The following is a 56,531-nucleotide window of genomic DNA, read 5'->3' as shown; positions in this document are numbered from 1 at the left end:
CGGAGCGCCTACGGGGAGTGAGCCATCCAAGAGCGGCCATGGCGTGAGCATAGCCAGTTTGTTCGGGGGTTCCGGAGTCGGAAGGTTGGGGGCGTGTGAACTCTCGGCAAGCATGTCGTCAAAAGATGCCGTGCGGGACGGACGCGGTCGGCGTGTCCGACGGGGCTTTCGCGAGGGTTCCGCTTGTCCGTGGGCGCGCGACAATGGCCGGCATGAGTCCCCTCTTCCGTCGCAGGCCCTCCGGTGACCGGCTCGTCACCCTGATCCGCAAGCCCGGCTGTCATCTGTGTGATGACGCACAGGTCGTTGTGGAGAAGGTGTGCGGTGATCTGGGAGTCCCCTGGGAGCAGAAGGACATCACCGAGGATCGGGAGCTGCACGACCAGTACTGGGAGCAGATCCCGGTCGTGCTGGTGGACGGCAGGCAGCACACGTTCTGGCGCGTGAACGAGGGCCGCCTGCGCAAGGCGCTGACCGACTGATCCCGCCCGGTGAGCGACTGACCGATCAGTCCAAAGGGGCCGCCAGGTCGCTTAGGATCGATGGCGGCTAGGTCTCGGGGGCGGGATTGACTGAGGAGAGTGTGCGGTTTTGCCCCCAGAAGACAAGGAACGGTGGCGCTCAGGCGCTGGTTCCCTGCGCGTGCGCCGGGGGCGCGTGACCCCGGTCACGTTGGCCGGGCAAATCGGACACCATCTTTGTGCACGCGTTCACAAAGACATAGCCTGCATTCGACGGGGCGGTCATGTAGGGACGTATGACCGCCTACAGCCCCGCTCTACCCGCAGGAGCACCGTGGCAACTGGCCGAACTCACCGACCGGCGACCCGCAGCCGAGGGATTCCCGAGGCCACCGTCGCCCGGCTTCCGCTGTACCTCCGCGCTCTGACCGCGCTGTCGGAGCGCTCGGTCCCCACGGTCTCCTCCGAGGAGCTCGCGGCCGCGGCGGGGGTCAACTCCGCCAAGCTGCGCAAGGACTTCTCCTACCTCGGCTCCTACGGGACCAGGGGTGTCGGCTACGACGTCGAGTATCTCGTGTACCAGATCTCCCGCGAACTGGGGCTCACCCAGGACTGGCCGGTCGTGATCGTCGGTATCGGCAACCTCGGCGCCGCCCTCGCCAACTACGGCGGTTTCGCCTCCCGCGGTTTCCGCGTCGCCGCGCTGATCGATGCCGACCCGGCCATGGCCGGCAAGCCCGTCGCCGGCATCCCGGTGCAGCACTCCGACGACCTGGAGAAGATCATCCAGGACAACGGCGTGTCGATCGGTGTCATCGCCACCCCCGCCGGTGCCGCCCAGGCGGTCTGCGACCGGCTCGTGGCCGCCGGTGTCACCTCCATCCTGAACTTCGCGCCGACCGTGCTGTCCGTCCCCGAGGGCGTCGACGTGCGCAAGGTCGACCTCTCCATCGAGCTGCAGATCCTCGCCTTCCACGAGCAGCGCAAGGCCGGGGAGGAGGCCGCCTCCTCCGACGGTGGCGTTCCCACCGCCGCCGCGCGCAGCGACTCCGCCGACCAGGGACCCGACGGGGACATGCCCGCCGTGATGCCGGCATGAGCCTCCTCGTCGTCGGACTCAGCCACCGCAGCGCCCCGGTCAGCGTGCTGGAGCGGGCCGCGCTGAACGCGGACGCGCAGGTCAAGCTGCTCCAGGACACGGTCGCCGCCGAGCCGGCCTCCGAGGCCGCGGTGCTCGCCACCTGCAACCGCATCGAGCTCTACGCCGACGTGGACAAGTTCCACGCCGGTGTCGCCGAGCTGTCCACGCTGCTCGCCCAGCACAGCGGGGTCGGCCTGGAGGAGCTCACTCCCTATCTCTACGTGCACTACGAGGACCGGGCCGTCCACCACCTGTTCTCGGTGGCCTGCGGGCTGGACTCGATGGTCGTCGGCGAGGGGCAGATCCTCGGCCAGATCAAGGACGCCCTGGCCCGGGCGCAGGACCTGCACTCCGCGGGCCGTCTGCTGAACGACCTGTTCCAGCAGGCCCTGCGGGTCGGCAAGCGCGCCCACTCCGAGACCGGCATCGACCGGGCCGGCCAGTCCCTGGTCACCTTCGGCCTGGAGCAGCTGGCCCGGGGCGGGGACGTACAGCAGTGGGCCCGGGGCAAGAGGGCCCTGGTCATCGGAGCCGGGTCGATGTCCTCCCTGGCCGCCGCCACGCTCGCCCGGGCCGGGGTCGCCGAGATCGTCGTCGCCAACCGCACCTTCGACCGCGCCGAGCGCCTCGCCGAGATCCTCATGGAGGGCGACGACACGGACGTGGCGGCCCGCGCGGTACCGATGGAGTCGGTGCCGGCCGAGCTGACACGTGCCGACGTCACCGTCTCCTGTACCGGAGCGACCGGCCTGGTGCTGACGGCCGAGTCCGTCGCCGAGGCGATCGGGGGCCGTACGCCCGCGCCGGCGGCCGCGCCCGGCGAGGACGGACCCGGGGCACCGGGCGCCCGCTCCGCAGCCGGAGCACAGCGCGAGGGCGCGTCGGCCGCCGGCAGCGAGGACGGCTGCCCGCTGGACCTCTCCGCGGTGCAGGGCACCGCCGGGTTCTCCGTGCTGGGCGAGGCCGCCGTGGCCGGGATGGCCGCCGCCGACCTCGAACAGCACGCGGCGTGGGTGGACAACGGCTCGGTGGGCGGCGACCGGCGTGCCGCGGGCGGTACGGCCCGGCCGGGGCAGACCGGCACGCTCGACCCGGCCGCGGACACCGACGCCATCGCCGCGCTCGCCGCGACCGTCGCCACGGTCGGGCGGATCCCCGAGCGGCGCCGGCCCGAGCCGGTCGAGGAGCCGCAGCGGCCCGAGCCCGTGCTCTTCCTGCTGGACCTCGCGATGCCGCGCGACATCGACGCGGCCGTGCACCGGCTGGCCGGGGTGCGGCTGGTGGACATCGAGTCGCTGGCGGAAGCTTCCGCGGGCGCTCCGATGGCTGCCGATGTGGACCAGGTCCGGCGTATCGTCTCCGACGAGGTCGCGGCCTTCGGGGCAGCACTGCGGGCCGCGCACATCACGCCGACCGTGGTCGCCCTGCGCACCATGGCCGCCGACGTCGTGGCCGGCGAGATCGCCCGGCTGGACGGGCGGCTGCCCGGACTCGACGACAAGCACCGAGCGGAGATCACCCAGACCGTGCGGCGCGTGGTCGACAAACTGCTCCACGCGCCGACCGTGCGGGTCAAGCAACTCGCGGCCGAGCCCGGCGGCGCCGGGTACGCGGACGCGCTGCGGACCCTGTTCGACCTCGACCCCGAGACGGTGGCCGCCGTCTCCCGGGCCGAGGACAGCACCACCGAGAAAGACCGAGGGCCGGCATGACTGACAAGGCGCTGAGGCTCGGCACCCGCCGCAGCAGGCTCGCCATGGCGCAGTCCGGGCAGGTGGCGGAGGCCGTGAGCCGGGTGACCGGGCGGCCCGTGGAGCTCGTCGAGATCACCACGTACGGCGATGTCTCGCGCGAGCAGCTCGCCCAGATCGGCGGCACCGGCGTGTTCGTGACCGCCCTGCGCGACGCGCTGCTCAAGGGCGAGGTCGACTTCGCGGTGCACTCGCTGAAGGACCTGCCGACCACGCAGCCCGACGAACTGGTCGTGGCCGCCGTGCCGGTGCGCGAGGATCCGCGGGACGTGATCGTCGCCCGGGACGACCTGAAGTTCACCGACCTGCCCTCCGGGGCACGCATCGGTACGGGTTCGCCCCGCCGCATGGCGCAGCTCAACGCGTACGCCCGCAGCCACGGCCTGGACATAGCGACCGTCCCGATCCGAGGCAACGTCGACACCCGCATCGGGTTCGTACGCAGCGGGGAGCTCGACGCCGTCGTGCTGGCCGCCGCCGGACTGAACCGGATCGGCCGTGGCGACGAAGCGACCGACTTCCTGTCGGTCGACACGGTTTTGCCCGCCCCCGGCCAGGGGGCCCTGGCGATCGAGTGCACCGCGGGCAACGCGGACCTCATCGCCGCGCTCGCCGAACTCGACGACCCGTTCACGCGGATCGCCGTGACGGCCGAGCGATCACTGCTCGCCGCCCTGGAGGCCGGCTGCAGCGCCCCTGTGGGCGCTTTGGCCGACCTTCTGGCCGACGGGCAGACTGTCAAGGAAATGCGCCTGCGCGCCGTCGTCGGGACCACCGACGGCACGCGCATGGTGCAGCTGTCCACCACCGGTCCCGTGCCCGAGACGCACGACGGGGCAATGGCGCTCGGTCGCGAACTCGCGGCCGAGATGCTCGCCCAGGGCGCGGCCGGTCTGATGGGGGAGCGAGCACATTGAGCCCCACCACCCTTTCCGCCGGTCCTGAACACGGGCACGTCACCTTCCTGGGTGCCGGACCCGGAGATCCGGGACTGCTTACTCTGCGCGCCGTGGAGGCGCTGGCGAGCGCTGACGTCCTCGTCGCCGAGCACGAGGTGCTCGACGTCGTACGTCAGCACGCCAGGCAGGGCGTCTCCGAGGTGCACACGGACCCGGGTCCTTCCCAGGATCCGGCTCCGGGCACAGGAGCGCCCCAGCTGACGGTAGTTGACGGCACGTCAACCACCGCCGCGGTCCCCGCGGTGCGGGATGCCGCACATCTTGTCATGGAGGCCGCGCGGGGCGGCAGGCGGGTCGTGCGTGCGGTGTCCGGGGACCCGGGCCTCGACACGTACGCCGCCGAGGAGATGCTGGCGTGCGCCGCCGCCGGGGTGCCTTTCGAGGTCGTCCCCGGTATCGCGAGCGCCGTCGGTGTGCCCGCTTACGCCGGTGTGCCGCTGCGGGACGCGCAGGGCGCGGACGTGCGGTTCGTGGACGCGCGGACGGCGTCGGACCGGTGCTGGACGGAGGTCGGGGCGTCGGACGGCACGGTCGTCGTCTCCACGACGCTGGACTCCGTCGCGGCGGCCGCCGGCGAGCTGGTCTCCGCCGGACGCAAGCCGGACACCCCGATGACGGTCACCGTCGCCGGTACGACCACCCGGCAGCGCACCTGGACCGCCACGCTCGGCACGATCGCGCAGACGCTGAAGCAGGCCAAGGTACTGCCCTCGCCCGACGGCGGCCGACCGGTGATAGCCGTGGTCGGTGAGCGTTCCGCCGCCGCCCAGCGCGACCAGCTCGCGTGGTTCGAGTCCAAGCCGCTGTTCGGCTGGAAGGTGCTCGTGCCGCGTACGAAGGAGCAGGCGGCGTCGCTCTCCGACCAGCTGCGGTCGTACGGGGCCGTGCCGCACGAGGTGCCGACGATCGCCGTCGAGCCGCCGCGCACGCCCCAGCAGATGGAGCGCGCGGTCAAGGGGCTCGTGACGGGCCGCTACGAGTGGATCGCCTTCACCTCGGTGAACGCGGTCAAGGCCGTGCGGGAGAAGTTCGAGGAGTACGGGCTCGACGCGCGTGCCTTCGCGGGCATCAAGGTCGCGGCCGTGGGCGAGCAGACGGCGAACGCGCTGATCGCGTTCGGCGTGAAGCCGGACCTGGTGCCCAGCGGCGAGCAGTCGGCCGCCGGTCTGCTGGAGGACTGGCCGCCCTACGACCCGGTCTTCGACCCGATCGACAGAGTGTTCCTGCCGCGTGCGGACATCGCCACGGAGACGCTGGTCGCCGGGCTGATCGAGCTCGGGTGGGAGGTCGACGACGTCACGGCCTACCGGACCGTGCGGGCCTCGCCGCCACCGGCCGAGACCCGCGAGGCGATCAAGGGCGGCGGTTTCGACGCCGTTCTCTTCACCTCGTCCTCCACCGTGCGGAACCTGGTCGGCATCGCCGGCAAGCCGCACAACGTCACGGTGATCGCGTGTATCGGCCCGGCCACGGCGAAGACCGCCGAGGAGCACGGGCTCCGGGTGGACGTCATGGCTCCCGAGCCGTCCGTCCACAAGCTGGCGGAAGCCCTGGCCGACTTCGGTGCGAAGCGCCGCACGGCGGCGGTGGAGGCCGGGGATCCGGTGACGCGGCCGAGCGAGCGGCGGCCGGGGGCGCGGCGGCGGCGTTCGACGACCTGAGCGATACCGGCCACTGCCACTGCCGGTGCTGCGGCTACGCGGGTGTCACCGCGTGGCCGTAGCGCAGCAGGTTGTCCGGGTCGTAGACGGCCTTGTCGTGGCGCAGGCGGGCGTAGACCTCCGGGGTCCAGGCGCGGGCGCGGTCCTGGTCGTCGCCGGGGGTGCCGTGGATGTTGACCATGGTGCGGCCCGTGCCGTACGGGGCCATGGCCGTGTAGAGGCGGCGTGTCGCCTGTTCGACGGCCTCGGCGACGGGTGGGGCGGGCATGATGCCGACCGACTCCATGAAGTAGCGGGCGTCGCGGGAGCAGACGGCGTCCTCGACGGGGGACGGGCGGGCCAGGGCGCCGCCCATGTGCCGCAGGGAGGCTACGAGGAGGGGGTGCTCGGCGCCCGCTCCGGGGCCGACCTGCTCCAGGAACGTGCCGACGGCCTCGGGGGGCAGGTCGCGCAGCAGCATGCAGCACTCGCGTGCCGGGAGCGGGTCCTGCGGTTCCATGTGGATGCGGTCCAGGTCCGCGTAGTCCATCTCCCCGACCAGGTCGACGGCCACGGGTGCGGCGTCCCGCAGGGGTGCGATCAGGGCCTCGCCCTCGGCCGGGTCGCCGGGCCAGGCGATCGCGACCCGGGCCCAGAAGCCGCCGCGCAGAGGCTCGGGGATCTGGGGGATCGGCGGCAGGCGCAGGACGGAGAACATGCTGCACATCGCGTCCGGGACGGTGAGGGTCCAGTCCTTCCAGGCGCGCAGCAGGGCCTCCGTGTGCTCGGCGTGGCAGTGCAGGCCGCCGCCGTAGAGGTGTGACAGGGGCAGCAGGTCGGTGACCAGCGAGGTGACGACGCCTACGTTGCCCTTGCCGCCGCGCAGTGCCCAGAACAGTTCCGGTTCGTGCCGGGGGTCCGCCTCGCGCAGGTGCCCGTCGGGGGTGACGACCTGGAAGGAGCGGACCAGGTCGGCGGCGTAGCCGTAGGCCCTGCCGAGGACCGGGAGGCCGCCGCCCAGGGTGTAGCCGACGACGCCCGCGTCCGTGGAGGTGCCGCACAGGCCCGCCAGGCCGTGAGGGGCGGCCGCGGCCGTGACGTGGCTCCACTTGGCGCCCGCCGCGATGGTGGCGGTGCGGGTGGTGGGATCGACGTGGACGTCCGTCATGCGGGACGTGTTGATGAGCAGGCCGTGCTCGATCGGGAAGTTGGCGCCGTGGCCGGTGGCCTGGACGGCGACGGGGGTGCGGGTGGCGTGCGCCCAGCGCATGGCCGTGACGACGTCGTCGGAGCCGGTGGCGCCTATGGCCACGTCCGGGGTGTGCAGGGAGGCCAGGTTGAAGCCGGTGACCTCGTCGGCGTAGGCGGGGTCGCCGGGGCGCAGTACCGGGCCGTTGATCTCCGAGAGGGCGAAGAGGTCGGGGGTGTGGTGGGGGGCGGTCATCGCGTCCTCCGTGGGGGCGGGTACGGAGGGACGGCGGCGGGGGTGTGGCCGGCCGTCGGGGTTCTTGTCCTGCTGTTTCAGGATGGACCGGGGGGTTCCAAGGCGCATTGCGGGGCGGTGGGCTTTCAGGTACTCGGCGTGGGGGCTGGGGGCGGGCGGGTCCGCAGCCCGGCGTGGCGGGGCGCCGCTGCGCCCACCCGTGCCGCCCCTAGCGGCACGCATGCCCGCAGCGGCGCACGCGTGCCTGCAGCGGGGGCGGCTGTGCAGGTCCGCAGCTGGGTGGGGCCGACAAGGCGTCGGCATCGGGGGTTTTCGGGCGGGCGTAGCGTAGAGGGCATGACGACGTACGGATCTTTCCCCGGTACTCGGCCGCGGCGGTTGCGGACCAACCCCGTGATGCGTCGGATGGTCGCCGAGACCCGACTGCACCCCGCCGATCTCATCCTCCCGGCCTTCGTGCGGGAGGGCGTCGACGAGCCCGTGCCGATCGCCGCCATGCCGGGGGTCGTGCAGCACACCCGGGACAGCCTGAAGAAGGCCGCCGCGGAGGCGGTCGCGGCGGGGATCTCCGGGATCATGCTGTTCGGCGTGCCGGAGGAGTCGAAGAAGGACGCGCTCGGGACGCCCGGGACCGACCCGGACGGCATCCTCCAGGTCGCCCTGCGGGACGTGCGGGCCGAGGTCGGGGACGACCTGCTCGTCATGTCCGACCTGTGCCTCGACGAAACCACCGACCACGGGCACTGCGGCGTGCTCGACGAGCAGGGGCGGGTCGACAACGACGCCACCCTGGAGCGGTACGCCGAGATGGCCCAGGTCCAGGCCGACGCCGGCGCCCATGTCGTCGGGCCCAGCGGGATGATGGACGGGCAGATCGGGGTCGTCCGCGACGCCCTCGACCAGATCGGGCGGGAGGACGTCGCGATCCTCGCCTACACCGCGAAGTACGCCTCCGCGTTCTACGGGCCCTTCCGCGAGGCCGTCGGCTCGTCGCTGCAGGGCGACCGGAAGACGTACCAGCAGGACCCCGCGAACGCGCGTGAGTCGCTGCGGGAGCTCGCCCTGGACCTGGAGGAGGGCGCCGACATGGTGATGGTCAAGCCGGCCGGGCCCTACCTCGACATCCTCGCCCGGGTCGCGGACGCCGTGGACGTGCCGGTCGCCGCCTACCAGATCTCCGGCGAGTACTCGATGATCGAGGCCGCCGCCGAGAAGGGCTGGATCGACCGGGACCGGGCCATCATGGAGTCCCTGACCGGCATCAGGCGGGCAGGTGCCCGCAACATCCTCACCTACTGGGCCACCGAAGTGGCCCAGAAGCTCAAGGAGCAGTAGTCCCGGGCGTCAGTAGGACAGCGCGTCGTCCATCTCGCGCAGCCAGTAGGTGACCGTCAGCGTGCTGTCGTAGTACACGCCCTTGGCCGGCAGGGCCGGGATCGCCGTGGGGCCGCCGTCGCTGTTCGGCGTGCGGCCCTGGAAGCCGACCGTGAGCTTGTGAGCCGTGGTGCCCCACTCGCCGCTGCCGTCGGCCGCCGACAGCGAGACGCCCGCGTAGCCCGACTCGCCGGGGGCCAGGGTCACCACCGCCTGGGGCTGGGAGTCCTCGATCGGCCGCGGCGCCCACTGCATCTCGTCGAAGCGCAGCATCGGGTAGTAGGTGAGGTCGCACGTCTTCGAGCCGGTGTTCTTCACCGTGAGCAGCATGTGGTTGACGGGACGCCGGACCGGCCGGGCGGTGACGGTGGTGTTGGAGCCGTTGCAGGAGACACGCTTCGCGGTGGAGCCCTTCGCCTTCGTCACGTCCTGCACGGCCTTCACGCTCTTCGTGGCCTGCTGGGTCGTGGCCTGCTGGGTCGTGACCGTCGCCGAGGCCGGCTCGGGGTAGGCGGCTCCCTCGTCCTTCGTGCCCGTGCCGTCCTGGCATGCCGTCAGGGCGAGGGCGGCCAGGAGGGCGACGGGCAGGGCGCGGTACTTGCGCATGCTTGCGTTTCCTTTCGGACAAAGGCGGTGGGTGAGCAGGCCCGGGTGGGTCGCGCTGCCGGTGGGCCGGGATCGGCGTGCTTGGATGACCAGAGCTTGTGCGGTGATCCGTCCCGGCCGCCAGACCAGGCGGGAGATCAGGGACGTTGGAACGCCCGCACATGATTTGACCAGGGAGAACAGTCATTCCCTGGAACGGGGGAACGGGACACGGGGCATGGAGGAGCAGTGTCGGAAGGCACGACCGCGGCGCAATTCGCCGCGCTGTTGGGGGAATTGAAGGAGCGCTCGGGGCTGAGCTACGGGGTGCTCGCCAAACGGCTCCACATGAGTACGTCGACACTGCACCGGTACTGCAACGGGGATGCCGTGCCGACCGATTACGCGCCGGTGGAGCGGCTCGCCCGGCTGTGCAGGGCGTCGCCCACGGAGCTCGTCGAGCTGCACCGGCGGTGGATCCTGGCGGACGCCGGGCGGGTGCGCAAGGGGAGCGGGGGCGCGAGGAGCGGCGCTGCGGAAGTGACCGCTGTTGTGGGGCCCGACGCCCTGGCGCCGGGCACACCCGAGTCCCCGGACGTCGGTGTACCCGCGCCGGAGGAGTCCGCGGATGCCGGCGTACCCGCGCCGGAGCAGTCCCCGGACGCCGGCGTACCCGCGCCGGAGCAGGCCGTGGGCCGGAGCCGTCGCCGGGCCGTCCTCGCCGGGGTCGCCGCTGCCGTGGTCCTCGGCGGTGTCGGACTCGCCGTGGCCGTTCCCTCGGGCCCTGCGCAAGACGAGGGGCGGCGCGGAGCGGCGGTGGCCTCCGGCGGTGCCGGCGCTCCGCAGAGGGAGGGCACGGCGGCCTCCGTGTCGCCTTCGGCCCCTTCGCCCTCCAAGGGCAGCGAGGACAAGGGCAGGGGCAAGGGCAGGGGCAAGGACAGGGAGAAGCAGGAGAAGGCGAGTGCGAGTGCCTCCGCGCCTCCCGCATCGGGCGCCGCCACCAGTGGGGCCGACCGCCCGGGCCGTGACGCCGCCCCGGCCGCCGCTCCTCTCACCGTGACCACGGAGCCGCACGCCTGGGAGAGCCCCTGCTCCCAGCGCTACCTGGTGAATCTGCCGCCGGGGAAGGTCGAGCCGCCACCGCTGGAGCAGGGCGCGCCCGGCTGGGTGGCGGCGATGGGGGCCGTGCCGTCGGGGGAGCAGTTCCTGAAGCTGACGGTGCAGGGGAAGGGCAAGGAGACCGTGGTCGTCAAGGGGCTGACGGTCCGGATGGCCGGCAAGCGTGCGCCGCTCGCGTGGAACGACTACGCCATGGCGTATCCGGGCGTCGGTTGCGGCGGCGGCGTGCCGACCAGGTTCTTCACCGTCGCCCTCGACGCCACGCGCCCCGGGGTCGTGCCGGACGCGGGGCACGCGGACTTCCCCTTCAAGGTGAGTGAGAGCGACCCCGAGATGTACTACATCCGGGCCGACGCCTCCGCGTACGACGTCAGTTGGTACCTGGAGCTGAGGTGGTCCAGCGGGGGCCGGACGGGCACGCTGACCGTGGACGACCACGGCCGGCCCTTCCGTACGAGCGGCAACAACGGCCGTCCGGCCTACGAGTTCCCGCTGGGCGGGGAGAAGTGGGTCGAGGAGGGGACCACGCAGTAGCCGCGCGGGGGCGGCTCAGTGGAACTCGTGGACCAACTCGATCTTGCCGACGATGTGGGCGTTGAACTCGTCGAGTTCCCCGGCCGGGACCCACAGCTCCAGGATGGTGCGGCCGCCGGCCTGCTGGACCGGGTAGCGGGTGAGGAACTCGGTGTCGACCTCGAACCGGGTGACGAAGCCGGCGCCGTCGTGCTTGACGTTCCAGTCGCGGGCGATCTTGATGGCGTAGTCCTCGTCGAGGACCGGGTAGAAGATCGGCTGCTCGGGGAGCCGGGGCGGCCAGGCGTGCCAGCCGAGGTTCCGGACCAGGTCCAGTTCCACGGGGCCGGTGGGGCGCCACAGGGTCGTTGTCGCCCGGCTTTCGTTACGCACGGGCACCATCAAATCAGTTGAACCGTTAGGTTGTTGACCGTCGTAGTGGTTGTTGATTGAACTACTCACTCTTCAGGGAGACGTCCATGTCCGGTGACGCCCTCAGTCAGGATCCCGCCGAGCTGCAGAGGAGGATCGACAGCAGCAAGGCGCACCCGGCCCGGGTCTACGACGTGTTCCTCGGCGGCAAGGACCACTACCCCGCCGACCGGGACGCGGCGGCCGCCGCGCTGGCCGCCAACCCGCGCGGGTACCTCGACGTCCGGCACAACCGCGACTTCCTCCGGCGCGCGGTGACCACGCTTGTGGAGCAGGACGGCATCCGGCAGTTCCTCGACATCGGGACCGGACTGCCCACCGCCGAGAACGTGCACCAGATCGCACAGCGCATCACCCCCGAGTCGCGGGTCGTGTACGTCGACAACGACCCTGTGGTGCTCGCGCACGCACGCGCCCTGCTGACCAGCGGTCCCGAGGGGCGTACGGACTACATCGACGCCGATCTGCGGGATCCGGCCCGCATCCTCGAACAGGCCGCCAAGACCCTGGACTTCGACCAGCCGGTCGCGCTCTGCCTGGTCGCGATCCTGCACTTCGTCGCCGACGAGGAGGCCTATCCGCTGGTCAGCGGGCTGCTCGACGAACTGCCCGTCGGCAGTCGGCTGGTGCTCAGCCACCTCACCGAGGACCTCAACCCCGAGAACATCCGCGCGGTCCAACGGACCTACACCGAACGCGGCTTCACCTTCGTGCTGCGCTCGCGGGCCGACGTCGAGCGGTTCTTCACCGAGAGCCGGCTGGAGATCGCCGACCCTGGCGTCGTCCCCGCGCACCGCTGGCGGCCCGACCACGCCGCCCCCGTCCCCGAGCAGCCGGAGGAGTCCTTCCTCGCCTCGCTCGAGGAGATCGAGAAGGTGCGGTACCGCGACATCAACGACGTCACGGACGCGGACATCAACGTGTACGCGGCGATCGGCGCGAAGGGGTGAACCGCAGGATCCGCAGGCCGCGCCCGTGCGTGCCCGGCGTCCGGATCCCGGAAACCTGCTTGTAGACGGCACGTACTTCCCTAGGCTGCGGGGCACCAGGCGTCACCGCAGCCGAAGGAGCCGTGTCATGACCGTCGCCGAGCCCCTGCCCACCCACTCTCCCGTGCCGCCCCTGGCCGCGCGGGCGCGGGCCGTCGGCGGCTCTCCGGTACGGGACATCCTCGCCGTCACCGCCCGCCCCGAGGTGATGAACTTCGCGGGCGGGCTCCCGGCGCCGGAACTGTTCGACGCCCGGGGCATCGCCGCCGCGTACGAGGCCGTGCTCGCCGAGGCGCCCGCACGGGCGCTGCAGTACTCAACCACCGAGGGCGAACCCGCGCTGCGGGACGCACTCGCCACCCGCACCACCGCGCGCGGCCTGCCCACCGGCCCCGCCGACCTGCTCGTCACCACCGGCTCCCAGCAGGCCCTTTCGCTCCTGGCCACCGCGCTCCTCGAACCCGGGGACACCGTCCTCGTCGAGGACCCCTGCTATCTGGCGGCGCTTCAGGCCTTCGGCTTCGCCGGGGCGCGCATCGTGGCCGTACCCGGCGACGAACACGGCGTCGACCCCGCGGCACTGGAGGAACTCGTCGTGCGGGAGCGGCCCAAGCTGCTCTACACCGTGCCCACCTTCCAGAACCCCACCGGCCGGACCATGCCCGCCGAACGCCGCGCCGCCGTGGCCGCCGTCGCCGCCCGGCGGGGCCTGTGGATCGTCGAGGACGACCCCTACGGCGAGCTGCGCTACGACGGTGAGCGCGTGCCGTGGATCGCCGCCCACCCGGGTGCCGAGGACCGGACCGTGCTGCTCGGCAGCTTCTCCAAGGTCATGGCACCCGGGCTGCGGCTGGGCTGGCTGCGGGCGCCCGGGGAGCTGAGGCGGGCCTGTGCCGTCGCCAAACAGGCCGCCGACCTGCACACCCCGACCGTCAACCAGCTCGCCGCGGCCCGCTACCTCGCCGACAACGACCTCGACGCCCATGTCGCCCGCGTCGCCGGCGTCTACCGCGAACGCCGCGACGCGATGCTCTCCGGGCTCGCCGGGGCGCTGCCCGCGGGGTCGGTCTGGGACCGGCCCGAGGGCGGCATGTTCCTCTGGGCCAGCCTGCCGGAGCCGTACGACACGACGGCCCTGCTGCCGCAGGTCGTCCGGCAGAACGTGGCCTACGTCCCCGGTGCGCCCTTCTACGCCGGCGAGCCCGACCGGACGACCCTGCGGCTGTGCTTCGTGACGCAGACACCCGAGGAGATCGCCGAGGGGCTGCGCCGGCTGGGGGCGGGACTCAGTCCCACCAGAAGTGCCACGTCCGCTGGTTGAGGACCTGGTGTTCGGCGTAGGCCCGGAGGGTGGGGTGCGTGCCCTGGTGGATGTTGCCGGGGCAGAACGCGAAATGCTCGGCGGCGACGGCCTGCGCGGCGGCCGGGGTGCTGGGCGGGCTCGCCACGGACACCAGCAGGTGATCGAAGCCGAGGGCCACGACGCGTATGCCGAAGCGGTCCTCCCAGGAGCGGAGCACCGCGCTGAGCCGGGCCGTGTCACCCTCGTGGTTCACCGGGCCCGTCCAGCCGATCGCCGTCGGGAGGTCCGCGCTGCGCCGGGCCGGGACCAGGGCGAGGCGGGGCTCCTTGAACGGGCCGCCCTCGCCGAGCAGGGTCTCCGCGACGACGGTGGCCACGTCGTCCGGGTCCCCGCCCTGGTCGGGAGAACCGGCAGGTCCGGGCCACGCCTCGCCCTGCGCGGCGTACTCCTCCCAGTACTCGGCGAGGACCTCTTCCGCGTCGTGGTCCCCCGGGTAGGACACCTCGCCGGGCATCAACTCCCAGCGGTCCGGCCCGCCGTGGCCGTCGCCCGCCTCCAGCACCAGGGGCAGCAGTCCCGCGCGGCGGGCCGGCTCCAGAGCCGCCCAGCCTCCGGGCAGGGACCGTCCGTCCGCGCACCACAGCAGCGGCTCGTGCCGGGGGTCCTCGTCGGTGGTGCCGAGGAGCGTCCCGGCGGGGAGCCGAAGGCCGAGCGAGCCGCCGCTCGGGTCTGCCGCCAGCGCCGGCAGGGGATTGGGAAGAGTCGCCATGGTGGTGACTGTAGAGCCGGCCACTGACATCCCGGCCGGCCCCGCCACCGTCACGGCGGACAGAACCCGGCCCGTCGGCCTCCTGCCGTTCGGGACGGCCCTCGCCGGTCGGCGCTCAGACGGTCCCCTCACGCCCGAGGGCGGCACTCCGCAGGGGAGTGCCGCCCTCGGGGACGCCGGCCGGAGCCCCGGCTCAGAGGCGCTCGGGTGTCCGGATGCCCAGCAGGTCCATGCCCTGGTGGAGCGTGCGGGCCGTGATGTCGCAGAGGAACAGACGGTTCTCGATCTGCTCGGGCGTCTCGGCCTTGAGGACCGGGCACTTGTCGTAGAACGTCGTGTACAGCGACGCCAGCTGGTACAGGTACGCCGCCAGCTTGTGCGGGGCGTACTCCGCGGCCGCCTCGAAGACCGTGCTGCCGAACGCGTCCAGGTGCAGGCCCAAGGCCCGCTCCGCGTCGGCCAGTTCGAGCTCCGGGTGCGCGGACGGCCGTACCGCTCCCGCCTTGCGGAGGATCGACTGGATACGGGCGTACGCGTACTGGAGGTACACCGAGGTGTCGCCGTTCAGCGAGACCATCTGGTCCAGGTCGAACTTGTAGTCCCGGTTGGGGGACGTCGACAGGTCCGCGTACTTCACCGCGCCGATGCCGACCTGCGCGGCCCGCTCCTGGATCTCGTCCTCGGTGAGGTCCTGCGCCTTTTCGCGCACGACCTCGGCGGCCCGCTGCACCGCCTCGTCCAGCAGGTCCTCCAGCTTCACCGTCTCGCCCTCACGGGTCTTGAACGGCTTGCCGTCCGCGCCCAGGACCGTGCCGTAGCCCATGTTGTGCGCGGTGACCTCGTCGGTCAGCCAGCCGGCCCGGCGGGCCGCCTCGAAGACCATCTTGAAGTGCAGGGACTGGCGGACGTCGACGACATACAGGAGCGAGGTCGCGTCCAGGTCGGCGACCCGGTTCCGGATCGCCGTCAGGTCGCTCGCCGCGTAGCCGAAGCCGCCGTCCGCCTTCTGCACGATCAGCGGGACCGGCTGGTCGTCCTTGCCGCGGATCTCGTCGAAGAACACCACGAGAGCGCCCTCGGAGCGCACCGCGACACCCATCTCCTCCAGGAGGCGGGCGGTCTCCGGCATGCCCTCGTTGTACGCCGACTCGCCGACGATCTCCTCGTCGCGGATCTCCATGTCGAGCTTCTCGAAGACGGAGTAGAAGTAGACCTTCGACTCGTCCACGAACTGCTGCCAGAGTTCGAGGGTCTCCTTGTCGCCCGACTGGAGCGCGACGACCCTCTTCCGCGCCCGCTCCTTGAACTCCTCGTCCGCGTCGAAGAGCGCACGCGACGCCTTGTACACCCGGTTCAGGTTGCTCATCGCCTGCTCGCCGTCGACGTCGGCCGCGGGGGCCAGCTCGCCGGGGTGCTCGAACAGGTACTGGATGAGCATGCCGAACTGGGTGCCCCAGTCGCCGATGTGGTGCCGGCCGATCGTCTTCTCGCCGGTGAAGTCGAGCATGCCGCGCAGCGCGTCGCCGATGACCGCCGACCGCAGGTGACCGACGTGCATCTCCTTCGCCACGTTCGGCTGGGCGTAGTCGACGACCGTGATGCCCGCGTTCTCCTTCAGCGGCACGCCGAGACGCTCACCGTCCGCGTGCCGCGCGGCGAGGTTCTCCGTGATCGCGCGGTCGGTGATCGTGATGTTCAGGAAGCCGGGGCCGGAGACCTCGACATCCTCGATCAGATCACCCGACTCGACCCGGGAGACGACCTGCGTGGCCAGCTCGCGCGGGTTGGCCTTCTCCTTCTTGGCGAGGGCCAGGATCCCGTTGGCCTGGAAGTCGGCCCGGTCGCTTCGTCGCAGCAGCGGGTCCGCGGAGCCGGCCTGCGGCAGAGCCGCCGACAGGGCCGCCGCGAGGCGCTGGTGGACGGAGTCGCTGAGGGACGTGACCGAGGCCATGGGCGAGGGTGCCGTTCTCCTAGGGGAAATCGATGGACCCGGCCAGTATCCCACGGGGGTAAAGCCGTTTTTCCGGGCGCCAGGTGGTCTGGGACAATGGTGCGGTCAGCCGTGCGACCGTACCGGCTGCCCGATGCAGAAAGAAGGACGTGCCGATCGTGGCTCAGAGCACCGAGACCACCGACTGGGTCTCCCGTTTCGCGGATGAGGTCATCGAGGAGTCGGAGCGCCGGGCCCCGGGCAAACCCGTCGTCGTCGCGTCCGGGCTCTCGCCGTCGGGCCCCATCCACCTCGGCAACCTGCGCGAGGTCATGACCCCGCACCTGGTCGCCGACGAGATCCGCCGCCGGGGTCACCAGGTGCGCCACCTGATCTCCTGGGACGACTACGACCGCTACCGCAAGGTGCCCGAGGGCATCCCCGGGGTCGACAAGAAGGAGTGGGCCGAGCACATCGGCAAGCCGCTGACCTCCGTCCCCGCGCCCAAGGGCTCCTCGCACCCGAACTGGGCCGAGCACTTCAAGGCCGCGATGATCGAGTCGCTGGCCGAGCTGGGCGTGGAGTTCGACGGCATCAGCCAGACCGAGCAGTACACCTCCGGCGTGTACCGCGAGCAGATCCTGCACGCGATCAGGCACCGGGGCGACATCGACGCGATCCTCGACCAGTACCGCACGAAGAAGGCCCCGGCCAAGAAGCAGGGGCAGAAGCCGGTCGACGAGGCCGAGCTGGAGGCCGCCGAGGGCTCCGGCGCGGCCGGTGAGGACGACGGCAGCTCCACCGCCGCCGGGTACTTCCCGTACAAGCCGTACTGCGGCAACTGCGAGAAGGACCTGACCTCCGTCACGTCCTACGACGACGACTCCACCGAGCTGACCTACGCCTGCACCGCGTGCGGCTTCTCGGAGACGGTCCGGCTGGAGGAGTTCAACCGCGGCAAGCTGGTCTGGAAGGTCGACTGGCCGATGCGCTGGGCGTACGAGGGGGTCGTGTTCGAGCCCTCCGGCGTCGACCACTCCTCCCCGGGGTCGTCGTTCCAGGTCGGCGGGCAGATCGTCGGGATCTTCGGCGGAAAGCAGCCGATCGGCCCGATGTACGCCTTCGTCGGCATCTCCGGCATGGCGAAGATGTCGTCCTCGAAGGGCGGCGTGCCCACCCCGGCCGACGCCCTGCAGATCATGGAGCCGCAGCTGCTGCGCTGGCTGTACGCGCGCCGCAGGCCCAACCAGTCCTTCAAGGTCGCCTTCGACCAGGAGATCCAGCGGCTCTACGACGAGTGGGACCGCCTGGACGCCAAGGTCGCCGACGGCAGCGCCCTGCCGGCCGACGTCGCCGCGCACTCCCGTGCGGTGCGCACGGCCGCCGGTGAGCTGCCCCGGACGCCCCGGCCGCTGCCCTACAGGACGCTGGCGTCCGTCGCGGACATCACCGCCGGGCACGAGGACCAGGCGCTGCGCATCCTCAGCGAGCTGGACCCCGAGCAGCCGCTGACCACGCTCGACGAGGCGCGCCCGCGCTACGACAAGGCCGAGGCCTGGATCAACACGCACGTCCCCGCCGACCAGCGGACGATCGTGCGGGACGAGCCGGACGCCGAGCTGCTGAAGTCGCTCGACGAGCAGGGCCGCGAGTCGCTGCGGCTGCTGCTGGACGGGCTGGCCGGCCACTGGTCCCTCGACGGGCTGACGCACCTGGTGTACGGCGTGCCGAAGGTGCAGGCCGGGTTCTCCGCCGACGCCACGCCGAAGGAGCTGCCGCCGGAGATCAAGACCGCCCAGCGGTCGTTCTTCGCGCTGCTGTACCACCTGCTGGTGGGCCGGGACACCGGGCCGCGGCTGCCCACGCTGCTGCTGGCGGTCGGGCAGGACCGGGTGCGGGCGCTGCTCGCGGTGTAGCGGAGCAGTCCTGGTGACGAAGGAAGGGGCCCTCGGTGAGGGCCCCTTTTCCGTGTGCGGGTGAGGGTCAGGCGATGTGCTCGTCCGTCAGCTCTGCGTTCAGCCGGTTGGAGAATCGGTTCACCATGCGCTTGGACTCGGCCTCCTCCAGGGTGACGCCGTACGTCGCCTCGACGTCGGCGATGAATCCGCGCGGGGTGGGCGCTCCGTTCCCGCTCTTTATCGACTCACGGAAGATCTGGTAGTACGCCTCCTCGTCCGGCTCCGCGGGAGGTGTGCCGCCGCCGTCCCCCAGTTCGCGGGTGCGGTTCGGGCCCACCGGGATCGGGAAGCTGCCGGTGTCCTCCGGAGAGAAGGCCTCCTGCGGCCGCTCGGGGTACTGCGCGGCCTGCGGGGGCTCGGCGATCCACTGGGCGTACTGGTCCGGGTCGTAGGCCGGGTCGTAGCCGCCCTGGTACTCGACATCGCGCGGGGTGTTGAACCAGGGGCTCTCGTCGGGTTCGGGTTCGCGGTCGAACGGCTGAGCGTCGGGGGTGCCGTCGAGCTCGGGGCGCCGCCCGCTGCCGGGGGCAGCCGCGCCCGCCCGCGCCGCACCGGCGGCACGACCGGCCGCAGCGAGAGCGGCGTCCGCAGCGAGCGTCTTCGGTTCCGCCGCGTCCAACGCCTGCTGCGGGGCCGGCGGTATCAACGCCGGCTCTATCCCCGCCGCCGCGAGACCGGACGGAGCCGTCTCCGCCAACGGCACCCCGTACTTCGCCAGCCGCAGCGGCATCAGCGACTCCACCGGCGCCTTCCTGCGCCACGCCCGCCCGAACCGCGACCGCAGCCGCGCCTGGTAGACCAGCCGCTCCTGCTCCAGCTTGATGACCTGCTCGTAGGAGCGGAGCTCCCAGAGCTTCATGCTTATCTCTATGCTTCCGGTGTCCTCCTTGTTCAGTATCATGTGCCGCTTCTGGTACGTGAGTTACGTCGGCACGGACGTAGAATCCCGCTGTCCGACGAGATGATTTCGGGGGAGACGCGTGACCGCAGGGATGGACGGGGGCTCTCCGCTGCCGGGGCGGATGTCGGAGGACGAGGAGCGCGATCTCCAGAGGCTGTATCGGGAGTCGACGAAGACTCACGATGAACGAGTCTCCGAGCTGAGAGCGGCGAAGACGTGGCAACGGCTTTACATTCTGGGCGAACTGGGCGCTCTAGCCCTTGCCGCGCTCTTCGGGTACACGGTGGTCGTAGGGCTGTGGCGAGATCAGCCGGTTATCACGCGATATGTCGGGCTAGTGATCTTGCTCGGCCTAGCGACTCTGATGGGCCGCTTGTGGTTGAAGACGCGACGGGAGCTCGTTGCAAAGAATGCGGCGGTTCGAGTCGCCTTGTCGGAGCGGCAGACGGCTGCCGCGAAGTTGCCTCTCGACTCTCCATCCGGGCTGAGGATCTATCGGGAGGCGTCCCTAGACCTGATTGAGCAGTACCGGCATGGTGCTTCCAGGAACCGTCGTGTGCACAACTGCTTCCAGGTCCTCATCATCACGGGGTCGATCGTGACGTCGACACTCGTGGCGATGAATCCGGGAGCCAACGAGGTTTTGGGGATAGCGACCTCGGCGTTGAGCGCGCTTGTAGGTGTGTCGGCCGGAATCACCGGCTACTTCAAGTTCCGCGAACGTGGCTACAACCTGCAGTCGACCGCCGACGACATCGAGAAGCACTACAACGCTTCGCAGTTCATGCTTGACGACTACGCGGGACCGGATGCGGCGCATCCTCTTTCCGAAGCGGAGAGGCTGAGGAAGTTCGCACGGTTCGTGGAGCGTTTGAAGGAGGAGCAGCGCAAGCGCGAGCTGCAACTTGAGCAGCAGAGTTCCGCAGGAGAAGAGCGCTCGGCCTGACGGTGGACCGTTCAGTTGCCGCCTGCTGACCTCTGGATCGACCGGATACGAGCGAGGAAGGCTGGACTGAAGAGGCTGACACGCATAGCCGTTCGTTCTGGTGAGGGCGCTTTCCAACGCCACAGCCATCGTCCGTAGACCTGGCGTAGCCTGGTGCGCTCGAGCAACCAGACTGCCTCCCACTGCAGAGCTGTCTGGTAGGTCAGGCTCGGGTTGTCCAGCGTCCACAGATACATCCGTCGGGCCATGCGTGGGGCCAGGATGAAGTGGACGAGGCGCACCGGGCTCTTCCGCGCAGCCATGCTCCGTCCCTCCTCTGGATGGGGTTGTACAGCACCGGCATCGTACGGGTTCACCGTGTCCTGCCGGTGCTGAGTGGCGTTTCCCTGAGCCGGTCCTACGTTCCGCGGATCATCTTGCGAAGGCTCTGCCGGGCCGCGGTCAGGTCGTCCTCCAGGTTCTCGATGGTGGTGCGCAACGTCCGGTTATCGGCTTGGGTTTGTTGGATCTCCTTGGTGAGCGCCAAGTTCTCGCGGCTCAACTCGTCGAGGCGCATCGTGAGTTCGCTGGCTTCGGTGTGGTTCAGCTCTGTCCCGAGCTGGAGGCGCAGCCGTTCGCGCAGCCGGTTGCGCTCCTCGCGGAGCTCCTTGACCTGCTGCTGGGCGAGGGCGAGGTCGGTCTTGAGGCTGGCGTTGCTGACGCGGCTCTGTGGCGGAACGGCATCGGCTGTCGCCTCGACGCCTAGCTCTTCCTGGCGCCGGCGGGCAGCCTCGATGGGTTCGCGCAGTCCCGGGGAATACGCGAGCCAGTTGGAGACGCCGGCTTCTTTGGCCACCCTGGCGAATGTAATCTTCGTTCCTGTGCGCTGCATGGAGTCCAGGACCTCCAGCACGCGGCGGCGCTTGTCCTGGCTGTCGCGCTCACGTGCCGCTTTCAGCGCGGCAGCGCGGGCTTCGCGGGCGGTCACTGGTCCTCCTCGCGTTGCTTGATCACCGTCAGAGGCAGCAGCTTGTGGGACGTAGTGGCACGTGCCTTTCGGAGGATCTTGCTCGCTTCCTCGATCTGCTGCCGTTCGTCGTCGGGCAGCGCGGTGAGCTGGTCGCGCATGGTGGTGGCGACTTCCTGGAAGCTGTCGATCTGGGCTTCGATGTTGGTCAGTACGAAGTCGGCAGCTCCGATGGCGTCTGCGGTCTCACGGTCAGACTTCAGGCCGCGTACATGATCCTCGATAGCGGGCAGGTAGGACGGATCGGGGCGGTAGAAAGTGCATCCAGAGCACTGGAACCGGATGGGACAGGAACCACCTCCGGCCTTGACGTTGGAGGGCTCGGTGCAGTTGCCGAACGGCACGGCGACCGAGGCGATCTCGTACTTGCTCTGGAGGAGAGGGGCCGAGCGGCCGGTGCGGTCCACGGCCAGGGGCGCCAGCGTGCGGACGGCCTCTCGCTTCCGCTTCAGCGTCACTTGGTAGTAGCCCATGGTCGTATCGACCGAGGTGTGATCCATGAGGTCGCGCAGCACGTCGACGGGGACGCCTGCGTCGGCATGCCGCTGGGCGTAGGTGTGGCGGAAGGCATGGGCAGTGATCTGGGAGCGGTCGAAGGGCAGAAGCTGCCCGTCCGGCCCGGGGACATCGCTGTCGATGCAGGGGAGCGCGTCGACCCAGGTGCGTAGTGCCGCCGAGAGGCTGTCGGCTCGGATGTGCCCGTTGCCGCGGCCGGAGCCGTGCATAGCGCTGGGGAAGAGCCACGCTCCTGCTCGTTCGGTCAGCGGGAGTTCGGCGCGGCGTTGTTCCCAGAGGGTGATCAGCTCGGCCGTGCTCTGTGGGATAGGCAGGCGGCGGCCGTTCCGTTTGGCTTTGTGGTTGTCGTAGACCAGCTGGTAGTGACCCTCTTCTTGCTCGACACAGCCGACTCTGAGGGTGGCGACCTCGCCCAGACGGCGCCCGGTGTCGCGCAGGACGGCGTAGACGGTCTGGTGGAACAGCTGCGAGAGATCTTTTGGCCAGCCCCGGTGAGTGACGTCCACGAGGCTTAGTTGGGCGTCCAGTTGGCGGATCACGGTGTCGGGCAGGGCTCGGCCCGCGTGTTCCTCATTGGTTTCGACACGAGCCACGCGGTGGTGGCGGGCTCGGCTGAAGGCGCCGGGCACATCGTCCATCAACCCGCTCGCGCGCGCGAACTCCAGTACCGCGAACCATGTTCTGACCAGCTTGTCCTGGGTGGCTGCGGCACGGGGTTTCCCGTCCTTCTTCCGGGACTTCTTGATGGCATCGACAGTCGCCGTCATGTCCGCGGCACCCAGGCGCGTGGGGGTGTCGCCGCCTCCGGCTCGCCGGGCCAGCCCGTCGGATGCGGCGGAGAACGCCAGGAGAGCGGTGCGCAGGTCCTGGATGCTCGGCCGAACAGAGCGGGCCCACTCCATGAGCAATGCGCGCAACCATGCCTGCCGGACGACGCGGAAGTCGATGTCGCCCTTCACCGCGTCATAGCGGCGATGGGTCGCAGCCCACAGCCCTACGGCCGCCGCGTCCCACACGTCGCCCGCCATCGGATCGGCGCCCTCGTGTTGCCGCCGAGCGTGCTCGATCATGCGCTGGATCTGGCCCAGCAGGGCACGCGCCGGGCTGCTGCCCTTCTCCCTGCCGAACCGCAGCGACGACAGGTCCAGGCCGCACAGGCTGTCCACGTCGGCGATGGCCGCGATGGCGAGCCGCACTGCGAGCGGACTGATGCTCAGCCCTTCTCGGTCGCGCTCCTGCAGACCGAGCAGCAGCTCACGGGCGACGACAGGGTGAAGCCCGCCGCACCAGAACTGATGGACCTGGAGGAACGGACCGGTAACGGCTGCCCACGCCAGAAGCTGGTCGGGAGTGTGGTCGCCGCGGCTCAGCTCACGGCGCCACCTTCCGTGGTGTGACGTGCACAGCCGGAACTGCTGTTGCTCACGGTTGCACCCACTCACGAGGCAGTCCCCTTGGCGGGGCAGGGGTTGAGGCCTGGCCGAGCACTGCCAGTCAGCAACGCGCAGCCCTGGAGCCCGTTTCCTGCGCTCGTTGAAGGCGGCGGCGTGGGTCGGACAGAGCCCATGACTCACCGCTTCCCGTGCGCAACGCCCCGTGTGATCAGCGACCAGGCACGCCTCGCGATCAGACGTCCCGCGTACACGTCGCTTCCGGGCCGGCTGATGGGTCGCGTCGAACTCTTCGTCCGACAGATCGCCCGCCCGCGCAGCCACACTGCAGGGCGAACACCGACCGACACGACCAGGACAAGGCGTCCGGCAGGCGACAACCTTGCAGCGCGAGGCACCGGTGGCGTCGTTGTCCAGATCACCGTCGAAGAACATCCGCTCGTGATCCCACTCACCCGGACGCCAGTCGGGCCGCACCTGCTGGCGCAGCCACGCCAACCAGCCCTCCCCAGGTGCCGCAGGTTCAGGGGGCGAGGGTAGAGCCGTAACGAGCGCCACCGGCTTCATCATGCGGTCACCTCCCGACGAGTGGCCACGCGTTCCACGGCTTCCCGCTTCTCACGCTCGTTGGCGTGCAGGTAGATCGCGGTGGATGCAGCCGACACATGCCCCATCAGCTGCTGTACGACGTCAATCGGCACTCCGGCCCTGACCCAGGAGGTCGCGGCGGTGTGCCGCAGCATGTGCGGGCGCACCACGAAGCCGCACTGCTGTGACAGCCGCTCGAACATGCCCTTCGTCGCCTGATAGGTCATCGCCTTGCCCAGGGGACGCTGGTAGAGATTGACGAAGACCAGGTCGTTCGTCTCCGCTTCGGCCACCGCATCGCGGTCGGTGCGATAGGCCACGTACTCGGCCACAGTGAGGCCATCGACCGGCACGACCCGCGGGTAACGGGACTTGGCCAGAGCCTTGTTTTCATTGTCCCGACGGTGTCGTACATGGATGTGAGCCCCGGCCACGCCGCAGCACAGAGTGCGGGAATCCGGCAGAAAGTGCATGTCCTGCCTGCGCAGCCCCAGCGCCTCCCCAATACGGATGCCGGTTGCCAGCATCAGCACCACCAGGAACCGGTCGCGGGCCGTACGGCACCCGGCCACCGTTGCGGCGACCTGCTCCTCGGCCAGGGCTTCGTATGGCTTTTCTACCTCGCGCGACTTGATCGCCTTCGCGCGCACTGTGCGGAACTGCCCACGCTCGCCGGCGTCGAAGCCCGGCGGTGGTGTGGCGAGGTATCGCGGCTGGGACAAGCGGTCCGCAACCTCCGGCGAGATCAGGTCGTGACGAGCGCAGTACCGCAGGTACTCCACCACCGCTGTGATCGTCGCGTTGACCGTTGCGCCAGAGCGCGGCTTACCTCGTCTGCCAGTGGTGGACTCCAGCCAGAACCGGAAGCGCGCCATCGAGGCCAGGGTGACGGTTCTCCAGTCGACCGCGTACTCGGCGCACCAAGTCAGGAACAAGGCCAGGCGCCCCGCGTAGACCCTGATGGTGTTCACCGACCGGTCCGCACCGTGCAGGAACGTCAGGAAGTCCGTCCCTTCCCGGTGGATCGAGAGCTGGGGATCGAGGATGACCCACCGGGTGGTCTGCGAGCCTCCGGCGGGGGACAGGGCCCGTTCGGCTTGAAAGGCGGCATTCATGCCGTACCTAACGTGACTCCCGCGTTGTAGATACTCGTGAGCCACGAACGAGTGACAAGACGTGCCACACGTCCCTGACGGGTCAGAAAGGCATAGAGATACTCATGCGGCGCCACAGGAGGAACGTGGGGACCGGGGAGAGCAGCCAGCGGGTGAGGCGGACGCCCTCCATGTGCTTGTCGGCCGTGATGTCGGCGATCCGGCCGATCGCGTGCCGGGCCGCCTCGACCGCGACCACGAACAGCACCGGGATCACCGCGTGCATGCCCACACCGAGCGGATCCGGCCACGCGGCGGCGCCGTTGAAGGCGATCGTCGCCGCCGTCAGCAGCCAGGCCGTCTGACGCAGGAGGGGGAACGGGATCCTGATCCAGGTGAGGAGCAGATCCAGGGCCAGCAGGACGCAGATGCCCGCGTCGATGCCGATCGGGAAGACGTAGGAGAAGTTCCCGAAGCCCTTCTTGAGGGCCAACGCGCGGACCGCCGCGTACGAACCGGCGAAGCCGATACCGGCGATGATCACGGCGCCGGCCACGACCACACCGATGAGAACGCGGTGCATCCGAGTCAGCTGCAGTGGCGCGGCCACCCGTACCCCTCCCCTTGCGTGTTGTTGCGCGCAACAGGGTGGCACATGTGAACGGGGAACGGGTGGCCGGTTCTGGTGTGGCCTCTTTCTCGCCAGGTCGGGGGAGGCGGCGGAGGGAGGACTGCCCGCCCGTCATCCTTCCCAGTACGGCTGGTCCGTTTCCCGCACCCGGCCGTCGGTGTCGACGAGACGCTGTTGAGCCTGGGGGACCGGCTGCTGCGGATCCAGGGCAGCCGCCTCCAGGCACCGGTGCGGGACGCCCTGCGGCGGCTGAGGGAAGGCACGACCACCGAGGTGCTCGCCGGTACCTGGGCACAGGAGCCGGCCGCGCACCTGCTGGCCGAACTGGACTCCCTCGGCTGGCTGACCGCCGAGCCCCCGGAGGCGGCGCGGCCGTTCTCGGGGGAGACGTTCGAACGACAGGTGGACTACCTGGGGTTGTTCACACCGGACTCGGCCGCGGCCCAGCGCCGGCTGCTGGCCGCACGGATCGGGATTCTCGGCCTCGGCGGCATCGGCGGCATCGGCGGGATCGTGGCCCAGCACCTGGCCGGGGCCGGCGTCAGCAGGTTCAGGCTCGTCGACCACGACACGGTGGCCCGGCACAACCTGAACCGGCAGTTCACCTACGGGCCGGCGGACGTGGGCACCCCCAAGCCGCAAGCGCTGGCCCGCAGCCTGCGCACCCTGCGCCCCGAAGGGGAGATCACCGGGATCGGACGCCGCGTCACCGACGAGACGGGTCTGGAGTCCGCCTTCGGTGACCGGGTCGACCTGCTGATCGTCGCCGCCGACACACCGCCGGAGCTCCCCGCGACCGTGGCGCGCTGGGCAGTCGCGACCCGGACTCCCTTCGTCAGCGCGGCCGTCGGAGTCGGGACAGGCTTCTGGGGCCCGCTCGTGGATCCCTCACGAGGAGGCTGCTGGACCTGTTTCGAACGGCAGCGGCGCGCGCTGCTCACGCCGCTGGAACGCGAGGTGGAGGACCGGATGACCGAACCGGCCCCCTTCTCCTTCGGCCCCGGCAACACCACGGTCGCCGCCCTGCTCGCCCATGACGTGATTCAGTTCCTGTGCACCGGAACGTGCCCCACCTCGGGGCGGCGGGCGGCACTGGACTTCACCCGGCAGCGCATCACCCACACCGAAGAGAGCACGTGTACGTGTCAGACGACCTGATAGCCGAACAAGGGCCGCAGCAACAGCAGCCGCAGCCGGGCCCGCCGGGCCAGGAGCCGAAGAAGCCGTCCTTCAAGGGGACCGGCTTCCTGCGCCTGTGGACCGGCGAGTCCGTCTCGCTCGCCGGCACCGAGATCACCTTCATGGCCATGGGCATCATCGCGGTGACGACCCTCGCGGCCACACCCTGGCAGATGGGCGTCCTCGAGGCGGCGGAGTCCGCGGCCGTGCTGCTGCTGGGACTTTCCGCCGGTGTCTGGGCCGACCGCTACGAACGCCGGCGCATCATGCTGATGGCGAACCTGGCACGCAGTGTGCTCGTGCTCTGCGTACCGGCGTTGTTCTGGCTCGACCTGCTGAGTATGCCCGTGCTGTACCTGGTCGTCTTCCTCGTGGGAGCGCTCAGCCTGCTGTTCGACAGCGCCATGTCCGCCTACCTCCCCCGGCTGCTGCCGCGCAACCAACTGGAGCGGGCCAACTCGTGGATGGAGGGCAGCGCCTCGGTCGGCATGGTCGCCGGACCGGGCCTCGCGGGCATCCTCGTCCAGATCATGAGCGCACCCGTCGCCCTCGTCGTCGACAGCGTCAGCTACCTGGTCAGCTACACGACACTGTCCCGGCTCCCGAAGGCGCCTCGCTCGACCGACCCGGTCGACGAGAGCGACACTCCCGAGGACGAGCCGGACCGGGCCGCCGAGCACGGGCAGGCCCCGCCGAAGGAGTCCCACCGGCAACAGGTGCTGGCCGGCCTGCGCGTCCTGCGCCACGACCGCTACCAGCGTCCCATGACCCTCGCAGCCGCACACTTCAACATCTTCCACTCCATGTTCTTCGCGGTGAACGTCCTGTTCCTCCTGAAGAACCTCGACTTCAGCCCCGGCCTCCTGGGCGCCACGAGCATGGCCGGCGGAATCGCGGGCCTGGTCGGAGCGTCCTGCACCCCGCTCCTCACCCGCACCCTCGGACAAGGCCGTGCCCTGATCCTCGTCTACGCCGTACCGGGCCTGGCCGCCGTCCTGGTACCGCTCGCCGCCGGCACCGGGCAGGCAGTGGCCGTCGCCCTCGTCACCGTCTCGACCTTCGTCTACACCTGTGCCGTGGTGGTCAACCTCGTCATCAGCGACACGGTCAAGCAGACCCTCGTCCCCGACCACCTGCTTGGCCGCGTCACCGCCTCCACCCGCTTCATCAGCTGGGGCGTCCAGCCGATCGGCGCCCTCCTCGGCGGCTGGCTCGGCACCTGGCTCGGCCTCGTCGAGGTGATGGTGCTCGCGTCGGCCGGCCTGGTCGCCTCGGCCCTGTGGCCGCTGTTCAGCCCCGTACGCTCCCTGATCCGCCTGCCGGACGACGAGCAGAACGAGACAGCCGGGGACGCCTGAGCAGAACGGGACCCGCCCGCCGACCCACGTGACCGCAGGAGCCACACGTGCCCTTGAAAGCCGAAGTCCGTACGCTGCCCAACGGACTGCGTCTGATCGTCTCCCGGGACGCCACCGCTCCGGTCGCCGCGGTCTGCCTCTGGCTCCAGGCCGGCTCCCGGGACGACCCGCCCGGCCGGACGGGACTGGCGCACCTCTTCGAGCACCTGATGTTCCAAGGCTCGACGCACGTCCCCCCGGGCGGCCACACCGCCGCGGTCGAGGACGGCGGCGGCTTCACCAACGCCTCCACCGGTTTCGAACGCACCACCTTCTACTCGGTCGTACCGGCCGGGATGCTCGAACTGGTGCTGTGGCTGGAAGCGGACCGGCTGGGCGGCATGCTCGACGCGCTCACGCCCCACAGCCTCGCCACCCAACGGGATGTCGTCCTCAACGAACGCCGCGAGCGATACGACAACGTGGCCTACGGGACCGTGGACGAGGAGACCGAACGCATCGCCGACACAGGCGTCACCGACAAAGCCCTCAGGGGCGCTCAGGCCCAGTTGCGCCGCGACTGGCTGGACCGCCTCGCCCACCCCGGCAGCAGAGCCGAAGAACTGTGCGCCGGCGAGGCGTACCTGGGGGACGCCGCGGCGATGGACGACCGGATGAACCAGATGCCGGAGATCACCGTGGACGACATACGGGCCGTCGCAGCCGAACACCTCCGGCCCGGCAACCGCGCCGTTCTACGGCGCCGCCGGCCCCGGCGGTGGCCGAAAACGCGGCCGCCCGCCCCCCGGCGAACGGGAGACGGGCGGACGGTACCGGCAGGGCCTGCTCAGCTCTTCGAGGCGGGCTTCTCCGACGGCGAGGCAGACGCGCCCTTCGAGGAGCCGTCCGAGGCCCCCTCGGACGGCGACTTCGAGGGCGACTTCGACGGCTTCGACGACTCGGACGGGGCGCCGTCCGCGCTGCCGCCACCCTTGCCGTTCGCCGTCGACACCGCGTCCACGGCCTCCTTGACGGCCTTCTTCGCGTCCTTCAGCAGATCGCCCTCGTCCGGCGTCTTGTCACCGGCCAGACCGGCGCCGTTGTAGTCGAGCGTGACCACGACGTTCTCCACACGGGCCACGATCGTCTGCTGCTTGAAGGTGCCTTCCTTCTTCTTCAGGTCGTAGTGCACGGCCGTCGCCTGGTCGCCCGTACCGGCCACCGGCTCCGACTTGACGCCCTTCGCACCCTCGGCGGCCTGGGCCTCCTGGACCTGCTTCTCGTAGTACTCCTGGGCCAGCTTGTCGGCCGGGCCGCGGGCCGCGTCCGACTCGAAGCGCAGCATCGACACGTTCAGCCAGCGGAACTGCGAGCCTTTCACGCCGTTGTTGTCGAGGCTGTCCCAGGAGCAGCTGCCGCGCGTCGAGATGTCGTCCGACTTGCCCTCCTTGCCGGACTTGCTCTTCGGCACGAGGTCCTTCAGCGTCTTCTTCGAGACCGCCTTGCACGGCTCCGGAAGCTTGTCGTACGCCGCCGCCTGCACCGTCGGTGACGGGCTCGCGGACGCCGACCCCGCGGCCTTGGCGGCCTTGTCCGTGCTGTCGCCGGAGCCGGAGTCCGAGGAGCAGCCGGCGGCGACCAGCATCACGGGGACGGCGGCCGCGCAGACAAGGACGCGGTTGAGGCGCTTCGCTCGCTGGTCTCGCTCTACTCGTCGCTGCATGGTTCCTTCACTCATGACGCTCGTGATTCCCTGCGGTCGGAACGGGTCCGAGTGGTCACCGTACGCGGTGAGGCAGCGGTGTGTGCTTCCTTCGTGTGCTTCGCGGGTGGCCGTGAAGGGGCGGTGAAGGGGCCTCAGTCGCCCAGCGAATCCGCCAGCTGGGAGGCCAGTTTCTGCGCCCTGTCCTGCATTTCCTTGCTGTCCGGGACGACGCCGACACTCGCCGGCTGCTCCGCGTACTCGATGGTCACGATGACGTTGGACGTGCGGAACGCCACAGTCACGGTCCGCTGCTTGGCCGTCGAACCGGAACTGCTCAGCGCGTCGTCGAGGAAGGCCTCGTCACCGAGGTCCTCCAGTACCCGGGGCTGCAGATCGGTCGGGGTGGCCGAGGGGGGAGCCGAGGGCGACGAAGAGCCGGAGGGGGCCGGGGAGCCGCTCGGTGACGCGGCCGCACCGCCCGCCGGGGTGCTGCCGGAGGCGGCCGTCTCCGTGGCGGTCGGCTCGGGCAGGTGGGCCGAGGCCTCCCGCTCCGCGAAGAGCTGCTCGGCCTGGCTGTCGTCGCTGACGGCGTTGTCGTAGGAGACGACCCGCTCGAAGTCGATCAGCAGGTGGTCGGTGGCCGTGGAGGAGTCCACCTTCCAGCGGCAGCCGACCTTGCGGTCGGTGTCGAACGTGGTCGTCGGCTCGCCCTCGTAGGCCTTGTCGCGCTGCTCCTCGTCGCTGATCTGCCGGATGCCGGGGAGGAGTTCGTCGAGCGTGCTCTCGCCGACCTCGGCGCAGGGCTCGGGCAGGGTGCGGTAGCGGCCCGGCTCGGCGGCGGGAGATGCCGTGCCGGTGTCGCCGGGGTTGGAGCCGTCCGTCGGGTCGCCGTCGGACGAGCTGCCGGTACAGCCGGCCAGTACCGCCGCGAGGAGCACGGCGATCCCGGGTACCCACGCCTTCCGTTGCACGTGGTGGCTCCTCTCGACGCGGATATTGGCTTGCCGCCGTACAGCGGGCGATGGACACAATGTGTATCGCACGCACTGCCGTGGACGCCGGTCCGATTTCCTTTTCGTCGACCTTGGCTCCGGTATTTGCTGTTGAAGACTTCTGTTTGTCAATGGGGGATTGAGGGCGTTATGTCGTACGTAGAGATACCGGGCGCGAAGGTGCCGATCCGGATGTGGACCGACCCGGCCTCGGTCGAGGAGGGTGCGCTCCAGCAGCTGCGGAACGTCGCCACGCTGCCGTGGATCAAGGGCCTGGCCGTCATGCCCGACGTGCACTACGGCAAGGGTGCGACGGTCGGCTCGGTCATCGCCATGCGGGGTGCGGTGTGCCCGGCCGCGGTGGGTGTGGACATCGGCTGCGGAATGTCGGCGGTGAAGACGTCCCTGACGGCGAACGACCTGCCCGGCGACCTGTCCCGGCTGCGCTCGCGGATCGAGCAGGTGATTCCGGTGGGGCGCGGGATGCATGACGAGGCGGTCGACCCCGGGCGGTTCCACGGACTGGCCACGGCCGGATGGGGCGACTTCTGGTCGCGGTTCGACGGAGTGGCGGAAGCGGTCAAGTTCCGCCAGGAACGTGCCACCAAGCAGATGGGAACGCTCGGCGGAGGCAACCATTTTGTCGAGGTGTGCACGGATACGACCGGATCTGTCTGGCTGATGCTGCACTCCGGTTCCCGGAACATCGGCAAGGAACTCGCCGAGCACCACATCGGCGTGGCCCAGAAGCTCCCGCACAACCAGGGCCTGGTCGACCGGGACCTCGCCGTCTTCGTCGCGGACACCCCGCAGATGGCGGCCTACCGCAACGACCTGTTCTGGGCGCAGGAGTACGCCAAGCACAACCGCTCGATCATGATGGCGCTCCTGAAGGACGTGGTCCGCAAGGAGTTCAAGAAGGCGAAGCCGACCTTCGAGCCGGAGATCAGCGCGCACCACAACTACGTGGCCGAGGAGCGCTACGACGGGATGGACCTGCTCGTGACCCGCAAGGGCGCGATCCGGGCCGGCTCCGGCGAGTACGGGATCATCCCGGGTTCCATGGGCACGGGTTCGTACATCGTGAAGGGCCTCGGCAACGCCAAGTCCTTCAACTCGGCCTCGCACGGCGCGGGCCGGCGCATGAGCCGCAACGCGGCCAAGCGCCGGTTCTCCACCAAGGATCTGGAGCAGCAGACCCAGGGCGTGGAGTGCCGCAAGGACTCCGGCGTCGTCGACGAGATCCCGGGCGCCTACAAGCCGATCGAGCAGGTCATCGACCAGCAGCGGGACCTGGTGGAGGTCGTGGCGCGGATCAAGCAGGTCGTCTGCGTGAAGGGCTGACCGGCGGGCTCTGCGGGTTCTGGTGCACCGGGCGGCTCCACGCCTCCCGGTGCACTTTGCGGATCTGCGCCGCCCGGTGCACCTGCCGGTCCACGCCTCCTGGTGCGCCTTCCGGCTCTACGACTCCCGGTGCACCTTCGTGTTCGACGCCTGGGCGCGGGGGCGCAGGACCAGGAGGTCGACGTTGACGTGGGCGGGGCGGGTGACCGCCCACGTGATCGTGTCGGCGACGTCGTCGGCCGTGAGGGGTTCGGCGACGCCCTGGTAGACCTTGGCCGCCTTTTCCTCGTCGCCGCCGAAGCGGGTCAGGGCGAACTCGTCCGTCTTGACCATGCCGGGGGCGATCTCGATGACGCGGACCGGCTGTCCGACGATCTCCAGGCGCAGGGTCTCGGCGAGGACGTGGGCGCCGTGCTTGGCCGCGACGTAGCCACCGCCGCCCTCGTAGGTGCCGTGGCCCGCGGTGGAGGAGACGACCACGACCGTGCCGTCGCCGCTCGCGATCAGCTTCGGCAGCAGGGCCTGGGTGAGGTTGAGGGTGCCGAGGACGTTCGTCTCGTACATGCGGCGCCAGTCGTCCGGGTCGCCGGTGGCGACCGGGTCGGCGCCGAGCGCGCCGCCCGCGTTGTTGACCAGCACGCCGATCGTCCTGAACGCCGTGGCGAACTCGTCGACCGCCGCGCGGTCCGTGACGTCGAGGGCGTACGCCGTGGCCTGGTGGCCCGCCGCGTTGATCTCCTCCGCCAGGGCCTCGATGCGGTCCTTGCGGCGTGCGGTGAGGACGACGCGGTAGCCCGCCGAGGCGAGTTGCCGGGCCGTGGCGGCGCCGATTCCGCTGCTCGCACCGGTGACGACGGCGATGCGGGAGGCTGCGGACGGGGCGTCGGTGGCCATGGGAGCTCCTCGGGCGTGGATGTGCGGGGCGTACGGTGCGCAGGCGCTTCCGGCCAGGATAGGCAGGCCCCGTGGTGGGAGAATGAGGCTGGGTGGTCCCCTGTTCTCCCGGAGGTGGATCATGGGTGAGGCGCGTGAGGTCATGGACCGGCTCACGGAAGCGGTCACGGGACACGCCGATCTGAAGGTCATCGCCGATCTGTACGCCGAGGACGCGGTCGCCTTCACACCCGACGAGGGCGAGCTGCGCGGACGCGACGCCATCGTCGAGTACTGGCGGACCATGACGGAGGCGGTTCCCGAGGCGACGTTCCAGGCGCTGCACTCCTACGAGGCAGGTGACACGGCGATCGACGAGGGCGTCTACCGCGGGCGGAACACCGGTCCGCTGGAGCTGCCCAACGGCGAGACGCTGCCGCCGACGCAGAAGGAGGTCCGGATCCGCGGGGTGGACATCGCCACCGTGCAGGACGGGCGGATCGTCGACTACCGGCTGTACTTCGACGAGATGGACTTCCTGGGGCAGCTGGGCCTGCTGCCGCCCGACGAGCCGTTCTGAGCTCCCCCGGCCGTTGTGAGCCGCCCGGCCGTTCCGAGCGCCCCGGCCGTTCCGAGCCCCCGAGGGGCCGAGCCCCCGAGCCCCCGAGGGGCCGGTCAGTTTCCTCGCGGGGCGTACATGATGACGGCCATGCCCGCGAGGCAGACCAGCGCGCCCGCGATGTCCCAGCGGTCCGGGCGGTAGCCGTCGGCGACCACGCCCCACAGGATCGAACCGGCGACGAAGATCCCGCCGTACGCGGCGAGGACGCGGCCGAAGTGGGCGTCGGGCTGGAACGTCGCGACGAAGCCGTAGGCCCCCAGGGCGAGGACGCCGCCGGCCGCCCACAGCCAGCCCTTGTGCTCGCGCACGCCCTGCCAGACCAGCCACGCGCCGCCGATCTCCAGCAGGGCGGCGAGGACGAACAGGGCGGCGGAGCGGACTACGAACATGGCGGTCAGCTTCGCACGCCCGGTCCACCCCGGTCGCGCCCCGGGGGTCAGTCGCCCCGGGTCTCGGCGTCGTAGCGCTCGCGGGCGTCCCTGACCTCGTCGAAGTGGTTCTCCGCCCAGTCCTTCACGGCCGTCAGGAGGAGGGCCAGGTTGTGGCCCAGGGGCGTGAGCTCGTAGTCGACGCGGACCGGGACGGACGGGGTGACGGTGCGGGTGAGGAGGCCGTCGCGCTCCAGTGAGCGCAGGGTCTGGGTGAGCATCTTCGGGCTGACGCCGGCGATCTTGCGGCCGAGGTCGCTGTAGCGCAGGGGGCCCGGGGCGAGGGCGGACACGACGAGGCTGACCCACTTGTCGCTGATGCGGTCCAGCAGCTGGTTGGTGGGGCAGCTCTTGAGGAACGCGTCGTACTCGATGCGGGCCTGCTCGCGCCGCTGGGCCGCCGTCATCGTGGCCATTGCTCACCTCCGGGGTATGTACGCACTCACAGGTAACTACTTACTGAAGGATAGTAGCTCTTCCTAGGGTTGTGAGGGCCGGGAGGACGTCCCGGGTACCGACAATCCAAGGAGCGTCGCTGTGCGTGCTGTTGTGGTGAACTCGTTCGGTGGGCCGGAGGCCGTGGAGGTCGTGGAGGCCGGGGTGCCGGAGCCGGGTGCGCGTCAGGTGCGGATCAAGGTCGCGGCGGCCTCGCTGAATCCCGTGGACGCGGGCGTGCGGGCCGGTGTCTTCGGGGGCGCGGGCAAGCGGATCGGACTCGGCTGGGACGTCGCCGGGACGGTGGACGCGGTGGGCGTCGCCAGTGCGTGGAGCGTCGGGGACGAGGTGGTGGCGCTCGACTACGGCATGGTCAAGCCGCTGGGCACCCACGCCGAGTACGTCGTCGTCGACACGGACGCCGTGGCCCTGGCGCCCGCCTCGGTGGACGCGGTCCATGCGGCGACCCTGCCGCTGAACGCGCTGACCGCCCTGCGGGCCCTGGATCTGCTGGAGCTGACGCCGGACCGGTCGCTGCTGGTCACGGGTGCGGCGGGTGCGGTCGGCGGCTACGCGGTCCAGCTGGCCGCGCACCGGGGGATACCGGTGGCCGGGCTGGCCAGGGAGGGAGACGAGGCGTTCGTGCGGTCTCTGGGTGCCGGGCGTTTCGCCGGCGGCGCCGCCCCGGACGGAGAGTTCGACGCGGTGCTGGACGCCGCCGTTCTCGGTGAGCCGGCCCTGGCCGCGGTGCGCGACGGGGGCCGTTACGTCGGCGTCATCCCGCAGGCGGAGCCGGCCTCCGTCCGGGGGGTGCGGACGAGCGCGGTCGAGGTGAGCGCGGACGGGGCGCGGCTGGCGGAGCTGGTGAGGCTGGTGGACGAGGGGGTGCTGACGACGCGGGTGGCCGAGACGTTCGCGCTGGAGGATGCCGCCAAGGCGCATGCCCGGCTCGACGGGGGAGGTGTGCGGGGGCGGCTGGTGTTCGTGCCGTGACGCCCGGGGCGGGGCCCGGGGTCAGGCCCGGGCCCTCCACGACGGCCCGGGGTCAGGCCGGGCCCTCCACGACGGCCCCGAGGCCCGGCCCGGGCCTTCCGTGGCGGCCGTGGCGGCCGTGGCGGCTCCCTCGGGGGAACAACTCCACGTCGGCTGCCGTTCTCCCTTATGGTTGAACGGTAAACAACCTGGAGGGTGAGCGAGCATGCAGTTCGGGATCTTCAGCGTCGGCGACGTCACGCCCGACCCCACCACCGGCCGGACGCCCACGGAGCGCGAGCGCATCAAGGCGATGGTGGCCATCGCGCTGAAGGCCGAGGAGGTGGGCCTCGACGTCTTCGCCACCGGAGAGCACCACAACCCGCCCTTCGTGCCGTCGTCCCCCACGACGATGCTCGGCTACGTCGCGGCCCGCACCGAGCGGCTGATCCTCTCCACGGCCACCACCCTGATCACCACCAACGACCCGGTGAAGATCGCCGAGGACTTCGCGATGCTCCAGCACCTGGCCGACGGCCGGGTCGACCTGATGCTGGGCCGCGGGAACACCGGCCCGGTCTACCCCTGGTTCGGGCAGGACATCCGGCAGGGCATCAACCTCGCCGTCGAGAACTACGCCCTGCTCCACCGCCTCTGGCGCGAGGACGTCGTCGACTGGGAGGGGAAGTTCCGCACACCCCTGCAGGGCTTCACGGCCACACCCCGCCCGCTGGACGGCGTCCCGCCGTTCGTCTGGCACGGGTCGATCCGCTCACCGGAGATCGCCGAGCAGGCCGCGTACTACGGCGACGGCTTCTTCCACAACAACATCTTCTGGCCGGCCGACCACACCAAGCGCATGGTCGAGCTCTACCGCGAGCGGTACGCCCACTACGGCCACGGCACCCCCGAGCAGGCGATCGTCGGCCTCGGCGGGCACGTGTTCATGCGGAAGAACGCCCAGGACGCGGTGCGCGAGTTCCGCCCCTACTTCGACGTCGCCCCGGTCTACGGGCACGGGCCGTCGCTGGAGGACTTCACGGAGCAGACGCCGCTGACCGTCGGCTCCCCGCAGCAGGTCATCGAGAAGACGCTGGCGTTCCGCGAGTACGCCGGCGACTACCAGCGCCAGCTGTTCCTGATCGACCACGCCGGCCTGCCGCTGAAGACCGTGCTGGAGCAGATCGACCTGCTCGGCGAGGAGGTCGTGCCGGTGCTGCGCAAGGAGTTCGCCGTGGACCGCCCGGCGGACGTCCCGGACGCCCCGGCGCACGCGGCCCGGGTCGCCGGGGGCCGAGGGTGAGGACACGGTAGGGCCCGGCTCCGAGGTTGCCCGGCCGCTGGTGAGAGGGGAGTAAGAAGGACGCCCCGGCGCAGCGCGGACCGTCCCGGCGGCCGGGTGGCTTGGCACACTGGACGCGTGTCCCACACCGTGCTGCTCGCCGAAGACGACCGCGCCATCCGCAACGCCCTGGAGCGTGCCCTGACCCTGGAGGGCTACCAGGTCATGGCGGTCGCCGACGGTGTCGAGGCGCTGGCTCAGGCCCACCGCAACCGCCCGGACGTACTCCTGCTGGACGTGATGATGCCCGGCATCGACGGTCTCCAGGTGTGCCGGGTGCTGCGCGCCGAGGGGGACCGGACCCCGGTGCTGATGCTGACCGCCCTCGTGGAGACCGCCGACCGGATCGCCGGGCTGGACGCGGGCGCCGACGACTACGTGGTCAAGCCCTTCGACGTGGAGGAGGTCTTCGCCCGGCTGCGTGCCCTGCTGCGCCGCACCAGCCCGGTGGGGGCCGGCAGCGCACCCGTGGCCGAGGTGCCCAGGCCGCTGTCGGAGCGGTTCCTGGAGGCGGCCGGGATCCGTATGGACCCGCAGGCCCGCCGGGTCTGGCGGGGCGCGCGCGAGCTGGAACTGACCCGCACCGAGTTCGAGCTGCTGGAACTGCTGGTGCGCAACGCGGGCATCGTCCTCGACCACTCCACGATCTACGACCGCATCTGGGGCTACGACTTCGGGCCCGGCTCGAAGAACCTCGCCGTCTACGTCGGCTATCTGCGCCGCAAGCTCGACGAGCCGGACGCGCCGCAGCTGATCCACACGGTGCGCGGCGTGGGTTACGTGCTGCGGGAGGACTGAGTGGGCCGCCTGGGCCGCCTGCTGGCCGGGCGGCGGCCGAAGCTGGTCTCGCTGCGCACCACGTTCGCCGTGTCGTTCGCGGCGGTGACGGCGGCCGTGACGATCCTGGTCGGCATCCTGTCGTACAGCGCCGCCGCCCGGCTGGTGCGGGTGGACCAGCAGACGGTGTTCGACGAGGTCGTGCAGGACCTGCGCGACGAGGTGCGGCAGAACCGCATGACGCCCGGCGACTTCTCCTCCGCCGCACCCGGCCACGACCTCGTGCGGCCCGCCCGCACCGACGTGCAGGTGCTCGGCCCGGACGGGCACGTCGTGGATGCGGGCAATCCGGGGTTGCCGGTCACCGGCACCGACGCGCGGATCGCCGCCCGGACGCTCTCCGGGCAGGTGGCCGAGCACAAGGACGTCGACGTGGGCAGCGACGTCTACCGCGTCGCCACCGTCTCCCTCGGCGGCGGCCGGGGCGCGGTGCAGGTCGCGCAGGAGTTCAGCGACGTCGAGGACCTGCTGCGGGCACTCCAGCAGCGGACGCTGCTGCTGATGGCCGCCGTCGTGATCGGCGCCGGGCTGTTCGGCTGGTGGCTGGCCCGGCGGATCACACGACGCCTGGTCGTGCTGACCGACGCCGCCGAGGACGTCGCCCGCACCCGCCGGCTGGGCATCCAGGTGCCGGTGGCCGGCCATGACGAGGTCGGCCGGCTCGGCCGGGCCTTCGACCGCATGCTGGGCCGGCTCGCGCAGTCCGAGGAGGACCAGCGCCGCCTGGTCCAGGACGCGGGCCACGAGCTGCGCACGCCGCTGACCTCGCTGCGCACCAACATCTCCCTGCTGCGCCGGATCGACGAACTCCCGCCGAAGGCCCGCGAGGAGCTGGTCGCCGACCTGGGCCAGGAGGCCCGGGAGCTGACCGACCTGGTCAACGAGCTGGTGGATCTCGCGGCCGGGCAGTCCGACACCGAGCCGCCGCGGCGGGTGGACGTCGCCGACATCGCCGAGGAGGTGGCAGGGGCGGCCCGGCGCCGCAGCGGCCGGGAGATCCGGCTGCGCGCGAGCGGCGACACCACGACCGACGGGCGGGCCGGGATGCTGACCCGTGCGCTGTCCAACCTCGTCGAGAACGCGGTCAAGTTCGACCAGGGAGGCCGGGCCCCCATCGAGATCGTCGTCTCGGGGCCCGCCCGGCCCGGCCGGATCCGGGTCGAGGTCCTCGACCGGGGGCCGGGCATCGCCGAGCGCGACCTCACCCGGGTCTTCGACCGCTTCTACCGCGCCGCCGACGCCCGCTCCCTGCCCGGCTCGGGCCTCGGCCTGTCCATCGTCCGCGAGGTGGCCCTCGCCCATGGCGGAGCGCCGTTCGCGTTCCGGCGGGAAGGGGGCGGGACGGTCACCGGGTTCACGGTGGGCGGGGGGATCGACTGACACCACGGGACTGAGCCGAGGCCTCCGCCGGTCCCGAGCGGGGTGGTGCGGGGCGACCGGTCCGGGAGGGGTCAGTCCGCCAGGGCGTAGAAGCCGATCGGCGAATTGGGCCGGAACCCGATCCGCGGATACACGGGCGCCCCGGCCGCGGTCGCGTGCAGTGTCGCCCTGGTCAGGCCGGTCGAGCGGGCGCCCTCGTACAGCGCCTTGCGGGTCACGGCCTCCCCGTAGCCCCGCCGTTCCCACGCCGGATCGGTGGCCACGAGCACGACGAAGAGCCGCCCGTCCGCCTCCACGGTGGCGGCGCAGGTCACGGGGACCCCCTCGCGCAGCCCCAGATACGCGTACACCCCGCTCTTCCACAGCGTGGACCCGGCGAGCCCGTCCCGCCCGTCCTCCAGCGGGAAACCGTAGGCGCGCGAGTTGATGTCCGCGTACGCGCGCAGCAGGTCGTCGCTGTCCACGCGCACGAAGGTCAGCTCGGGGTGGGCGGGTGCGGGCAGGGGCAGCAGGTCTCCCGCCATCCCGGTGCCGGGGAAGGCGTACCGCAGGCCCGCCTGCTCGGCGGCGGCCCCGAGCGCCGCACGCGCCCCGTCGTCGAGCAGGGACTCGAAGACCCACAGGAACCCGGGGTGGGACTTGGAGCGCATGATCTCGGCGGCCTCGTTCAGCCGCTGCTTCAGCGCCCCGGCGTCCGCCCCGGCCTCCGTCAGGGTCACGCAGTTCCAGAAGGCGAACCGGCAGTCGGCCCACCGCACGGCGATGCCCGGCAGGTCCCGCACGTCGGCGTGGGGCTCCCGGTCGAGCACCATGGCCCGCCAGACCGTGGCGAGCTGTTCCACCGACTCGATCGTGTCCGCGAGTTCACGCACGGGGTCCCCCTCAGGTCACCGACTGCTGCCGCACCGGTCCTGCCCGTCAGAGGCCCGCCTCATCCCCCTGCCCGGTCCCCACCGTGCGGGAGCCCGGCATAAAAGGCCCGTAAACATTGCCGGAACACGGCAATGAAACGGTTCCTCCTCGCGTGTGAGTATCCCGTCAAGTCGGAGTTCAGCGGCGGGCGGGAGGGGGACGGCGCGCATGGTCTGGTTTCTGGGACTGGGCATCACGGGGGTCGCGTTGCTCGCCCTGTCGCTGGTCTTCGACGGGGTGCTGGACGGTGTGCTCGACGGTGCGCCGGGCAGTGCCCTGGACGGTTGGCTGTCGCTGCCGGTCGTCGCCGGGTTCCTGGCGATGACCGGCTTCGGCGGCGCCGTCGCCACCACTGCGGCGGATGCCGGTCCCGTGGTCGCCACCACGGCGGGGGCCGTGTGCGGGCTCACGACGGCCTGGCTGACGTACCGCTTCAGCCGCGCCCTGATGCGTGATCAGACGGCTCACACACCGACCGGTGACGGCCTGGTGGGTACGTCGGGCAACGTGGTCACGGCCATCCCGGCGGACGGTTACGGAGAGGTGCTGCTGCGACTCGCGGGGCAGACGGCCAAGTTCGCCGCCCGCAGCGCGGGGCCGGTGGCCCGGGGCGCCGAGGTGTGGGTGGAGGCGGTGCCCTCCGCCACCTCCGTCGTGGTCCGCCCGGTGGACCGCTGACCTTTCCTCTCTCCCTCTGCCCCTCTCCCCTCTCCCTTCCTTCTCTCTTTCTCTCTTTCTCCTTTTCGTATGTGATTCGGGGGCACTGTCATGAGTCCTGTCGTCTTCGCGGTCGTAGGGGCCGTCGTACTCCTCGTGCTGCTGGCACTGGTCGTGGTCACCCGCTACAAGGTGGCGGGTCCGAGTGAGGCGTTCATCGTCACCGGCCGGCGGGGCAAGAAAGCCACCGACCCGGAGACCGGACGGGTCTTCACCGACAACAGCGGGCAGAAGGTCGTGGTCGGCGGCGGGGTGTTCGTCGTGCCGTTCGTGCAGCAGAGGTTCACCCTCGACCTGTCCTCCCGGCACATCCCCGTCGCGGTGCGCGGCGCGGTCACGCTGCGCGGCGTGAAGGCCAACCTGGACGGCGTCGCGATCGTCAAGGTCGGCGGCACCGAGGACTCCATCCGAGCCGCCGCACAGCGGTTCCTGATGCAGCAGGACGGCATCGTCGGCTTCACCCAGGAAGTGCTGTCCGGTGCGCTGCGGGCCATCGTCGGGCGGATGTCGGTGGAGGACGTCATCCGTGACCGGGCGGCGTTCGCCGGGCAGGTCGCGGAGGAGGCCGAGGCCAGCCTGTCCGGGCAGGGGCTGGTGCTGGACGCGTTCCAGATCCAGGACATCACCACCGAGGGCTCCTATCTGGAGGACCTCGGCCGGCCCGAGGCGGCACGCGCCAGGCAGGAGGCCGACATCGCCGAAGCCGTCGCCCGGCGGGCCGCCGAGCAGGCACGGCTCAAGGCGGAGGAGGAGATCGCGGTCGCGCAGCGGACGTTCGCCCTCAAGCAGGCCGAGATCAAGGCCGAGACCGACGAGGCCGCGGCCCGTGCGGCGGCTGCCGGACCGCTGGCCGAGGCGGCCCGGCAGCAGGAGATCCTCACCCAGCAGGAGAAGGTCGCCGAGCGGCAGGCCGCACTGACCGACCGGCAGCTCGACACCCAGGTCCGCAAGCCCGCCGACGCCCAGCGCTACGCCGCCGAGCAGGAGGCCGAGGCCAAGCGCGTCGCCCGGGTCAAGCAGGCCGAGGCGGACAAGGCGGCCGGGATCGCGGCTGCGCAGGCGGAGGCCGAGCGGGCCCGCCTGACCGGTGAGGGCGAGAAGCAGCGCCGCTCGGCGCTGGCCGAGGCGGAGGCCGTCGAGGGCCTGAAGCAGGGTGAGGCCGAGCGGTCCCGGCGGGCGGCGATCGCCGAGGCGGTACGGCTGGAAGGTGAGGCAGAGGCGTCGGCGATCGGTGCGAAGGGCGCGGCCGAGGCCGAGGCGATGCGCAAGAAGGCGGACGCGTTCGGGCAGTACGGCGACGCGGCCGTCCTGCAGATGCTCGTCGGGGTGCTGCCGGAGGTCGTGGCCAAGGCGTCCGAGCCGCTCAGCGCGGTGGACAAGATGACGGTCATCTCCACCGACGGCGCCGGCCGCATCCCGCGGGCCGTCGCGGACAACGTCGCCCAGGGCCTGGAACTTCTCGGTTCCACGACCGGCGTCGACCTCACCGAGCTGCTGAAGGGCATGACGCAGCGCACTCCGGCGGTGGGAGACCAGCCGGCGTCGCTCAACGGGAAGGTGGAGATCACCGGCTGACGGACCTCTGATCCGCACGGGCCCGCCCACCTGTCGCGATGGGCGGGCCGCGGGGCGTGAAGCGTCACCTGTCGCCGGACGCCGGACGGGCGGGCCGCGGGGCGTGAAGCGTCACCTGTCGCTGGACGGGCGGGCCGCGGCCCAGGTCCGCCCCTTCTTCCCGCCCCGGTCAGATCTCCTGCGCGGGCCAGTCCAGCAATCGTGCCCCGATGACGGCGGTTTGCAGGGTGTAGCGGTGCACGGGGTCGGCCGGGTCGGCGCCGGTCAGCTGGTGGATGCGTTCCAGCCGGTACGTCAGGGCCCGCACGCTCAGTGCCAGGCGGCGGGCCGCCTCGGCCGCCGTGCAGCCGGAATCGAAGTACACCCGCAGCGTTTCCAGCAGCGGCTCCGCACCGCCGCGGGCCCGTTTCAACGGCCCGAGCACGCTGAGCACGAGGTCGGCCATGGCCTGCCGGTCGCGGGCGAGGACCGGGTAGACCAGCAGGTCGGCGGCGCGCACGACCGGGTCTTCCAGGCCCAGCCGGCCGGCGAGTTCGAGGGTGCTGAGCGCCTCCTCGTAGGAGTGCACCACGCCGCCGGCGCCGGGCCGAGGGCGGCCGATGGCCACGCGGCCGTCGTCCGTGGCGGCGTGCGCCTGCTTGGCGAAGTAGGCGAGCACGTCGTCCTGGTCGCCCGGAGCGATGCAGACCAGCTGTTCGTTCTTGGTGGTCAGCAGGATGCGCCGGTTGCCGAACCGCGCTGTCAGCGCGGCCTCTATCCGGCGGGTGACCGGTCCGACGTCGTCGTACGCCTCGGGCCCCTCGGCGACCGCGACGGCATGGACGTGGGACAGCACGAGGCCGAAGCGCTCGGCACGTTCGGCGAGGCGGCCCAGGTCGCTGCGGCCGTACAGCAGGTCGTCGATGAACTCCCGGCGCGCGGCCTCCTCTTCGCGCACGGCCTGACGCTGCGCCCGCTCGTAACCCTCGGCGAAGGCGTCGACCGCCTGTTCCACCGCGGCCAGGACGTGGTCGGCGGAGCCCTGCGGGCCGGGCCAGGCGGCCCGGGTGGCCGCGAGGTGCTCCCGTACGAGGCTGCGCAGGCTGTGTCCGCGCTCCGCGGCCTGCTCACCCAGGGCGCGGCGGGCGTCGAGTTCGTCCCGCGTCAGCCGACGGCCGGTCGCGGAGACCTCTGCCAGGATCTCCGCGTACCGGTCCAGATACCGCGTCGCCGCGTCCGGCTCGCCCACCCCGCCCCCTGTCCCTGCTGTCTCGTGTGCCGTTGACGGTTTCTTGACGGCCACCGGCAGGCAGACCCTAGTGAACTCTGCCGGGAACCGGCAATGCCGATCCGGCTCGGTGCCCGGCATCATGGGCGCTGGGGAGCACCACGGACGGTTCCGGTGCCGGAGCCCGGAAAGGCACCGGCGCCGGAACCGCACTGCGTTCGGGTTCAGTTCCCGGTGGCGCGCGCATAGGTCACGAAGGCCGCGCCACTGTCCAGCACGGTGTGGCCGGTGAGCTCCCAGCCGCGCGGATCGAAGGCTGCCTTGTGGGAGAAGACCGGGATCCCGGCGCCGATGGTCAGCGGGGCCACCTTGAGGACGAGCTGGTCGATCTCGCCGTACAGGGAACCGGCCAGTTCCGCGCCGCCCAGCAGCCAGATGTCCTTGCCGTCCTCCTGCTTCAGCTGCCGTACCTTCTCCACGGGGTCACCGGCGACCAGTTCGACGGCCGGGGCCGGGGCCTCGGTGAGGGTCCGGGAGAAGACCAGGTGACGCAGGTGGGGGTAGGCGTCGTCGATGCCGGCCTTGAGGCCGACCTCGTAGCTGCGCCGTCCTTCCAGGACGGTGTCGAAGTGCGTGCCCTCCGCGGTGACCGACAGCGCCGCCCGGGCCTGGACGGGCAGGGTCTCCGGGTACTCCGTCGCCAGGTACTGGATGTAGTCCGCCGGGATCGGCCAGAAGCCGGCCGGTCCGGTGGGGTCGGCACCGTCCGGGCCCGCGATGAAACCGTCCAGCGTGGTGGCGATGTAGTACACGAGCTTTCGCATACGGTGCTCTCTCTTCCGGGTCTGTGCGATGGGCTGGAGATCAGAGTGGATCATCCCCATGGCTCTTCACGCAGGGACATCGTGATGTCGGCGCCTTCGGGCCGCAGCCGATCACGGAGTTTCCGGCACAAGCGCGTGATGTCCCTGCCGACCGGAGGGAGCTGCCCCGCCGAGTGGCTGGAGCTGCCGTCTGTCCGGCCGCCGGGTCCGGCCGGGGGCTTTAGGGTCGAGTCGGCATGGGCTGGACGGCATGGACAAGGTGAGGCGGGCCGCGTGATCCGGGTAGTGGTGGTGGACGACGAGGCACTGGTCCGTTCCGGCTTCGAACTCATCCTGGGTGCGGCCGAGGACATCGAGGTCGTCGCGACCGCCGGTGGGGGAGGGGCCGTGGAGACGGTGCGCCGGGAGCGGCCCGACGTGATCCTGCTGGACATCCGGATGCCGGACGTCGACGGCCTCACCGTCCTGCGCGAGCTGCGCGCGATGCCGGATCCGCCGGTGGTGGCGATGCTGACCACGTTCGACGCCGACGAGTACATCCTGACCGCGCTGCACTCCGGCGCTGCCGGTTTCCTCCTCAAGGACACCGAGCCGGAGCAGCTCGCCCACCTGGTGCGCACCCTTGCCGCAGGCGGTGTCGTGCTGTCCCCCAAGGCGTCGCGGACACTGCTGCGCAACCATCCCGGCAGCGGGGCGGCCGTCGACGAGGTGGCGGCCCGCGTCCGGCTGCTCACCGCCCGGGAGCGCGATGTCCTCGTCCTGGTGGCGGAGGGCCTGTCGAACGCGGACATCGGAGCGCGCATCCACCTGAGCGCCGGCACGATCAAGGACCACGTCAGCGCGATCCTCACGAAGCTGCGGGTGACGAGCCGGGTGCAGGCCGCGCTGCTGGCGCAGCGGGCCGGCCTGCTCGACGAGCGTCCGCAGCCGCAGGCCGGGCGATGAGCCGCGCCGCGGCTGCCTGGAAGCGGGTTCCCACTCCGGTCGTCGACGTCCTTCTGGTGGCGGTGGCGGCCCTGGACGTATGGCTGAACACGTGGGAGAACACGCGCTTCGGCGTCTTTCCGGCCGCGGTCGGTTGCGCGGCACTGGCCTTCCGGCGCCGGTTCCCGCTCGCCGTGTTCCTGCTCACCCTGCCCATCGCGCTGACGCAGGATGTCGCCGTCGCGGTGCTCGTGGCGCTGTTCACCCTGGCCGAGCGCTCCCGCAACCGCCGTCTCCTCGCGGTCTGCATCGCCCTGGCCGCCGTCGCGGGCAGTGTCCCGTGGCCCCTGGCCGAGGCCGACCGGACCATGACGCTGGTCTTCTTCGTGTACGGCCTGGCGACCTCCGCGACCCCGGTCCTCTTCGGCCAGCTTCTCCAGGCGCAACGGGACCTGGCGCGGCGGCTGGACGAGATCGAGGAAGCCAGGGAACACGAGCAGGCCCTGCACGCCCAGGCCGTGCTCGCCCGCGAACGCGCCCAGCTGGCCCGTGAGATGCACGACGTGGTCTCCCACCAGGTCAGCCTGATCGCCGTACGGGCCGGAGCCCTCCAGGTCGCCACCAAGGACGACAACACCAAAGAGGCCGCCCGCACGATCCGTTCGCTGAGCGTCACCACGCTCGACGAACTGCGGACCATGGTCACGCTGTTGCGCGCCTCGGGCGGCCGCGCCACCGAGCTGACGCCCCAGCCCACTCTCGCCGACCTGCACAAGCTGGTGGAATCGAGCGGTACTCACGCGGAGCTGACCGGTGATCTTCCGGACGCCGTGGGCACCCCCGCCCAACGGGCCGTCTACCGCACGGTCCAGGAGGCGCTGACCAACGTACGCAAGCACGCCCCCGGCGCCGTGGCCCGCGTCGAACTGTGGCAGAAGGGCGACGACGTCGGAGTGACGGTCACCAACACCGCGCCCACACGTCCCTCCCTGTCCCTGCCCGGTTCGCAGCAGGGCCTGATCGGCCTGCGAGAGCGGGCCGAGATCCTGCACGGGGCCCTGGAGTCCGGCCCGACAGCGGAGGGCGGCTACCGGGTGCGGCTGCGGCTTCCGCTCAGCGCGGACTGACCGACCGGCGGACCCGGCCGGATTCCATGACGATCCGTCCGGCGCCGGTCACCGTCGACAGGCGGTGGGCTACCACGAGCACGGTGGTCTCACGGGCCACCTCCGTGATGACATCCCGCAGCGCGGCCTCGTTGACGGCGTCGAGTTGCGAGGTCGCCTCGTCCTCGTCCAGGAGCAGCAGCCGGGGCTTGCACAGGAGGGCGCGGGCGATGGTGATGCTGCCGTTCGCCGCCCGGCAGCTCGGAGCCGCGGTGTCCGACGGGGGTGTTCAGGCCGTGGGGCAGGCGCTCGACGAGGGGGTCGAGCTTCGTCCGGGCCGACTCGCCGCTCTCTGATGGGGCTCAGCGCCGGAGGTCTTGGACCATCACCGCGTACACGGGTGAGTCGGCGAATGGTTGCTGCTCGCCGACTTTGCCGTATCCCCACGACTTATAGAGCTCCTGCACCTTGGGGTGGGTGACGTCGACCAGGAGCACGGCGAGGTCCTCCGTACGTTCCTTGAGCAGCGCCTCATGCAGCCGCTCAGAGATGCCCCGCTTGCGCCAGTCGGGGCGCACCATCACCTCGGACACGGCGTAGGTAGAGGTGTGGCCGTGGCTCGGCTCGTAGCCGGTGGAGCGCCACCACTCCCGGCCGGGAGCAAGCGGGGCGCCGTAGGCGAAGCCGACCGGTTCGTCTTCGTCGTACGCCACCACGCAGGAGAAGCCGTCCATGCCGGTCCAGTGGTCGACGAACCAGGCGAAGCGCTGGTGGAAGGGATCGTCCATCTGGTCGGCGTAGGCGTCGGCGTGTACGTCGATGAGCATCTGCCGAAAGGCCTCGGGGAGGTTTCCGTGCTGGAAGTGACGCAGGTCGGTCACGCTCGGCTCCATTCGGTTCGCAAGCGGTCTGCCCAGTCTCGTGAGTAGGAGGCGGAGGGAGCCATGACGAACAGGCCTCGGTGGAAGTCGCCCATGAGCGTGCGCATACGACCGGGCAATGGGTCGCCATCCATGATGGTGAAGACGTCGGTGGCTGAGGCCGTGGCCTGTTCGGCCTCTCCCTGGTGGAGCTGCGCGAGGGCGAGCTGGGCCGTCGCGAGGGCCGTGTTGCGCCGGAAGGCGGTCGGGATCCTGGCCAGCGCGCGGTGAGCCATGGCTTCGGCATGGGGGTGGCGTCCGCTGTTGAACTGGACGATTGCGGCGAGGTGGTCAAGTTCGGCCTGCCCGTAGAAGGCGGTCCAGCGCGGACGCTCTCGGTCGGCCACCCTGGTGAAGGTGTCCTGGGCTGATCCCAGTGAACGCAGGCCCGCACGGCCGTCACCGAGAGCCGCGTACGCGAGGGCGACGCGGACTCGGCCCAGCGAGTCGAAGAACGGGTCTCGGCGAGCCGCTGAGGAGGCTTGCGCGGCCTGAGCCGCTGCGAGGGCTTCGGGCCAGTTCTGCCGCTGGTAGGCGAGCATCGAGAGGTTGACCCAGACCCGCATTTCGGTGGGGCCGTCCTGGGAGAGGCCGGCGTACGTCGCTGATTCGTTCAGGTAGCTCTGGGCCTGGTCGAGATTGCGGGCGTCGATGCAGGACCAGGCGGCGATGGTGGTGTATTCGGCGGCCAGTGCGTACAGGGCTCGGCGGACGCGTTCGCCGGCGTTGCGCTGCTGTAGTTCCAGCACCCTGGTGCGGCCCTGGGCGGCGGCCTTCTCCAGTGCCGTGTGTCCGCCCTGGCGGTCGTCGGCTTCGACAAGGGCGTTCATCCCGGCAGCGACCCGGGCCACGTCCGACATGCCGACGGTCCGGCGTTGGGCCACGAAGGGAACGGCGGCAGCTGCGCTTCCGGTCGCTGAGGTGAGGAAAGTCCGACGCCGCACGGGGTCCTCCTGCGGGTGCTGCATGGTGCGTGGTGCGCTGAACCCTCAACCGGCGCTTGAGGATGGCGTTCGCTCCCATGGACCGACCGTAGCCCTGTGGTCACTGGCCGAACCAGACCCGAGGTCACCGGAGCGTAAAGTCTTCCGGTTCGCGGAGGCACGGCGGGGCGCGACTTTTCCTGTTCACCGTCGGCCAAGGGCCGTTGACTCGGTACCAGCCGTTGAGCGGGCGAGATTCCCCTTCCTGCCTCTCGATGCGTGGAGGAAGGCCCGCTCCTGCGCACCCGTTGCGGGGCGGGTGCCCCAGCCTCGGAGGGATGACCCCGTGACGATGACCGCCGCCAAGCCGACCGCGACTGGTGTTCCGGGCTACGCCGAGACGGTGCCGTGCGAGCCGGAATCCGCGCGCCGCGCACGTCTGCTTGTCTCTGCGGCTCTGGACATCTGGGGCATAGGCGAGTTGGCCGAGGTGGGCACTCTGATCGTTTCGGAGCTGATGAGCAATGCCGTCAGCCACACGCCCTGTCGCGTGGTCCGTGTCGTGATTCGGCGCGAGACGGCCGAAGTGATTCGGGTCGGCGTTGCCGACAAGTGCCGAGACACCCCGGAACCGGGGTGTCCTGAAGGTGACTCGGAGGGCGGCCGTGGTCTTCTCCTGGTCGAGTCGCTGAGCTGGCGGTGGGGCTACGACCTGCATCGTGGGGGCAAGCTCGTCTGGGCAGAGCTGCGGGTGCCGGCCGCATGCTGATCTCACGGATCTCCTTACGACTCCTGCCTTCGGAGGAACTGGTCGGCGCCCCGTTCCCGGACGCGTGTGTGCAGCTTGTCTTCGGCCCGACGCATCGGTCTGACGAGGTCGGCGCGGTTGCTGTTCCAGAGTCGGTCCGAATTACTCCCGACGACCTTGTGCGGCTGCGGGTCGAGTCGGGACTGGCTCTCCTCGGGATCCGCGCTGAGATGCAGCGTGCCGAGATCGCGTGGCGCCAGCAGCTCAGCCGCTGGTACGGCGACGGGCGCTGGCAGTCGCGGCCCGCGCACCGGACATCAGCCTCCTTCAACGGATCCTGGACGGGCTGCGGAATCCCGGTCCGGTTTCGACGTAGGGCCCGGTGCCTCTTCTTCCCGGTGCCCCTGAGACTCCCGCCACGAGCAGGATCGTGTTCCTCGATGCCGTGCGGGTGAGCAAGTCAGGCGAAGTACAGAATTTCTGACAGGAAGGAAGACCGTGTTCAACCACATGGATCGATTCCCCACGGGCAGCCCGCTGCCGCAGGGGCATGTGACGGCGGCCCCGTGGGGTCTCCGTCGCCTCGCCCCGTACCCGCCCGTCGACGGCCCCGTCTACGCGACGGTGACGCTGAATCCGGAGACGCAGACCGCCCGGTACTTCGACACTTCCGGGGTGCCCACCATGTCCCCGGGCCACGGCACATCCTCCGGTACGAATCCCGCGACCGGCACCACGGGCCAGGGCGACCGCAACAGCGACTCCCCGGACAGTGACACGGGGAACGACACCGACCAGTGACTCTGGTGACGAACGACGATCGTCCGGTCCTGGTCGTCACCAACCTCGACGACCCGACCGCGGACTTCGTGATCGCCGAGCTGCACGACCGGGGCGTCCCGGTCGTGCGGTTCGACTCCGGTGACTTCCCCGCCGTCCTGTCGTGCTCGGCCGCCATCGGCGGCACCGACAGCTGGCGGGGAAGCCTGCAGACCCCGAGCCGACGTGTCCACCTGGGCGCGGTGCGTTCCATGTACTACCGCCGCCCCTCGGGGTTTACCTTCCCTCACCTCGACAAGCAGGACGAGCGGTTCGCCGTGGCCCAGGCGCGCTACGGGCTGGGCGGCATTCTGACCTCTCTGCCCGGCTGCCTCTACGTCAACCACCCCAATCGCATCGGCGACGCCGAGTACAAGCCAGCCGGGCTCGCGGCAGCGGCAGCGGCCGGCTTCACGCTTCCGCCGACGTTGATCACCAATGTTCCCGACGACGCACGGGTCTTCATCAGCGCGCACGACCCTGTCATCTTCAAGCCGATCTCGGTTCCGCTCTACCTTGTCGACGGCAAGGCGCAGACCGTCCCCGTGAGCGAGGTGACCGCCGACGAGATCGACGACTCCGTATCCGGCACCATGCACCTCTTCCAGAAGCGGGTGGACAAGGTTGCCGATATCCGCGTGACTGTGATCGGCGAGCAGATCTTCGCCGTGCGGATCGACTCAGGTCTCCTCGACTGGCGTACGGACTACGGCACTCACTCATACACCCCGCTTGCCACGCCACCCGAGGTGGAGCGGTCGATCAGGGCATACCTGAAGCACTTCGGACTCGCCTTCGGGGCCTTCGACTTAGCTCTGACCGACTGCGGCGAGTGGATCTTCATCGAGTGCAACCCTTCCGGGCAGTGGGCATGGATGGAGCCGCCGACCGGTCTGCCGATGACGGCAGCACTCGCCGATCTCCTGGAAGGAGGACTCCGTGGCCAGTGAGATCGATATCGAGACGACCGCGGCCGATCTTCGGCGCCGGCTCGCCCGACAGCTGGAGAAGGACGGCTGGCTGCGCTCGCCGCAGTGGCGCGTCGCGGTGGAAGCCGTGCCCCGCCACAGGTTCATCCCACGCTTCTACCGGGAGGGCCATGCCCCGGGCGTCACCACTTGGGAGCCGGTCACACCGGAGACGGTCGGCAAGGAGGAGTGGCTCAGGCTCGTCTACACCGACGAGACATGGATGACCCAGTTCGAGGGCCGGGACATCGACTGGGCCGATCCGAAGCCGATCAGCAACGCGGCCCCGACCTCGTCGTCGACGTTGCCGAGCCTCGTGGTCCGGATGCTCGAAGACCTGGATGTCCAGGACGGCATGAATGTGCTGGAGATCGGCACCGGAACCGGTTACTCGACAGCACTGATGTGCCACCGGCTCGGCAGCAAGAGCGTGACCTCGATCGAGACGGATGAGGGCGTGGCCCGACGAGCCGGCCACGCCCTCACCGGATCCGGTCATACTCCCCACCTGCTGGTGGGGGACGGTCGCGCCGGTCACCCCGACGGGGCCCCGTACGACCGCCTGATCGCCACGTGCGGCTTCCGCAGCATCCCGCCTGCTTGGCTGGAGCAGGTCCCCCCGGGCGGCGTCATCCTCACCACCCTGCGCGGCTGGATGCGCTCCCTCGGCCTGGTCAAGCTCATCGTCACTGGTGACAGCGCGAGCGGCTGGTTCAGCGAGGACGCGCCGAGCTTCATGATCGCCCGCCAGCAGGACGCCCCGGCGAACCTCGGCATGGTGCCGGGCCCCGACGACGGGACGGTACGGAGAGCCGCACACGGGCCGGAGGTTCTCACCAGTTCCGGGTCGGCGTTCATGGCACAGCTCGCGGCGCCGGACGCCCGTTTCTTCTCGATGGCGGTCGTTGGCGGCTCGGTCAGTACGTTTGTACTGGACAGCGTTACCGATTCCTTCGCCGTCCTCGTTCCCACGGACGGCGGCTGGCAGGTCAGGCAAGGTGGTCCCCGCCGCTTGTGGGACGTGATCGAGTCGGCGGTGGCGACCTGGGAGGAGTACGGCTCACCGAACACCGCGGCGTTCGGGGTGACTGTCTCCCGCGACCAGCAGGCCGTCTGGCTGGGGAACCCGAACGGCCCACAGTGGGCGCTACCCTCCTGAGACAGCCCCCACCGACGCGAGGAACTCCAGGATGGACGACGAACCGCTGAAGGATTGGGCGGAACGCCGTGACGCGAGGATCGGCCGACTTCGCGCCGTGCCTGTCGTGCCTGGCGACGGGCCCAGGGCATCGCACGTGAACCCGGACGCACCCCGCGTCATCGAGCGCTGGAACGGGCACGAATGGGAGCTGTACGGGTTCGCCGCCGGCCTGGCCGACGCCAAAGCCATCCTGTACCCGGAGGCCGACGAGCCCTCACCTCAAGGACCGGTGCCGAATCCGCTCGGCTCCGGCACCGGCAAGCACCGCAAACCCCAGGCACCCAGGCCGGACGGTGGCGGCCGGGCGCAGAGGTGATCAACACCGCCGCACATGAGACTGCCGGGGGCGCGGAACGGCGGGGTACTCCTCGACGTAGTGCGCGTTGGCTGCCTGCGCTCGCGGGCCGGGTGCGTGTCTTTCGAAGAGGCGGGGGTCGCCAAGCCAGTGCTGAGGCGGGGTTCTGGAACCCTGCCCGACACCACTGAAACCCCAGATCACGGCCAGACAAGGCAGTACGGCTGATGCCCCGCCTCATGCAACCGGTGCGAGAAATCCTGCCACTCGTGCAGCGATTGGGGGCAGGAGGGGGCTGACCTGGGGTTTCGCGGGGGGATGTGCGTTGACCTGGGAAAACTCCTCTCGGTAGTTCTCACGGGGCAACGCCGTTTCCCGGGCTCATGTGCCCTGGATGTGCCCTCGCCCTGTCTGCAGAACCAGCTGGGGAGCGCCCGATCTCGACCACCAGCCTGGGGCCTTGACCCCTGATCCTGAACACGGGTTATGCGGCTTCGGCCAGCGTAGTTGATGTTGTTCGGAGTGCTTGTTCGTAGACGATGGGGCTGCGGTGTCCGAGGCGGGAGTGGCGTCGGACGGTGTTGTAGCGGTGGAGCCAGCGGAAGAGGTCCAAGCGGGCCTCGCGCTCGTCGTTCCAGGCCCTGCGGCCCTGAAGGGTCTCGCGTTTGCAGGTTGCGTTGAACGACTCCGCCAGGGCGTTGTCCGCCGAGCTGCCGATGGCGCTCATGGACTGAGCCACGCCGGCCCGGCGGCAGGCGTCGGCGAAGGCCCGGCTGCAGTACTGGGCCCCGTGATCGGTGTGCATCACGGCGCCGGCGAGGCTGCCGCGGGTCCGCTCGGCTGCTTTCAGGGCGTCGACGACGAGGTCGGCGCGCATGTGGTCGGCGATCGCCCACCCGGCCAGGCGCCGTGAGCAGAGATCGATCACGGTCGCGAGGTAGCGGAACGTCCCGTCGGCCAGCGGCAGATAAGTGATGTCGCCGACGTACTTCCGATTCACTTCGTCCGCGGTGAAGTTCCGACCGATCAGGTCCGGCACCTTCGCCGCGGCGGGGTCCGGGATGGTGGTGCGATGCTTCCTGCGCAGGCGGAGACCGGCCAGCCCGATCGCCTGCATGACCCGGGCGACCCGCTTGTGGTTCACCACCTCGCCGTCCTCGCGGAGTTCAGCGGTGATCCTGGGGACGCCGTAGGTGCCGTCCGAGTCCCGGTGGATCACCCGTATCCGGGCGGCGGCTGGGCGTCGGCAGCCTGGCGGGCCGCCCTCAGCGGTGCACTCCGGCGCCAGTGGTAGAAGCTCGAGCGGGCGATGCCCAGGATGCGGCACAACCGCTTCACGCCGTAACGGCGCTGGTGGTCCTCAACGAACTGGCAGCGGTTCACCAGCCCGTCTCCGAGGCGAAATAGCGGGCCGCCTTGCGCAGGATCTCCCGTTCCTTCTTCGGCTCGGCGTTCTCCCGCCGCAAGGCAGCGACCTCGGCCTCCAGAGCCGACGGCGCCACCGGAACTGCCGGCGGCTCCGCTGCCCGACGGCCGCGCGGACGGCTGGCGCCCGCGTCCCGGATCCAGTTGCGCAGCGTCTCCGGGTTCACCCCCAGGTCGGCGGCGATCTGCTTGATCGTCGCCTCGGGCCGCGACTCGTACAGTGCGACCGCGTCCGCCTTGAACTCCGGCGGATAGTGCTTCATGACCACGACACGTCCATCTCTCAGATCCTCAAGATCCACTATCTCGAGTGTCCAAGATCAGGGGTGAAGACCCCTGCTCGGCGCAGACATGAGGCTGTCTTGCTCGCTGTTTCTGATCCTGGTCACATGGTCATTGGCCTTTGACGGGATGTGAAACGGGGGGCGCGTGAGCGGCTTACAGGTCTCCGCATGGAAGCGTTACGGACATGACCGTCTCTACGTGAATCAGTCGGACGGCAAGAAGGTCGCATGGTTCGACCGCCGCACGGGGTATCTGGAGCTCCTTGTTGAGGAACAGCGGGACGCGGTACTTGATGTCCTTGCGCCCTATCTCACTGCTTCATCTTCGCCCGTAGCGCACAAGGCACTGCATTCTGAGGACGATCTTGCCGGGAACCGTCCGGGAGACGCGCTGCAGATGAAGGTGGACGAGCTGACGCCCGGCTTCTGGCAGTGGGCGTTGGCCAGGCTGTCCGGTCGGCGTCTGGAGGCGGACAGTTGGCGCGCAGGACTGGCCGGCGAGCGCCGGGTGGGAGCGGAGCTGGAGAGGCTGGCGCGGCGAGGCTGGCGAGTTCTGCACTCCATACCCCTGCCCGGTGAAGTTGACATCGACCACGTCCTGATTGGTCCGGGCGGCGCCTTCTGCTTCAACACGAAGCGCCACCGCGGAGCGCGCGTTTGGGTGGGTGATGACTCTGTTCGCATAGGCGGCCAGTCGTACCCCTACGTGCGAAAGAGCCGAGCAGAGGCGCGGCGGGCCTCAGCTGCGCTGACGAGTGCATGCGGCTTTCCCGTCGAGGTTCAGCCGGTGCTCGCCTTCGTTGCGGTGGCAGAGCTGCAGGTCGTGCCGTCACTCCGGGACGTGCGAGTCCTTCAGGAGCACGACATCTCGGCGTTCAAGCACCTCAAGTCTGGCTTGCGACCGGACAAGGTCGAGTTGGTGTACACGGCGGCACGTGATCGCCGCACGTGGGTTCGCTCCTAACGGTTGGCTGGGTTACAGCCAACTTTCGCGAAATGTGGCTTGTTCACGTCATTATTCGCCGGTCTCTGTTGATGGCGGCCCTTCTCTCCCACATCCTGGAAGGCTTTCCATCGAGCCATGACCTGGGGGATAAGTGTCTCTTCACTCTGCACTCCGTGCGAACAATCCGGAGGCGGTCCACCGTACGCGCCAACTAATCGAATATATCCGCGAATTCGTTCGCGGGTCGTACAAGCCGGTGCGGGACTGGCAGAAATATCCGGAGGTCCTCTGGCTCTCCGGCCTGCCGGACGACAGGCTCCGGCGGAACCCGGACGGCGACCGGACGCTTCTCAAGGTGGCACACCGCCCGCCTCGCCCGGCTCCTGTCATACCCGAGGTGCTGGCGGGCTGGATCGACCCTGAGGCCGCCGCCACCGCGACGCCCGAAGCGCCGCCGCTGGCCGAGTCGGGGCCGGGTCAGGGCTGGCAGGAGGATGAGAACGGAAACCTGTTCGAGGTTTCCGAAATCCGCCGGGAGGAAGCGCACGACGTGCTGCGCGCCTACACGCGATGGCTCGACGCGTGGCGCAAGTGGTCGGAGAAAGAGCGCGTCGACCGGCCTTACCGGGAGCTCTATCAGCAGCTGTACCGAATGGCGACCAGGATTCAGCAGGACGGCGAGGAATATGAGGCGGTACTAGGCACCGGATTGCTGACCGTCGGAGCCGCACGTCCGTCGGCGCGCATCGCCCGGCACATTCTGACGGCGCCGCTGATACTCACCGTGAATTCCACGAACATGTCCATCACCGTGGCCCTCGCACCCGGCGACCCGGCGCGACTGGAGGACAGAGAGTTCCTCGACGCGGACGAGGGCTACAGCACCCGTCTGCTGGGCCCGCTGCGGGAACGTGTCGATGCGGAAGGATTCCATCCGCTGTCCCCGGACTCCCAGGACATGCTCGGTGACTGGTCGGAGAGGGCGTTCGGCACCGATCGCGCGGTGGCGTTCCACCGCGGCTGGGGCCGCCCGCCCGCCGACCCGGCGCTGCCGGTGCCCACGCTCGGATTCGCGCCGGCGATCATTCTCCGTCAGCGAGGCCAGGGCGCCCTCGTGAACTTCTATGACGGCATCGCGAACCGCCTCGCCCAGCCCGGTGCAATCGCGCCACTGGGCCTGGCTCAGTTGCTGTACCGGCTCGAAGCGGAAGACCGCAGGGTGTGGGGTACGGCGGCGGGGGGCCGTGACGTGCCGCCCGCCCTCGGCCCCGACCCGCTGTTTCCGCTGCTGTCGAACGAAGCCCAGCGGGAGGTACTGAGGCGCCTACAGACCGATACCGGCGTTGTCGTTCAGGGACCGCCTGGCACGGGAAAGACGCACACCATCGCCAACCTCGTGTGTGCCTTGCTGGCGGATGGCAAGCGAGTGCTCGTGACGAGTGAGAAGGGCCAGGCGCTGAAGGTCCTGCGGCAGCAACTGCCTCCTGAGCTGCGCAGCCTGTGCGTCCTCCAGGGCGACCGACGCCAGGACGGCAGCGACGACCTGGAACAGTCCGTGCGCGCGCTCTCCCAGCTCAGTGCCACCCAGTCGACGGAGCGCCTCAACGTAAGGATCAAGGGCTATGAGGCGCTGCGCTCTGAACTGTCGGACACCCGCGCGCGGCTCCGTGACGATCTGCGCGCCATACGTGAGGCGGAGTGGTACGAACACCTCGACGTGGCACCCGGATACAAGGGGCGGCTCGTGGAGATCGTGGAGACCGTCGCAGCCGGTGCATCGAAGTACGACTGGATGCCCGACCTGCCCGCCTCGGCACCGCGACAACCTTCGCTGAGCCAGGACGAGGCCC

At 70.4% G+C, this 56,531-nt stretch carries 49 protein-coding genes and 5 pseudogenes (2 of these 54 only partly in view); 31 read left to right on the top strand and 23 right to left on the bottom strand.

Translation table 11 applies throughout. The annotated features are described in order from the left end of the window. Nucleotides 1-40: the 5' portion of an HAD family hydrolase gene (locus ACFCXS_RS03930; protein ID WP_376641474.1), read on the bottom strand. 878 nt of this gene lie to the left of the window's left edge; the window shows 40 of its 918 coding nt (coding positions 1-40); the start codon lies at nt 38-40; the stop codon falls past the left edge of the window. A 163-nt stretch (nt 41-203) separates the two neighbouring features. Between ACFCXS_RS03930 and ACFCXS_RS03925 the strand changes: the two genes are divergently transcribed. From ACFCXS_RS03925 to ACFCXS_RS03905, 5 genes are all read left to right on the top strand, one after another. Further along, a complete protein-coding gene (locus ACFCXS_RS03925) occupies nt 204-482 on the top strand; it encodes a glutaredoxin family protein (protein WP_376641473.1) in 279 nt (92 codons plus the stop codon). Between the two features lie 313 nt (nt 483-795). Next, entirely contained in the window at nt 796-1,560 is a 765-nt protein-coding gene (locus ACFCXS_RS03920; RefSeq protein WP_376641472.1) for a redox-sensing transcriptional repressor Rex, read from the top strand. After that, nucleotides 1,557-3,314: a glutamyl-tRNA reductase gene (locus ACFCXS_RS03915; RefSeq protein ID WP_376641471.1), complete on the top strand. Its 1,758-nt coding sequence runs from the start codon at nt 1,557-1,559 to the stop codon at nt 3,312-3,314. The genes ACFCXS_RS03920 and ACFCXS_RS03915 overlap by 4 nt, the downstream gene beginning before the upstream one ends. Then, nucleotides 3,311-4,270 (top strand): hydroxymethylbilane synthase, encoded by a 960-nt coding sequence (hemC, locus tag ACFCXS_RS03910; RefSeq protein WP_376641470.1) that lies wholly within the window; start codon nt 3,311-3,313, stop codon nt 4,268-4,270. The genes ACFCXS_RS03915 and hemC overlap by 4 nt, the downstream gene beginning before the upstream one ends. Next, nucleotides 4,267-5,973, top strand: coding sequence for a uroporphyrinogen-III synthase (locus ACFCXS_RS03905; protein ID WP_376641469.1), 1,707 nt, complete (start codon nt 4,267-4,269; stop codon nt 5,971-5,973). Before hemC ends, ACFCXS_RS03905 begins: the two co-directional genes overlap by 4 nt. 34 nt (nt 5,974-6,007) lie before the next feature. Here ACFCXS_RS03905 and ACFCXS_RS03900 read toward each other — a convergent pair whose 3' ends face one another. Further along, nucleotides 6,008-7,396, bottom strand: coding sequence for an FAD-binding oxidoreductase (locus tag ACFCXS_RS03900; RefSeq protein ID WP_376641468.1), 1,389 nt, complete (start codon nt 7,394-7,396; stop codon nt 6,008-6,010). A 336-nt stretch (nt 7,397-7,732) separates the two neighbouring features. Between ACFCXS_RS03900 and hemB the strand changes: the two genes are divergently transcribed. Next, nucleotides 7,733-8,731: a porphobilinogen synthase gene (gene hemB / locus ACFCXS_RS03895; protein WP_376641467.1), complete on the top strand. Its 999-nt coding sequence runs from the start codon at nt 7,733-7,735 to the stop codon at nt 8,729-8,731. A 9-nt stretch (nt 8,732-8,740) separates the two neighbouring features. On the opposite strand, the gene ACFCXS_RS03890 is transcribed toward hemB, so the two are convergent. Beyond that, nucleotides 8,741-9,376 (bottom strand): DUF4232 domain-containing protein, encoded by a 636-nt coding sequence (locus tag ACFCXS_RS03890; protein ID WP_376641466.1) that lies wholly within the window; start codon nt 9,374-9,376, stop codon nt 8,741-8,743. Between the two features lie 228 nt (nt 9,377-9,604). Between ACFCXS_RS03890 and ACFCXS_RS03885 the strand changes: the two genes are divergently transcribed. Next, nucleotides 9,605-11,008 carry a helix-turn-helix domain-containing protein gene (locus ACFCXS_RS03885; protein ID WP_376641465.1) on the top strand — a complete coding sequence of 468 codons (1,404 nt, stop codon included), beginning with the start codon at nt 9,605-9,607 and terminating at the stop codon, nt 11,006-11,008. Between the two features lie 15 nt (nt 11,009-11,023). Here ACFCXS_RS03885 and ACFCXS_RS03880 read toward each other — a convergent pair whose 3' ends face one another. Next, nucleotides 11,024-11,380 carry a hypothetical protein gene (locus ACFCXS_RS03880; protein WP_376641464.1) on the bottom strand — a complete coding sequence of 119 codons (357 nt, stop codon included), beginning with the start codon at nt 11,378-11,380 and terminating at the stop codon, nt 11,024-11,026. 86 nt (nt 11,381-11,466) lie between these two features. Here ACFCXS_RS03880 and ACFCXS_RS03875 point away from each other — a divergent pair, with 86 nt between their 5' ends. Together ACFCXS_RS03875 and ACFCXS_RS03870 are read left to right on the top strand one after the other, a co-directional pair. Next, nucleotides 11,467-12,369 (top strand): SAM-dependent methyltransferase, encoded by a 903-nt coding sequence (locus tag ACFCXS_RS03875; protein ID WP_376641463.1) that lies wholly within the window; start codon nt 11,467-11,469, stop codon nt 12,367-12,369. A gap of 127 nt (nt 12,370-12,496) precedes the next feature. Beyond that, nucleotides 12,497-13,729 carry a PLP-dependent aminotransferase family protein gene (locus tag ACFCXS_RS03870; protein ID WP_376641462.1) on the top strand — a complete coding sequence of 411 codons (1,233 nt, stop codon included), beginning with the start codon at nt 12,497-12,499 and terminating at the stop codon, nt 13,727-13,729. Here ACFCXS_RS03870 and ACFCXS_RS03865 read toward each other — a convergent pair. Next, a complete protein-coding gene (locus ACFCXS_RS03865; protein ID WP_376641461.1) occupies nt 13,695-14,480 on the bottom strand; it encodes a DUF4253 domain-containing protein in 786 nt (261 codons plus the stop codon). The two genes, ACFCXS_RS03870 and ACFCXS_RS03865, sit on opposite strands and share 35 nt — an antisense overlap. A 193-nt stretch (nt 14,481-14,673) precedes the next feature. Further along, entirely contained in the window at nt 14,674-16,431 is a 1,758-nt protein-coding gene (gene argS / locus ACFCXS_RS03860; protein WP_376641460.1) for an arginine--tRNA ligase, read from the bottom strand. A 149-nt stretch (nt 16,432-16,580) separates the two neighbouring features. Between argS and lysS the strand changes: the two genes are divergently transcribed. After that, nucleotides 16,581-18,326: a lysine--tRNA ligase gene (gene lysS / locus ACFCXS_RS03855; protein ID WP_376641459.1), complete on the top strand. Its 1,746-nt coding sequence runs from the start codon at nt 16,581-16,583 to the stop codon at nt 18,324-18,326. Nucleotides 18,327-18,393: 67 nt separating this feature from the next. On the opposite strand, the pseudogene ACFCXS_RS03850 reads toward lysS, so the two are convergent. After that, a pseudogene (locus ACFCXS_RS03850) lies at nt 18,394-19,227 on the bottom strand (hypothetical protein); the annotation flags it as partial. A gap of 121 nt (nt 19,228-19,348) precedes the next feature. Here ACFCXS_RS03850 and ACFCXS_RS03845 point away from each other — a divergent pair. Continuing rightward, complete coding sequence (locus ACFCXS_RS03845; RefSeq protein ID WP_376641458.1) at nt 19,349-20,215, top strand: DUF4231 domain-containing protein; 867 nt, start codon at nt 19,349-19,351, stop codon at nt 20,213-20,215. Nucleotides 20,216-20,612: 397 nt separating this feature from the next. Here the strand turns inward: ACFCXS_RS03845 and ACFCXS_RS03840 are convergent, their stop codons facing one another. The 4 genes and pseudogenes from ACFCXS_RS03840 to ACFCXS_RS03825 all read right to left on the bottom strand — a co-directional run. Continuing rightward, the gene (locus ACFCXS_RS03840) at nt 20,613-21,182 is read right to left on the bottom strand and encodes a DUF6262 family protein (protein ID WP_376641457.1); all 570 of its coding nucleotides are present in this window, start codon (nt 21,180-21,182) and stop codon (nt 20,613-20,615) included. Next, entirely contained in the window at nt 21,179-23,179 is a 2,001-nt protein-coding gene (locus ACFCXS_RS03835) for a tyrosine-type recombinase/integrase (protein ID WP_376641456.1), read from the bottom strand. The genes ACFCXS_RS03840 and ACFCXS_RS03835 overlap by 4 nt, the downstream gene beginning before the upstream one ends. 515 nt (nt 23,180-23,694) lie before the next feature. Then, nucleotides 23,695-24,831 carry a tyrosine-type recombinase/integrase gene (locus ACFCXS_RS03830; protein WP_376641455.1) on the bottom strand — a complete coding sequence of 379 codons (1,137 nt, stop codon included), beginning with the start codon at nt 24,829-24,831 and terminating at the stop codon, nt 23,695-23,697. A 97-nt stretch (nt 24,832-24,928) separates the two neighbouring features. Beyond that, nucleotides 24,929-25,420, bottom strand: a pseudogene (locus ACFCXS_RS03825) (DUF2637 domain-containing protein); the annotation flags it as partial. Between the two features lie 195 nt (nt 25,421-25,615). On the opposite strand from ACFCXS_RS03825, the gene ACFCXS_RS03820 reads away from it, so the two are divergent. The 3 genes and pseudogenes from ACFCXS_RS03820 to ACFCXS_RS03810 form a co-directional block, all read left to right on the top strand. Continuing rightward, entirely contained in the window at nt 25,616-26,599 is a 984-nt protein-coding gene (locus ACFCXS_RS03820) for a ThiF family adenylyltransferase (RefSeq protein ID WP_376641454.1), read from the top strand. Then, the gene (locus tag ACFCXS_RS03815) at nt 26,584-27,978 is read left to right on the top strand and encodes an MFS transporter (protein ID WP_376641453.1); all 1,395 of its coding nucleotides are present in this window, start codon (nt 26,584-26,586) and stop codon (nt 27,976-27,978) included. Before ACFCXS_RS03820 ends, ACFCXS_RS03815 begins: the two co-directional genes overlap by 16 nt. A 47-nt stretch (nt 27,979-28,025) precedes the next feature. Further along, a pseudogene (locus ACFCXS_RS03810) lies at nt 28,026-28,418 on the top strand (M16 family metallopeptidase); the annotation flags it as partial. 386 nt (nt 28,419-28,804) lie between these two features. Here the strand turns inward: ACFCXS_RS03810 and ACFCXS_RS03805 are convergent. Further along, complete coding sequence (locus ACFCXS_RS03805) at nt 28,805-29,680, bottom strand: DUF3558 family protein (protein ID WP_376641452.1); 876 nt, start codon at nt 29,678-29,680, stop codon at nt 28,805-28,807. A gap of 134 nt (nt 29,681-29,814) precedes the next feature. After that, nucleotides 29,815-30,633 (bottom strand): DUF3558 domain-containing protein, encoded by an 819-nt coding sequence (locus tag ACFCXS_RS03800; protein WP_376641451.1) that lies wholly within the window; start codon nt 30,631-30,633, stop codon nt 29,815-29,817. 171 nt (nt 30,634-30,804) lie between these two features. On the opposite strand from ACFCXS_RS03800, the gene ACFCXS_RS03795 reads away from it, so the two are divergent. Continuing rightward, entirely contained in the window at nt 30,805-31,998 is a 1,194-nt protein-coding gene (locus ACFCXS_RS03795) for an RtcB family protein (RefSeq protein ID WP_376641450.1), read from the top strand. A 117-nt stretch (nt 31,999-32,115) separates the two neighbouring features. Here ACFCXS_RS03795 and ACFCXS_RS03790 read toward each other — a convergent pair whose 3' ends face one another. Further along, a complete protein-coding gene (locus ACFCXS_RS03790; RefSeq protein ID WP_376641449.1) occupies nt 32,116-32,892 on the bottom strand; it encodes an SDR family NAD(P)-dependent oxidoreductase in 777 nt (258 codons plus the stop codon). A gap of 121 nt (nt 32,893-33,013) precedes the next feature. Between ACFCXS_RS03790 and ACFCXS_RS03785 the strand changes: the two genes are divergently transcribed. Then, complete coding sequence (locus ACFCXS_RS03785) at nt 33,014-33,451, top strand: ester cyclase (protein WP_376641448.1); 438 nt, start codon at nt 33,014-33,016, stop codon at nt 33,449-33,451. 95 nt (nt 33,452-33,546) lie between these two features. Here ACFCXS_RS03785 and ACFCXS_RS03780 read toward each other — a convergent pair whose 3' ends face one another. Both ACFCXS_RS03780 and ACFCXS_RS03775 read right to left on the bottom strand, forming a co-directional pair. Next, the gene (locus ACFCXS_RS03780; protein WP_376641447.1) at nt 33,547-33,882 is read right to left on the bottom strand and encodes a YnfA family protein; all 336 of its coding nucleotides are present in this window, start codon (nt 33,880-33,882) and stop codon (nt 33,547-33,549) included. Between the two features lie 47 nt (nt 33,883-33,929). Further along, nucleotides 33,930-34,337, bottom strand: coding sequence for a winged helix-turn-helix transcriptional regulator (locus tag ACFCXS_RS03775; RefSeq protein ID WP_376641446.1), 408 nt, complete (start codon nt 34,335-34,337; stop codon nt 33,930-33,932). Between the two features lie 121 nt (nt 34,338-34,458). Between ACFCXS_RS03775 and ACFCXS_RS03770 the strand changes: the two genes are divergently transcribed. From ACFCXS_RS03770 to ACFCXS_RS03755, 4 genes are all read left to right on the top strand, one after another. Then, the gene (locus ACFCXS_RS03770; RefSeq protein ID WP_376641445.1) at nt 34,459-35,349 is read left to right on the top strand and encodes an NADP-dependent oxidoreductase; all 891 of its coding nucleotides are present in this window, start codon (nt 34,459-34,461) and stop codon (nt 35,347-35,349) included. Between the two features lie 205 nt (nt 35,350-35,554). After that, nucleotides 35,555-36,631, top strand: a complete 1,077-nt coding sequence (locus tag ACFCXS_RS03765) for an LLM class flavin-dependent oxidoreductase (RefSeq protein ID WP_376641444.1) — start codon at nt 35,555-35,557, stop codon at nt 36,629-36,631. Between the two features lie 117 nt (nt 36,632-36,748). Then, complete coding sequence (locus ACFCXS_RS03760) at nt 36,749-37,468, top strand: response regulator transcription factor (RefSeq protein WP_376641443.1); 720 nt, start codon at nt 36,749-36,751, stop codon at nt 37,466-37,468. Next, a complete protein-coding gene (locus tag ACFCXS_RS03755) occupies nt 37,469-38,887 on the top strand; it encodes an ATP-binding protein (protein ID WP_376641442.1) in 1,419 nt (472 codons plus the stop codon). It begins immediately after the preceding gene. 71 nt (nt 38,888-38,958) lie between these two features. Here the strand turns inward: ACFCXS_RS03755 and ACFCXS_RS03750 are convergent, their stop codons facing one another. Next, the gene (locus ACFCXS_RS03750; protein WP_376641441.1) at nt 38,959-39,759 is read right to left on the bottom strand and encodes a GNAT family N-acetyltransferase; all 801 of its coding nucleotides are present in this window, start codon (nt 39,757-39,759) and stop codon (nt 38,959-38,961) included. Nucleotides 39,760-39,967: 208 nt separating this feature from the next. On the opposite strand from ACFCXS_RS03750, the gene ACFCXS_RS03745 reads away from it, so the two are divergent. Both ACFCXS_RS03745 and ACFCXS_RS03740 read left to right on the top strand, forming a co-directional pair. Next, a complete protein-coding gene (locus ACFCXS_RS03745) occupies nt 39,968-40,477 on the top strand; it encodes an NfeD family protein (RefSeq protein WP_376641440.1) in 510 nt (169 codons plus the stop codon). Nucleotides 40,478-40,567: 90 nt separating this feature from the next. Continuing rightward, nucleotides 40,568-42,091 carry a flotillin family protein gene (locus ACFCXS_RS03740; protein WP_376641439.1) on the top strand — a complete coding sequence of 508 codons (1,524 nt, stop codon included), beginning with the start codon at nt 40,568-40,570 and terminating at the stop codon, nt 42,089-42,091. 169 nt (nt 42,092-42,260) lie between these two features. Here the strand turns inward: ACFCXS_RS03740 and ACFCXS_RS03735 are convergent, their stop codons facing one another. Continuing rightward, nucleotides 42,261-43,319 (bottom strand): PucR family transcriptional regulator, encoded by a 1,059-nt coding sequence (locus ACFCXS_RS03735; RefSeq protein ID WP_376641438.1) that lies wholly within the window; start codon nt 43,317-43,319, stop codon nt 42,261-42,263. 203 nt (nt 43,320-43,522) lie between these two features. Beyond that, the gene (locus tag ACFCXS_RS03730; protein WP_376641437.1) at nt 43,523-44,122 is read right to left on the bottom strand and encodes a dihydrofolate reductase family protein; all 600 of its coding nucleotides are present in this window, start codon (nt 44,120-44,122) and stop codon (nt 43,523-43,525) included. A 273-nt stretch (nt 44,123-44,395) separates the two neighbouring features. Here ACFCXS_RS03730 and ACFCXS_RS03725 point away from each other — a divergent pair, with 273 nt between their 5' ends. Next, complete coding sequence (locus ACFCXS_RS03725) at nt 44,396-45,067, top strand: response regulator (protein WP_376641436.1); 672 nt, start codon at nt 44,396-44,398, stop codon at nt 45,065-45,067. Beyond that, on the top strand, nt 45,064-46,173 hold the full coding sequence (locus ACFCXS_RS03720; protein WP_376641435.1) for a sensor histidine kinase: 1,110 nt from the start codon (nt 45,064-45,066) through the stop codon (nt 46,171-46,173). Before ACFCXS_RS03725 ends, ACFCXS_RS03720 begins: the two co-directional genes overlap by 4 nt. A gap of 7 nt (nt 46,174-46,180) precedes the next feature. On the opposite strand, the pseudogene ACFCXS_RS03715 reads toward ACFCXS_RS03720, so the two are convergent. The 3 genes and pseudogenes from ACFCXS_RS03715 to ACFCXS_RS03705 all read right to left on the bottom strand — a co-directional run. Next, nucleotides 46,181-46,487 (bottom strand): annotated as a pseudogene (locus ACFCXS_RS03715) (ATP-binding cassette domain-containing protein); the annotation flags it as partial. A 27-nt stretch (nt 46,488-46,514) separates the two neighbouring features. Further along, a complete protein-coding gene (locus ACFCXS_RS03710; protein ID WP_376641434.1) occupies nt 46,515-47,045 on the bottom strand; it encodes a GNAT family N-acetyltransferase in 531 nt (176 codons plus the stop codon). Further along, on the bottom strand, nt 47,030-47,956 hold the full coding sequence (locus ACFCXS_RS03705) for an XRE family transcriptional regulator (protein ID WP_376641433.1): 927 nt from the start codon (nt 47,954-47,956) through the stop codon (nt 47,030-47,032). The genes ACFCXS_RS03710 and ACFCXS_RS03705 overlap by 16 nt, the downstream gene beginning before the upstream one ends. Before the next feature lie 391 nt (nt 47,957-48,347). Here ACFCXS_RS03705 and ACFCXS_RS03700 point away from each other — a divergent pair, with 391 nt between their 5' ends. From ACFCXS_RS03700 to ACFCXS_RS03680, 5 genes are all read left to right on the top strand, one after another. After that, the gene (locus tag ACFCXS_RS03700; RefSeq protein WP_376641522.1) at nt 48,348-48,764 is read left to right on the top strand and encodes an ATP-binding protein; all 417 of its coding nucleotides are present in this window, start codon (nt 48,348-48,350) and stop codon (nt 48,762-48,764) included. A gap of 477 nt (nt 48,765-49,241) precedes the next feature. After that, nucleotides 49,242-49,544 carry a putative ATP-grasp-modified RiPP gene (gene tgmA, locus ACFCXS_RS03695; protein WP_376641432.1) on the top strand — a complete coding sequence of 101 codons (303 nt, stop codon included), beginning with the start codon at nt 49,242-49,244 and terminating at the stop codon, nt 49,542-49,544. A gap of 5 nt (nt 49,545-49,549) precedes the next feature. Next, nucleotides 49,550-50,512, top strand: coding sequence for an ATP-grasp ribosomal peptide maturase (gene tgmB, locus ACFCXS_RS03690; RefSeq protein WP_376641431.1), 963 nt, complete (start codon nt 49,550-49,552; stop codon nt 50,510-50,512). Beyond that, entirely contained in the window at nt 50,502-51,689 is a 1,188-nt protein-coding gene (gene tgmC, locus ACFCXS_RS03685) for an ATP-grasp peptide maturase system methyltransferase (protein ID WP_376641430.1), read from the top strand. Before tgmB ends, tgmC begins: the two co-directional genes overlap by 11 nt. Nucleotides 51,690-51,720: 31 nt before the next feature. Then, the gene (locus ACFCXS_RS03680; protein ID WP_376641429.1) at nt 51,721-52,047 is read left to right on the top strand and encodes a DUF6087 family protein; all 327 of its coding nucleotides are present in this window, start codon (nt 51,721-51,723) and stop codon (nt 52,045-52,047) included. 463 nt (nt 52,048-52,510) lie between these two features. On the opposite strand, the pseudogene ACFCXS_RS03675 reads toward ACFCXS_RS03680, so the two are convergent. After that, nucleotides 52,511-53,720, bottom strand: a pseudogene (locus ACFCXS_RS03675) (IS3 family transposase). A 214-nt stretch (nt 53,721-53,934) separates the two neighbouring features. Here ACFCXS_RS03675 and ACFCXS_RS03670 point away from each other — a divergent pair. Together ACFCXS_RS03670 and ACFCXS_RS03665 are read left to right on the top strand one after the other, a co-directional pair. After that, complete coding sequence (locus tag ACFCXS_RS03670) at nt 53,935-54,699, top strand: nuclease-related domain-containing protein (protein ID WP_120051352.1); 765 nt, start codon at nt 53,935-53,937, stop codon at nt 54,697-54,699. A gap of 238 nt (nt 54,700-54,937) precedes the next feature. Next, nucleotides 54,938-56,531, top strand: partial view of an AAA domain-containing protein gene (locus ACFCXS_RS03665; protein WP_376641428.1) — the beginning only. Its footprint extends 2,885 nt past the window's final position; the window shows 1,594 of its 4,479 coding nt (coding positions 1-1,594); its start codon is at nt 54,938-54,940; the stop codon falls past the right edge of the window.

The sequence above is a fragment of the Streptomyces sp. NPDC056373 genome, assembly GCF_042262425.1.
Classification (GTDB): Bacteria; Actinomycetota; Actinomycetes; order Streptomycetales; family Streptomycetaceae; genus Streptomyces.
Note: the sequence above shows the minus strand (reverse complement) of the source record. Positions and strands in the feature narration are given on the sequence as shown.

Excerpts from the sequence above, each read along its gene's own strand:
- ACFCXS_RS03925 (WP_376641473.1), top strand. The coding sequence starts at position 204 with ATGGCCGGCATGAGTCCCCTCTTCCGTCGCAGGCCCTCCGGTGACCGG.
- ACFCXS_RS03915 (WP_376641471.1), top strand. The coding sequence starts at position 1,557 with ATGAGCCTCCTCGTCGTCGGACTCAGCCACCGCAGCGCCCCGGTCAGC.
- hemC (WP_376641470.1), top strand. The coding sequence starts at position 3,311 with ATGACTGACAAGGCGCTGAGGCTCGGCACCCGCCGCAGCAGGCTCGCC.
- ACFCXS_RS03900 (WP_376641468.1), bottom strand. The coding sequence starts at position 7,396 with ATGACCGCCCCCCACCACACCCCCGACCTCTTCGCCCTCTCGGAGATC.
- hemB (WP_376641467.1), top strand. The coding sequence starts at position 7,733 with ATGACGACGTACGGATCTTTCCCCGGTACTCGGCCGCGGCGGTTGCGG.
- ACFCXS_RS03890 (WP_376641466.1), bottom strand. The coding sequence starts at position 9,376 with ATGCGCAAGTACCGCGCCCTGCCCGTCGCCCTCCTGGCCGCCCTCGCC.
- ACFCXS_RS03875 (WP_376641463.1), top strand. The coding sequence starts at position 11,467 with ATGTCCGGTGACGCCCTCAGTCAGGATCCCGCCGAGCTGCAGAGGAGG.
- ACFCXS_RS03870 (WP_376641462.1), top strand. The coding sequence starts at position 12,497 with ATGACCGTCGCCGAGCCCCTGCCCACCCACTCTCCCGTGCCGCCCCTG.
- ACFCXS_RS03865 (WP_376641461.1), bottom strand. The coding sequence starts at position 14,480 with ATGGCGACTCTTCCCAATCCCCTGCCGGCGCTGGCGGCAGACCCGAGC.
- argS (WP_376641460.1), bottom strand. The coding sequence starts at position 16,431 with ATGGCCTCGGTCACGTCCCTCAGCGACTCCGTCCACCAGCGCCTCGCG.
- ACFCXS_RS03830 (WP_376641455.1), bottom strand. The coding sequence starts at position 24,831 with ATGAATGCCGCCTTTCAAGCCGAACGGGCCCTGTCCCCCGCCGGAGGC.
- ACFCXS_RS03805 (WP_376641452.1), bottom strand. The coding sequence starts at position 29,680 with ATGCAGCGACGAGTAGAGCGAGACCAGCGAGCGAAGCGCCTCAACCGC.
- ACFCXS_RS03795 (WP_376641450.1), top strand. The coding sequence starts at position 30,805 with ATGTCGTACGTAGAGATACCGGGCGCGAAGGTGCCGATCCGGATGTGG.
- ACFCXS_RS03790 (WP_376641449.1), bottom strand. The coding sequence starts at position 32,892 with ATGGCCACCGACGCCCCGTCCGCAGCCTCCCGCATCGCCGTCGTCACC.
- ACFCXS_RS03785 (WP_376641448.1), top strand. The coding sequence starts at position 33,014 with ATGGGTGAGGCGCGTGAGGTCATGGACCGGCTCACGGAAGCGGTCACG.
- ACFCXS_RS03780 (WP_376641447.1), bottom strand. The coding sequence starts at position 33,882 with ATGTTCGTAGTCCGCTCCGCCGCCCTGTTCGTCCTCGCCGCCCTGCTG.
- ACFCXS_RS03775 (WP_376641446.1), bottom strand. The coding sequence starts at position 34,337 with ATGGCCACGATGACGGCGGCCCAGCGGCGCGAGCAGGCCCGCATCGAG.
- ACFCXS_RS03765 (WP_376641444.1), top strand. The coding sequence starts at position 35,555 with ATGCAGTTCGGGATCTTCAGCGTCGGCGACGTCACGCCCGACCCCACC.
- ACFCXS_RS03745 (WP_376641440.1), top strand. The coding sequence starts at position 39,968 with ATGGTCTGGTTTCTGGGACTGGGCATCACGGGGGTCGCGTTGCTCGCC.
- ACFCXS_RS03740 (WP_376641439.1), top strand. The coding sequence starts at position 40,568 with ATGAGTCCTGTCGTCTTCGCGGTCGTAGGGGCCGTCGTACTCCTCGTG.
- ACFCXS_RS03730 (WP_376641437.1), bottom strand. The coding sequence starts at position 44,122 with ATGCGAAAGCTCGTGTACTACATCGCCACCACGCTGGACGGTTTCATC.
- ACFCXS_RS03720 (WP_376641435.1), top strand. The coding sequence starts at position 45,064 with ATGAGCCGCGCCGCGGCTGCCTGGAAGCGGGTTCCCACTCCGGTCGTC.
- ACFCXS_RS03710 (WP_376641434.1), bottom strand. The coding sequence starts at position 47,045 with ATGGAGCCGAGCGTGACCGACCTGCGTCACTTCCAGCACGGAAACCTC.
- ACFCXS_RS03700 (WP_376641522.1), top strand. The coding sequence starts at position 48,348 with ATGACCGCCGCCAAGCCGACCGCGACTGGTGTTCCGGGCTACGCCGAG.
- ACFCXS_RS03680 (WP_376641429.1), top strand. The coding sequence starts at position 51,721 with ATGGACGACGAACCGCTGAAGGATTGGGCGGAACGCCGTGACGCGAGG.